The sequence below is a fragment of the Dysgonomonas sp. ZJ709 genome (assembly GCF_011039195.1).
GTDB lineage: Bacteria > Bacteroidota > Bacteroidia > Bacteroidales > Dysgonomonadaceae > Dysgonomonas.
Map to the genome: position 1 here is coordinate 1 of NZ_JAAKEM010000021.1, position 57,671 is coordinate 57,671.

At 37.8% G+C, this 57,671-nt stretch carries 49 protein-coding genes (1 of these 49 running past the window's edge); 25 read left to right on the forward strand and 24 right to left on the reverse strand.

What is annotated here, in order from left to right; genetic code table 11:
* Window positions 1-395: 395 nt before the first annotated feature.
* The 4 genes from G7Y56_RS13370 to cysK all read right to left on the reverse strand — a co-directional run bounded on the left by G7Y56_RS13370 (window position 396) and on the right by cysK (window position 4,397).
* Complete coding sequence (locus G7Y56_RS13370; RefSeq protein ID WP_165044200.1) at window positions 396-695, reverse strand: GIY-YIG nuclease family protein; 300 nt, start codon at window positions 693-695, stop codon at window positions 396-398.
* A gap of 893 nt (window positions 696-1,588) precedes the next feature.
* Entirely contained in the window at window positions 1,589-2,050 is a 462-nt protein-coding gene (locus G7Y56_RS13375) for a GNAT family N-acetyltransferase (RefSeq protein WP_165044202.1), read from the reverse strand.
* Window positions 2,051-2,057: 7 nt separating this feature from the next.
* Window positions 2,058-3,353 (reverse strand): O-acetylhomoserine aminocarboxypropyltransferase/cysteine synthase family protein, encoded by a 1,296-nt coding sequence (locus tag G7Y56_RS13380; protein WP_165044204.1) that lies wholly within the window; start codon window positions 3,351-3,353, stop codon window positions 2,058-2,060.
* 96 nt (window positions 3,354-3,449) lie between these two features.
* On the reverse strand, window positions 3,450-4,397 hold the full coding sequence (gene cysK, locus G7Y56_RS13385) for a cysteine synthase A (RefSeq protein ID WP_165020931.1): 948 nt from the start codon (window positions 4,395-4,397) through the stop codon (window positions 3,450-3,452).
* Between the two features lie 272 nt (window positions 4,398-4,669).
* On the opposite strand from cysK, the gene murF reads away from it, so the two are divergent.
* On the forward strand, window positions 4,670-5,956 hold the full coding sequence (gene murF, locus G7Y56_RS13390) for a UDP-N-acetylmuramoyl-tripeptide--D-alanyl-D-alanine ligase (RefSeq protein WP_165044206.1): 1,287 nt from the start codon (window positions 4,670-4,672) through the stop codon (window positions 5,954-5,956).
* Window positions 5,957-6,033: 77 nt separating this feature from the next.
* Here the strand turns inward: murF and G7Y56_RS13395 are convergent, their stop codons facing one another.
* Both G7Y56_RS13395 and dnaN read right to left on the reverse strand, forming a co-directional pair.
* The gene (locus G7Y56_RS13395; RefSeq protein ID WP_165020934.1) at window positions 6,034-6,804 is read right to left on the reverse strand and encodes a 3'-5' exonuclease; all 771 of its coding nucleotides are present in this window, start codon (window positions 6,802-6,804) and stop codon (window positions 6,034-6,036) included.
* Window positions 6,805-6,896: 92 nt separating this feature from the next.
* Complete coding sequence (gene dnaN, locus G7Y56_RS13400; RefSeq protein WP_165044208.1) at window positions 6,897-8,021, reverse strand: DNA polymerase III subunit beta; 1,125 nt, start codon at window positions 8,019-8,021, stop codon at window positions 6,897-6,899.
* A 175-nt stretch (window positions 8,022-8,196) separates the two neighbouring features.
* Here dnaN and G7Y56_RS13405 point away from each other — a divergent pair, with 175 nt between their 5' ends.
* Genes G7Y56_RS13405 through G7Y56_RS13415 form a run of 3 tightly spaced genes read left to right on the forward strand, consistent with a single transcriptional unit; the run spans window position 8,197 to window position 11,314 of the window.
* Entirely contained in the window at window positions 8,197-9,558 is a 1,362-nt protein-coding gene (locus G7Y56_RS13405; RefSeq protein WP_165044210.1) for a DUF4026 domain-containing protein, read from the forward strand.
* Window positions 9,559-9,571: 13 nt separating this feature from the next.
* Window positions 9,572-10,333, forward strand: a complete 762-nt coding sequence (locus tag G7Y56_RS13410; RefSeq protein WP_165044212.1) for a dienelactone hydrolase family protein — start codon at window positions 9,572-9,574, stop codon at window positions 10,331-10,333.
* A 24-nt stretch (window positions 10,334-10,357) separates the two neighbouring features.
* On the forward strand, window positions 10,358-11,314 hold the full coding sequence (locus G7Y56_RS13415) for a glycosyltransferase (RefSeq protein WP_165044214.1): 957 nt from the start codon (window positions 10,358-10,360) through the stop codon (window positions 11,312-11,314).
* Window positions 11,315-11,329: 15 nt separating this feature from the next.
* Here the strand turns inward: G7Y56_RS13415 and G7Y56_RS13420 are convergent, their stop codons facing one another.
* From G7Y56_RS13420 to G7Y56_RS13460, 9 genes are all read right to left on the reverse strand, one after another.
* Window positions 11,330-11,563: a DUF4834 family protein gene (locus tag G7Y56_RS13420; protein WP_165020940.1), complete on the reverse strand. Its 234-nt coding sequence runs from the start codon at window positions 11,561-11,563 to the stop codon at window positions 11,330-11,332.
* 77 nt (window positions 11,564-11,640) lie between these two features.
* Window positions 11,641-12,462, reverse strand: a complete 822-nt coding sequence (locus tag G7Y56_RS13425) for a DUF4249 domain-containing protein (protein ID WP_165044216.1) — start codon at window positions 12,460-12,462, stop codon at window positions 11,641-11,643.
* Window positions 12,463-12,470: 8 nt separating this feature from the next.
* The gene (locus tag G7Y56_RS13430) at window positions 12,471-14,795 is read right to left on the reverse strand and encodes a TonB-dependent receptor (protein ID WP_165044218.1); all 2,325 of its coding nucleotides are present in this window, start codon (window positions 14,793-14,795) and stop codon (window positions 12,471-12,473) included.
* A 435-nt stretch (window positions 14,796-15,230) separates the two neighbouring features.
* Complete coding sequence (locus tag G7Y56_RS13435; protein ID WP_165044220.1) at window positions 15,231-16,340, reverse strand: PepSY domain-containing protein; 1,110 nt, start codon at window positions 16,338-16,340, stop codon at window positions 15,231-15,233.
* Window positions 16,341-16,535: 195 nt separating this feature from the next.
* A complete protein-coding gene (locus G7Y56_RS13440) occupies window positions 16,536-18,947 on the reverse strand; it encodes a TonB-dependent receptor (RefSeq protein WP_165044222.1) in 2,412 nt (803 codons plus the stop codon).
* A 245-nt stretch (window positions 18,948-19,192) separates the two neighbouring features.
* Window positions 19,193-20,653 carry a TrkH family potassium uptake protein gene (locus G7Y56_RS13445; protein WP_165044224.1) on the reverse strand — a complete coding sequence of 487 codons (1,461 nt, stop codon included), beginning with the start codon at window positions 20,651-20,653 and terminating at the stop codon, window positions 19,193-19,195.
* Between the two features lie 8 nt (window positions 20,654-20,661).
* Window positions 20,662-21,999 (reverse strand): Trk system potassium transporter TrkA, encoded by a 1,338-nt coding sequence (gene trkA / locus G7Y56_RS13450; RefSeq protein WP_165020946.1) that lies wholly within the window; start codon window positions 21,997-21,999, stop codon window positions 20,662-20,664.
* A 23-nt stretch (window positions 22,000-22,022) separates the two neighbouring features.
* On the reverse strand, window positions 22,023-23,924 hold the full coding sequence (gene dxs, locus G7Y56_RS13455; protein WP_165044226.1) for a 1-deoxy-D-xylulose-5-phosphate synthase: 1,902 nt from the start codon (window positions 23,922-23,924) through the stop codon (window positions 22,023-22,025).
* Between the two features lie 182 nt (window positions 23,925-24,106).
* A complete protein-coding gene (locus G7Y56_RS13460; protein WP_165044228.1) occupies window positions 24,107-26,002 on the reverse strand; it encodes a DEAD/DEAH box helicase in 1,896 nt (631 codons plus the stop codon).
* Between the two features lie 247 nt (window positions 26,003-26,249).
* Between G7Y56_RS13460 and G7Y56_RS18820 the strand changes: the two genes are divergently transcribed.
* Window positions 26,250-27,317, forward strand: a complete 1,068-nt coding sequence (locus G7Y56_RS18820; RefSeq protein ID WP_165044230.1) for an FKBP-type peptidyl-prolyl cis-trans isomerase — start codon at window positions 26,250-26,252, stop codon at window positions 27,315-27,317.
* Between the two features lie 68 nt (window positions 27,318-27,385).
* Here G7Y56_RS18820 and G7Y56_RS13470 read toward each other — a convergent pair whose 3' ends face one another.
* On the reverse strand, window positions 27,386-28,444 hold the full coding sequence (locus G7Y56_RS13470; protein WP_165044232.1) for a tyrosine-protein phosphatase: 1,059 nt from the start codon (window positions 28,442-28,444) through the stop codon (window positions 27,386-27,388).
* 205 nt (window positions 28,445-28,649) lie between these two features.
* Between G7Y56_RS13470 and G7Y56_RS13475 the strand changes: the two genes are divergently transcribed.
* Window positions 28,650-29,648, forward strand: coding sequence for a tyrosine-protein phosphatase (locus G7Y56_RS13475; RefSeq protein ID WP_255498754.1), 999 nt, complete (start codon window positions 28,650-28,652; stop codon window positions 29,646-29,648).
* Between the two features lie 2 nt (window positions 29,649-29,650).
* Here G7Y56_RS13475 and G7Y56_RS13480 read toward each other — a convergent pair whose 3' ends face one another.
* Together G7Y56_RS13480 and G7Y56_RS13485 are read right to left on the reverse strand one after the other, a co-directional pair.
* Entirely contained in the window at window positions 29,651-30,019 is a 369-nt protein-coding gene (locus G7Y56_RS13480) for an SH3 domain-containing protein (protein WP_165044234.1), read from the reverse strand.
* A 449-nt stretch (window positions 30,020-30,468) separates the two neighbouring features.
* Window positions 30,469-31,266, reverse strand: coding sequence for a DNA alkylation repair protein (locus G7Y56_RS13485; protein WP_165044236.1), 798 nt, complete (start codon window positions 31,264-31,266; stop codon window positions 30,469-30,471).
* A 203-nt stretch (window positions 31,267-31,469) separates the two neighbouring features.
* On the opposite strand from G7Y56_RS13485, the gene G7Y56_RS13490 reads away from it, so the two are divergent.
* A complete protein-coding gene (locus G7Y56_RS13490; protein ID WP_165020953.1) occupies window positions 31,470-31,874 on the forward strand; it encodes a DUF5856 family protein in 405 nt (134 codons plus the stop codon).
* Window positions 31,875-32,025: 151 nt separating this feature from the next.
* Here the strand turns inward: G7Y56_RS13490 and G7Y56_RS13495 are convergent, their stop codons facing one another.
* From G7Y56_RS13495 to G7Y56_RS13510, 4 genes are all read right to left on the reverse strand, one after another.
* Window positions 32,026-32,502, reverse strand: coding sequence for a VOC family protein (locus tag G7Y56_RS13495; RefSeq protein ID WP_165044238.1), 477 nt, complete (start codon window positions 32,500-32,502; stop codon window positions 32,026-32,028).
* Between the two features lie 3 nt (window positions 32,503-32,505).
* Window positions 32,506-32,940, reverse strand: coding sequence for an SRPBCC family protein (locus tag G7Y56_RS13500; RefSeq protein ID WP_165020955.1), 435 nt, complete (start codon window positions 32,938-32,940; stop codon window positions 32,506-32,508).
* A gap of 17 nt (window positions 32,941-32,957) precedes the next feature.
* Window positions 32,958-33,359: a VOC family protein gene (locus G7Y56_RS13505; RefSeq protein WP_165044240.1), complete on the reverse strand. Its 402-nt coding sequence runs from the start codon at window positions 33,357-33,359 to the stop codon at window positions 32,958-32,960.
* 231 nt (window positions 33,360-33,590) lie between these two features.
* Entirely contained in the window at window positions 33,591-34,025 is a 435-nt protein-coding gene (locus tag G7Y56_RS13510; RefSeq protein WP_165044242.1) for an SRPBCC domain-containing protein, read from the reverse strand.
* Between the two features lie 334 nt (window positions 34,026-34,359).
* Here G7Y56_RS13510 and def (G7Y56_RS13515) point away from each other — a divergent pair, with 334 nt between their 5' ends.
* From def (G7Y56_RS13515) to rplT, 13 genes are all read left to right on the forward strand, one after another.
* Complete coding sequence (gene def, locus G7Y56_RS13515; RefSeq protein ID WP_165044244.1) at window positions 34,360-34,917, forward strand: peptide deformylase; 558 nt, start codon at window positions 34,360-34,362, stop codon at window positions 34,915-34,917.
* Window positions 34,918-35,017: 100 nt separating this feature from the next.
* Window positions 35,018-36,037, forward strand: a complete 1,020-nt coding sequence (locus G7Y56_RS13520; RefSeq protein WP_165044246.1) for a branched-chain amino acid aminotransferase — start codon at window positions 35,018-35,020, stop codon at window positions 36,035-36,037.
* Between the two features lie 19 nt (window positions 36,038-36,056).
* Window positions 36,057-36,827: an LPS export ABC transporter ATP-binding protein gene (gene lptB, locus G7Y56_RS13525; RefSeq protein ID WP_165021194.1), complete on the forward strand. Its 771-nt coding sequence runs from the start codon at window positions 36,057-36,059 to the stop codon at window positions 36,825-36,827.
* 163 nt (window positions 36,828-36,990) lie between these two features.
* Complete coding sequence (gene ruvX, locus G7Y56_RS13530) at window positions 36,991-37,419, forward strand: Holliday junction resolvase RuvX (protein WP_165044249.1); 429 nt, start codon at window positions 36,991-36,993, stop codon at window positions 37,417-37,419.
* Between the two features lie 5 nt (window positions 37,420-37,424).
* On the forward strand, window positions 37,425-37,982 hold the full coding sequence (def, locus tag G7Y56_RS13535) for a peptide deformylase (protein WP_165044251.1): 558 nt from the start codon (window positions 37,425-37,427) through the stop codon (window positions 37,980-37,982).
* Between the two features lie 21 nt (window positions 37,983-38,003).
* Entirely contained in the window at window positions 38,004-38,807 is an 804-nt protein-coding gene (locus G7Y56_RS13540) for a polysaccharide biosynthesis/export family protein (protein ID WP_165020962.1), read from the forward strand.
* A 2-nt stretch (window positions 38,808-38,809) separates the two neighbouring features.
* Window positions 38,810-39,553 (forward strand): polysaccharide biosynthesis/export family protein, encoded by a 744-nt coding sequence (locus G7Y56_RS13545; protein WP_165020963.1) that lies wholly within the window; start codon window positions 38,810-38,812, stop codon window positions 39,551-39,553.
* A gap of 24 nt (window positions 39,554-39,577) precedes the next feature.
* Window positions 39,578-41,965, forward strand: coding sequence for an exopolysaccharide transport family protein (locus G7Y56_RS13550; RefSeq protein WP_165044253.1), 2,388 nt, complete (start codon window positions 39,578-39,580; stop codon window positions 41,963-41,965).
* A 132-nt stretch (window positions 41,966-42,097) separates the two neighbouring features.
* On the forward strand, window positions 42,098-44,107 hold the full coding sequence (locus tag G7Y56_RS13555; protein ID WP_370457694.1) for a tetratricopeptide repeat protein: 2,010 nt from the start codon (window positions 42,098-42,100) through the stop codon (window positions 44,105-44,107).
* Window positions 44,108-44,251: 144 nt separating this feature from the next.
* Window positions 44,252-46,204, forward strand: a complete 1,953-nt coding sequence (gene thrS / locus G7Y56_RS13560; RefSeq protein ID WP_165020965.1) for a threonine--tRNA ligase — start codon at window positions 44,252-44,254, stop codon at window positions 46,202-46,204.
* Between the two features lie 73 nt (window positions 46,205-46,277).
* A complete protein-coding gene (gene infC, locus G7Y56_RS13565; RefSeq protein ID WP_165020966.1) occupies window positions 46,278-46,916 on the forward strand; it encodes a translation initiation factor IF-3 in 639 nt (212 codons plus the stop codon).
* Window positions 46,917-46,969: 53 nt separating this feature from the next.
* Entirely contained in the window at window positions 46,970-47,167 is a 198-nt protein-coding gene (gene rpmI / locus G7Y56_RS13570) for a 50S ribosomal protein L35 (protein WP_165020967.1), read from the forward strand.
* Between the two features lie 104 nt (window positions 47,168-47,271).
* Entirely contained in the window at window positions 47,272-47,616 is a 345-nt protein-coding gene (gene rplT, locus G7Y56_RS13575) for a 50S ribosomal protein L20 (RefSeq protein ID WP_165020968.1), read from the forward strand.
* Window positions 47,617-47,853: 237 nt separating this feature from the next.
* Here the strand turns inward: rplT and G7Y56_RS13580 are convergent, their stop codons facing one another.
* Window positions 47,854-50,655, reverse strand: coding sequence for an outer membrane beta-barrel protein (locus G7Y56_RS13580; RefSeq protein WP_165044255.1), 2,802 nt, complete (start codon window positions 50,653-50,655; stop codon window positions 47,854-47,856).
* Window positions 50,656-51,039: 384 nt separating this feature from the next.
* Between G7Y56_RS13580 and G7Y56_RS13585 the strand changes: the two genes are divergently transcribed.
* From G7Y56_RS13585 to G7Y56_RS13595, 3 genes are all read left to right on the forward strand, one after another.
* Window positions 51,040-52,329, forward strand: coding sequence for a tyrosine-type recombinase/integrase (locus G7Y56_RS13585; RefSeq protein ID WP_165044257.1), 1,290 nt, complete (start codon window positions 51,040-51,042; stop codon window positions 52,327-52,329).
* Between the two features lie 676 nt (window positions 52,330-53,005).
* Complete coding sequence (locus tag G7Y56_RS13590) at window positions 53,006-53,146, forward strand: hypothetical protein (RefSeq protein WP_165044259.1); 141 nt, start codon at window positions 53,006-53,008, stop codon at window positions 53,144-53,146.
* 119 nt (window positions 53,147-53,265) lie between these two features.
* Window positions 53,266-55,002, forward strand: coding sequence for a lipopolysaccharide assembly protein LapB (locus tag G7Y56_RS13595; protein WP_165044261.1), 1,737 nt, complete (start codon window positions 53,266-53,268; stop codon window positions 55,000-55,002).
* A 43-nt stretch (window positions 55,003-55,045) separates the two neighbouring features.
* Here the strand turns inward: G7Y56_RS13595 and G7Y56_RS13600 are convergent, their stop codons facing one another.
* Window positions 55,046-56,065 (reverse strand): hypothetical protein, encoded by a 1,020-nt coding sequence (locus G7Y56_RS13600; protein WP_165044264.1) that lies wholly within the window; start codon window positions 56,063-56,065, stop codon window positions 55,046-55,048.
* Between the two features lie 280 nt (window positions 56,066-56,345).
* Here G7Y56_RS13600 and G7Y56_RS13605 point away from each other — a divergent pair, with 280 nt between their 5' ends.
* Both G7Y56_RS13605 and G7Y56_RS13610 read left to right on the forward strand, forming a co-directional pair.
* Window positions 56,346-56,552, forward strand: a complete 207-nt coding sequence (locus G7Y56_RS13605; protein ID WP_165044266.1) for a hypothetical protein — start codon at window positions 56,346-56,348, stop codon at window positions 56,550-56,552.
* Between the two features lie 47 nt (window positions 56,553-56,599).
* Window positions 56,600-57,671, forward strand: partial view of a tetratricopeptide repeat protein gene (locus G7Y56_RS13610; protein WP_165044268.1) — the 5' portion only. The gene runs 596 nt beyond the window's last position; the window shows 1,072 of its 1,668 coding nt (coding positions 1-1,072); it begins with the start codon at window positions 56,600-56,602; the stop codon falls past the right edge of the window.

Here is a 57,671-nt window from a genome sequence, read left to right on the forward strand (position 1 = left end):
TTACAAGAAAACAGCTTAAGTAAGCTATTTTCCCTTTTTCAATCTGCCCCCCTAAAAAACGGGTAGTTGAAAAAGGAAAAATGCGATAACTTTTAACAATATTAATAGGAATTAATCATAGAATTCAGGGTATAAGAATAACAGAGAAAGAAGCACCCCTACTACCCCAAGAACAAGAATGCAAAGAGAGTATGTATGCAAATGCGTAAGGTGCGTAAAGAACTGTGCATGTTTACGCATTTACGCACTTTACGCAGTAGGTATAGTTAATAATATATCCTCTCTGTCATTCCGATACGCAGTGAGGAATCTAATTATGAACACTATATTATGATAGTGACAACAGATCCCTCACTACGTATCGGGATGACAGAATATAAGAATAACAGTCTTTCTTACTCGCTGATCTCTTCATTCAAAAAATTCCAATCAGGATTGAAACCATGGATAAGCTTTTCTTTTTTCTCTCGACGCCATCCTTTCAGTTCCTTTTCTCTGTCGATAGCCTGTGCTATATTTTCAAAATATTCCCAATATATAAGATAACATATATTATACCTGCCTGTGAAATGTCTTTTCCCATTACAAGAATCTTCTTGGTGTTCGTATAGTCGTCTGGCGAGATCATTTGTGACACCTATATAGAGAACGGTTTTACTCTTATTTGTAATTATGTAAACATAATAATTGTGCATGTATTTGCATTTTTATCTTTTCAAAAAGTAAATATAATACTTTACTTGAAAGATTAATAATTAGCTATTTCAACAAGGCTGTATATCTACATATTCTGTTGCTCTTACAATAATATTCTTTGCTCTCACAAGGCATAGTGAGATAGCCGCATTATCATCCTAAACAACTTAGATAGGAGATGCTTCTTTTCGTCAGCATAACAGGGAGATCAAGTGCGTAAATGCGTAAAGATGTTATATGTTTACGCACTTTACGCAGTAGATAAGCACTACTTTTACCCTCTCTGTCATTCCGATACGTAGTGAGGAATCTATTATATACATTGTATTATAAGAGAGAAGATCCCTCACTACGTATCGGGATGACAGGGTATAAGCAGAGTAGGATGACAACGTAAAAGATAACAACCTCTACTAGCCTCCCTAAGAGAAGAAATGCAAAGAGGATATATAAAGTTACAGAGAGGGTAGGTGCGTAAAAACCGTGCATGTTTGCATGTTTGCGTATTTACGCACTTTACGCACTTTACGCAGTAGATAAGCACTACTTTTATCCTCTCTGTCATTCCGAAACATAGTGAGGAATCTATTATATATATTGTATTATAAGAGAGCAGATCCCTCACTGCGTATCGGGATGACAGGGTATAAGCAGAGCAGGATGACAGGGTATAAGTATAATGGGCATAGGGTGACAGCGTAAGTGTAGCAGTATCCATTAGTCTCCTATTTTATAAAAGGATATAAATCGTATAAAAACATAGTCCAGAGAGGATAGGTGCGTAAATGCGTAAACATGTACAGTTCTTTACGCATCTTACGCACTTTACGCACTCTGGCAGAAAATGCTATATAAAAATAAGAAAGGGGCTATTACTAACCCCCTTCTTATCCTATACACTAAACACCATCATTATATTGCACCGATCATAACTCGAATCTGTTATGGGCACTTCTTTAAATCCTAATTTCCGATAGAGAATGATAGATGCTTCCATCTTTGTATTCCCTTCGAGAAAGAGATGATCTATATTACGCTCCTTTGCATAGTTTATCAGATACTCGCCTAACCTTCGTCCAAAACCCAAACCTTGCACGGTAGGACTTACAGCCATTTTGGCTAATTCGTAACTATCATTATGCGCATGCTTTATCAATGCACAACAACCAACCACTTCGCCATCGAGCAATGCCAGAAAAATCTGACCACCATTTGTTATAATATCCTCAACATTCTCTAATGTCTTAAGATCGGATTCTTCTAATACGAAGTAAGTCGTTATCCATTCGGTATTCAGCCGAATAAAATCTTGCTTATATATTGGTTTATATAATTCGATATTGACTTCAGCCATCAGGTTATTATATTTTTGCCAGTGCTTTTTCTAAATCTGCTTTAATATCTTCGATACTTTCGATTCCGACAGAAATACGCAGTAGACCCGGTATAGCACCTGTCGATATTTTTTCTTCTTCCGACAATTGATCGTGAGTTGTAGATGCAGGATGTATGATCAACGATTTTGCATCACCCACATTTGCCAGATGGCTTATCAGTTCCAAGTTGTTGATTACTGTATCGGCATTTGCTCCTGCACCTTTCACTTTGAATGAGATAACTCCGCCAAAGCCTTTTTTGAGGTACTTCTTAGCTAGAGTATGATATGCACTGCTTTCCAATCCGGGATAGTTTACATATTCTACTTTAGGATGTTTCTCCAACCATTGAGCGAGCTTAAGCGCATTCTCCACATGGCGCTCCATACGTAGCGATAGTGTTTCGAGCCCTTGCAACAACAGGAACGAGTTGAAAGGACTAATCGTATTACCCCAGTCACGAAGACCTTCTACACGGGCACGAAGCGTAAATGCGATATTACCGAAAGGACCATCCGTACCAAATACATCCCAGAACACAAGACCGTGATAACTTTCGGACGGGTTTGTAAACTCAGGAAATTTACCATTACCCCAATTGAATTTACCGCTATCGATAATCACACCGCCTAATGATGTACCATGACCGCCAATCCATTTGGTTGCACTTTCTACTACAACGCTTGCTCCATGCTCCAACGGACGGAAAAGATAACCTCCTGCTCCGAATGTATTATCTACAATAAGCGGTATATTATGTTTGTCTGCAACAGCAGCAATAGCTTCAAAATCGGGAATATTCAGATCGGGATTGCCGATTGTTTCAAGATAGATCGCTTTTGTCTTATCATCAATCAGTTTCTCGAACGATGCAGGTTCATCATTTGACGTGAAACGAGCCTCAACTCCCAGACGTTTGAACTGGTTCTTGAATTGATTGAATGTTCCGCCATAGAGATGTATTGTAGAAACAAAATTATCTCCGGCTGACAGAATATTGTTAAGTGCTATAAATTGAGCCGATTGTCCCGACGAAGTAGCCAAAGCAGATGCTCCACCTTCGAGTGCAGCAATACGCTTTTCGAATACATCGGTCGTAGGGTTCATTAAGCGGGTATAGATATTACCGAATTTTTTCAATGCGAAAAGATCGGCTCCATACTGTGCATCGTCGAATGTATACGAACTTGTCTGGTAAATGGGCACTGCACGCGAACGGGTATTTGGTTCTTTCTCTTGTCCGGCATGTACCTGTAATGTCTCAAATTTATAGTTGCTCATGATTCTGTATTTTTATATTTTATAATAAAGAGTAACCGACTGTTAGTGCGATTACTCTTCCGGAATTTAAATAGACTAACTAAATAACACTGTAACTTACAGTGGATATTCTTCGAAGGCATAAAGCACTGTCGACAGATAACGTTCTCCCGTATCGGGTAGTATAACGACAATGTTCTTTCCTTTATTTTCGGGTTTCTTAGCCAGTTGGGTTGCAACATATGTAGCAGCTCCCGACGATATACCTACAAGCAGACCTTCTTGGCGAGCCAATTCGCGGCTGGTGCGAATAGCGTCATCGTTGCTTACCTGTATCACCTGATCTACTACTTCGGCATTGTAGGTTTTAGGAATGAATCCCGCACCAATACCTTGTATTTTATGAGGACCCGGTTTTCCTCCCGACAACACGGGCGAGTCGGTAGGTTCTACAGCTATGATCTGTACATTAGGATTGTATTTTTTCAATACCTCTCCCACTCCGCTAACGGTACCACCTGTACCTACTCCTGATACAAAAATATCTACCTTACCATCTGTATCGCGCCATATCTCTTCAGCAGTTGTTCTTTTATGAACAGCAGGATTAGAAGGGTTGGAGAATTGTTGGAGAAGAACAGCTTTCGGATTTGCCTGTTGCAATTCTTCCGCTTTTGCTATTGCACCTTTCATACCATCGGGTCCGGGTGTCAATACGATATTAGCACCTAATGCTTTAAGCAAGTTACGACGCTCGATACTCATCGTTTCGGGCATTGTCAGAGTCAGCTTATAGCCTTTAGCCGCAGCTACAAATGCCAGACCGATACCTGTGTTACCACTTGTAGGTTCGATCAGTTCGCTGTCGGGTTTGAGTACGCCCGCAGCCTCTGCGTCTTCTATCATTGCATTTGCAATACGGTCTTTTACACTCGATGCAGGGTTGAAGTATTCTAACTTGGCTATTACATGTGCATCAGGACTGTGTTTCTTATTGTAATTGGTCAGCTCTAATAATGGAGTGTTACCAATTAAATCTGTTAATTTTTTTGCTATTTTACTCATCGGTGTTATAAATTTTAATTTTCAATGAGACAAAGTTAAATGATATTTATCAACTTTGAAATCACCATTATGAGGTATTTTCATACCATGTTTATGGTATATGAACGATTGATAATAATTCTAAAAAGCAATTAAGAAGAGTGTTAAATATCACTTTTTAACCTTACATTCGTACTAACTTAAATTTACCTAGAATTTCATATAAGAGTAAAACAATATATGAATAAAAGCGTTTTATAAAAGAAATAATTTATTAGCGTATTTTTAATATTATGGAGATACCTCAACTGTACGATATTTATAAAAAATATCCTTTAGTTACTACTGATACCAGGAATTGCACGAAAGATTCTTTATTCTTTGCCCTTAAAGGAGCAAATTTCAATGGTAACGAATACGCCTCAAAAGCAATCGAATCGGGATGCAGCTACGCAATTGTAGACGAAGCAAAATATGCTACTGCCCCCAATATTATATTGGTAGAAGACTGTCTGAAAACATTACAGCAACTGGCCAACTATCATCGCAAGAAACTAAAAATTCCAATTATAGGTATCACCGGAACCAATGGTAAAACGACTACCAAAGAGTTGATGATGTCGGTATTGGCAACAGAGTATAATGTGATTGCCACACAGGGCAATTTCAACAATCATATAGGCGTTCCATTAACCTTGTTGCGCATAAAGAAAGAACACGAGATAGCCATTATAGAAATGGGGGCTAATCATGTGGGCGAAATCAAGATTCTTGCCGACATAGCTGAACCCAACTACGGGCTGATCACCAATCTTGGTCATGCACATATAGAAGGCTTCGGTTCGTTCGAGAATATAGTGAAAACAAAAGGCGAATTGTACGATAGTGTGAGAAATGCGAAAGAAGGGAAAATATTTATCGACAATGACAATTCTCTGCTGAAGCAAATGGCTGATGGGATAACCACTATATCTTACGGACTCGAAGATGATTTATTTATTTCGGGCAAGGTACTATCGATCAATCCGTACCTTCACTTCGAGTGGAAATTTGCCAGTACTCAAAATGAGGTTAAGACAAAATTGATCGGTGAATATAATCTGTCGAATACGTTAGCAGCCATTACAGTGGGTAAGTATTTCGGTGTAAAAACCGAATTGATATGCAAGGCGATCGAGGAATATGAACCGACTAATAATCGCTCGCAACTAAAAGAGACTGATAAGAATATGCTTATCATCGATGCCTACAATGCCAATCCGACAAGTATGCATGCTGCTCTCGAGAACTTCAATCACATGAAAGTAAATCATAAGATACTTATCTTAGGAGACATGAAGGAACTGGGACCCGATACTGATATGGAGCATCAGAAGATCGCTGATTATATTGCCAAACGTGACTTTGAGAAAGTTTTTCTGGTAGGCGAATACTTCAACCGAGTAAAAACAAACCACCCACGATACAAGGATTTGGAAGAACTAAGAAGTTACATCGTACAGAATCCAATCAAAGACAGTTATATATTGATCAAAGGATCGAGAGGTATACAGTTGGAGCGGTGTATAGATGTATTGTAAAGATATTAAAATAGGACAAACAAAATAGGCATGAATTTCTTCATGCCTATTTTTGTATTATGTAATAGATGTAGCAATTACTTGTTCATCTCTCTTAATCTGATCTTTGTAAGAGCTTGCTTTGTATTCAAAGGGAAATCGGCATCCATCATCCATGCATAGAAGCTAGGTTCTGATTTTAAGACCTGCGCCACAGGTTTACCCTTATGTTTTCCGAAATTAAATATTTCGATTCCATTCTCATCTTTAATAATACGACCTGCGAGATCAACATTGTTATTGAAAAAAGAATATTCGGCAGCCAGTTTTTCCATATCGTTTTCCAGATCGGGGTATCTATCTAACTGCGCTTTCAGTACTTCGAACGTAGCAAGCGTATCGGCTTCTGCCGAGTGGGCATCGACTAACGTCTTGTTGCAATAGAATTTGTATGCAGCCTCAAGGGTACGTTGTTCTTTTTTATGGAAAATAATCTGCACATCGATCATTTTTCTCTTACTGAAATCAATATCAACACCTGCACGAAGAAACTCTTCTGCAAGAAGCGGAATATCGAAACGACTCGAATTGAAGCCTGCCAGATCACAGCCTTCCATCTGATCGGCCAATGATTTTGCTATCTGACGAAATGTAGGGCAATCTTTTACATCCTCGTCAGAGATACCATGAATGGCAGTTGCTCCGGGAGGAATAGGCATTTCGGGATTCAGCCGTTTTGTTCTCACCTCCTCTTTTCCATTTGGAAAAGCCTTCAGATATGATATTTCAACTATCCTATCGTGAACAGTATCAGTACCGGTTGTTTCTAAATCAAAAAAAATCAATGGGTTCTTTAAATTCAATTCCATAAAATGGTATTTTAAGAAAAAACTTTATCACTCTTCTATTTATGAGGAAGACTGATAAAGTTTCTATGATATAATTATTATTTTCTGTTCAATTAATCGTTAAGCATCATCGGCATCAACAACATCAATAAATCTTCGTTCTCCTCGTTTTCGGTAGGGATAATAAGTCCTGCACGAGATGGATCTGATAGCTCTAACGACACCTCTGTAGAAGGGATATTATTTAGTATATCTATAAGGAAACTCGATTTGAATCCGATATTCATAGGAGAACCGGTATAATCGCACGGAATAGTTTCTTCCGCAGCAGTAGAAAAGTCGATATCCTGAGCCGACACAACGATACTTTTGTCCGACAACTGCAATCTGATAAGGTTGCTCGCCTGATTAGAAAATACCGATACACGTTTCAATGCATTCAGAAATGCTAAACGATCAAGTATAACTTTGTTTGTATTATTTTGAGGGATCACCGAGTTATAATTCGGATAACGTCCTTCTATAAAGCGACAAGTCATTGTATAGCTCGACATTTTTATATAAGCGTTATTCTCATCGAATTTTATCTCAACTGTTTCCGATTCTTTAGGAAGAATAGAACGTAGCAAGTTAGCCGGTTTTTTAGGAAGAATAAACGATGCTCTTTCCTCTCCTTTAGCTGCAAGAGTTTTGCAACGCACAAGTTTATGACCATCCGATGCGACAAAAGTCAGATCGTCTGCTGTTATATCAAAATAAACACCATTCATTACAGGGCGAAGTTCATCATCTGCACTTGCAAACAATGTACGATTGATACCCGAAAACAATACCTGAGGATCGAGAGTCAGGCTAACAGCCGAATCTTTCAATTCTTTAGGTTGTGGATAATCGTCGCCACTCTGACCGATAAAATTATATTTTCCGTTGTGGAAATAAATAAATGTTTCCAGATTATCGCTATTTATTTCGAAAGTCAATGGTTGCTCAGGAAGCTCCTTTAGTGGATCAAGCAAATTCTTTGCATTAACAGCAAATTTGCCACTACCTTCTGCCTCGTTCACTTCGAGAGAAGTAACCAGACGCGTTTCCGAATCGGCAGCAGTAAGTGAAAGAGTAGAACCGTTAAGGTCTAATAAGAAACAGTCCAAGATAGGCAATGTATTTTTTGAATTGATCACCTTACTTATCGCTTGCAAATGGCTTAATAAAGCCGTGCTAGATACCACAAATCTCATATTCTTCCTTCTATTTAGTATTTATACTTTTGTATTTTTATTAAAGCAAATGTAAAGAAAAAAATTGACTGCAACAAGCGGGCTAATACATTATAACAAGTTCAATTTACAATATAAATAATGCTGTCGTTTTTTTTACTAAATTTGCTTTGAATACACACCCAAACAATGCAATATGGACAATAAAGAAAAATATGATTTATTGGCAGACGGAGAAACAGGTCTGCCTTCTACAATGGGTATTATACCAAGCGACACAAATTTTAAGTTCGACACGAATCAAATAGAAAAATCTCTTGCCAGCAGTAAGGATTTCAAACTGAATGCATTTACAAAAGAAGAAGATAACGATTTTGCGATTCTGACTTTCAGTGCCGAGATCGAGTATCTGGACGAAGTTTATAATATGGATCTTTATGTCTGTGAAACAAACAACATAGATCTGGCAAACTATGGATTTGGAAATCAGATAGATGAAAAATCATTAGATATTGCTCAAAAACAAGAATATTATCTGGAGACATCGATGTATTTTGGAGAAGACCCACTGACAGCCTTCCACCTCCAGTTGAAAATAATGAATGCAATTGTACCCGATGCCAGCTTGGCTATCGACTTCATGTCGTATCGCCTGCTTTCGGCACAATGGCTCGGTATGACAGCCAAATCTCCCACCCCTCCATCGCCCGACTATCTGTATACGCTGCACTGCATATATAACGATGAAGAAAACGGAACACGCAGATATTGGTTTCATACACATGGCCTGCATCGCTGCGGCACAGTAGAACTAGAGATGCTAAATATTACACAAGGTGCAGAGCAAATGCATACGTTGATAAATATGACCGTCAAAAAATTCTTAACGAATGCTGCGCGGGAGAAAGAACGATTTGTGATCGGCTACGATGGCATGGGCATCAACCTTTGCTGGCTACGCTGGGAAGAAGCTTTAAAGGATTTCCCTCAACTCGTATTGGGCGGAAAAGGTGATAGAGAAAGCGAAGAAGGAGATAATGTACATGCCGAACCATCGGGAATCTTATTTGCCGTAGAAGACGGTAATATGGTTTCGCCCGAAATATACGCTTCGACATTGGCTGAGAATCCGATATACTATATCACGACCGAAGAGACGAATCGTATGAGCGATTTAGCAAAAGAGCGATTTTCGATGTTTAAGCAAGTATTCGAAAAAGAAAGCCCGAAACCCGAAAGTAAGTCTTTCCTCAAAAATATACTAGGATCGAAGAAGGAAAAAGAAAATGAGCAAAAATGGACTTTTCTCGTAAAACTGGGACTGGATGTAGATAATCCCGATGAAGGTGCAAGTGAGAAAGAACACCTATGGTTCGATACTCTTTCTATCAGCAACAATCAGATAGAAGGTAAATTACTCAATCAGCCTTACTGGATATCTAATCTGAATGAGGGGGATGTAAAAACCTATCCGATAGAACTTTTGACAGATTGGATTATATATTCACCTGATAGTACATACACTACCGATTCTATTTACGAATTAGGTCTTTTATAATAAATCAATAGCTATGAAAAGTAGATTTTTATTTATTGTGCTTCTTCTTTGCTCGTCTATTGCATTTGCACAGTTTCAGAAAGTACGGTTTCAGGTAAACGGTATTTCCTTGCCCTATCAGGTATTATATCCTGAAGGCTTTGACGACTCGAAACAATATCCGCTGCTTGTATTCCTTCATGGTGCAGGTGAACGAGGGAATGATAATGAGAAGCAGCTGACACACGGAAAGGATTTCCTTTTGCAGGCACAACAACAATGCCCTGCAATTGTAATTGCTCCGCAATGCCCCGACGATTCTTATTGGTCGAACGTAAAAATAAACGGCATAAATAATAAAATAACATTTACATTTGGCGAATCAGATATAGCCACGCCTCCAATGAACGCACTTATTGCTCTGGTTAACGACTGGCTTTCGTCGGGACTTATCGACACCAAGCAAGTATATGTAGGCGGCTTATCGATGGGTGGTATGGGTACATTCGAATTGCTATGGCGTATGCCTAATACGTTCGCTGCGGCATTTCCTATCTGTGGAGGAGGCGACACGGGAAAGGTTTCAACTTATGCGAAAAACACTTCTGTATGGATATTTCATGGCGACAGCGACGGTGTTGTACCTGTAAGCAATTCGCAGGTAATGCATCATGCCTTACAACAGGCTGGCTGCGATGTGAAATACACTGAATATCCGGGCGTAAACCACAATAGCTGGGAAAATGCTTTCGCTGAAAAAAACTTATTCCCTTGGTTATTCAATCATAAGAAATAAAACTCATTCTAAAAATTCAAGTATATGCAAACCCTTTCTGTCATTGTTCCGTGCTACAACGAGGAAGCCGTTATTCAGGAATTCTATAACCGCACAAAAAAGGTTTTAGATTCGCTGAGAAATGAAAACATAGATGCTTATATCATCTTCATCAACGATGGCAGTAAAGATAAAACAAAGTATATACTCAATTGTATAGCGGCACAAGATGATCATGCACAGGTGATTCACTTCTCTCGTAACTTCGGTCACCAACCGGCGGTAACAGCCGGCTTGAATAATTGCGAGAGCGATATGGCGGTTATAATCGACTCCGACTTGCAAGACCCTCCCGAACTAATTCCGGAGTTAGTGAAAGCCCATCTGGAAAATGAAGCCAGTGTTGTATATTGTGTTCGTAAGATACGTAAGGGTGAAACATTTTTCAAGAAATTTACAGCGAAGATGTTTTATAAAACGATGAACGAGCTTTCGGAGGTGGAATTCCCACGCGACACGGGCGACTTCCGACTTATAGATAAGAAAGCTATCAAAGCCTTTAATCAATTAAAGGAAAAAGGGAAATATATCCGGGGATTAATCTGCTGGATAGGCTTCAAACAAATTCCATTCTATTACGACAGGGACGAACGTTTTGCCGGAGAAACAAAATACCCACTAAAAAACATGCTCGTTTTTGCTAAGAAAGCCTTACTTTATTTTTCTAAAAAACCATTAAAAGTATCTGTCAGTTTAGGCTTCATTGCTTTCTTCATAGGGATAGCATACGCTTTGTGGGTATGGCTCGGCAGTTGGCTAGGATACACAGGAGCCATTACAGGATGGACTTCTACAATTATACTGATTATATTTTTCGGTGGTGTACAGCTATTGACAATAGGTGTACTTGGAGAATACATCGGCGTTCTTTTTGATGAAGTGAAGAACAGACCCGAATATATTATAGAAGAGAAAATGAATTTTAAAGAAGAGAATGAATAAGCCTATGCGGTTTATTCATTCCTCATCTTTTACTTCTTCATAGCTTACATACTCCCCTTCTTTATCAGAGAAGTATTTTTTATTATCAGTGCCAGAGTTATTCTCGTTAGACTGTCTCGATTTATTTTGTTGACGACGATTTGTATTTGTATTTCCCGGATTAAAAAATCGGATTACCCGACCGAGTATAGACCCAAAAACAAATATCACAAGTATGAAAACAATAAATAATATAAGTAGAAATTTCATGCGACAAACAAGTTTCTAATGGTTATCAACACAAATATACAGAATTTATTACTCAAAACATACTATGCCTTCTGTTTCTAATTTGCCTTTTTGGTATAAATATTACTCTCGTCTATTATAATTTCTCTGGTACTAAGCCCATAAGCACTAAAGCAACCTAATACTCCACCCGAAAAATTACTGATCGGATTGGTACCTCCTCCGGCAGCAACAGAATACATCATAGTAAGATAGAAATCGTAGGCCCCAGTGTCAATAGTCCGCATTTCGACTCTTATTGTATCTCCTATTTCCAGAACTCTATCATCATTATCTTCTTTATCAAAAAACAGTATTTCATGGGTATTTCTACCATTTTTATATTCATCGTTTCCTACGTAGATAGTACTAAGACGAGCACCGTTTACAAATGTAGTATAGTAATAATAGTTTTTTACGTCAGCCGGATCATCGAAGATAACAGTAGGTGAATAGAAATGCTCTGTTCCAACTTCAATATTGTAAATATAGAGACTATCGATCGCTACAGTTTCCAGCAGCTTCGAGGTCGCGGTATATGAGTCGTCTCCGACCTTTACATTTAATGTGTAGGTTTTATTTGCAGTTCCAAACATGGCGTGCGATTGATAGACACCGGGCATGGACTCTATTAACACTTCGGTATTACCTGCATCATCCGATAGAGTTATAATACCACCCGACACAGTCGGCACAGAACTATTGTTATAATAATCCTGAGTTGTACTTAGAAGAACAACACATGGCGCATTCTCTTTTATAGTGGCATCTATCACAAGAAGCGGATCTACCGATCTCAGATCGAGATCTACTATCTCCTCGCATGAAACTAACGACATTGTGAATACAACTGTCAATAATATATATATATACTTTTTCATCTTCATTTTTAAAATTTAAAGTTCCACGAAACAGACGGAATAACACTAAAGAGATAAATCATATAGGTCTCCGATTTTGAACTGTCTTCTTTACTTTGTCTAAAACCATAGGCGTATGCATTCTTGCGACCGTATGCATTATAGAGACTGAATACCAATTCGGAATAGCGTCTCTTTGTATTTTTCAGGATACACGTAGCACCTAAGTCCATACGATGATATGCAGGAGCACGATATAAGTTACGCCCTTCGTAGTAAGGAATTACATGTCCGTCCACTACGTATTTTCCACTAGGAAATGTCATTGGAGCACCTGTTGCATAAACAAATGTACCCGACAGAGACCATTTCTTTGTCAGATCGAACATTCCAACCACCGAGATATCATGTGTACGATCCTGATTGGCAACGTACCAATCACCATCATTTATACCATCAATTTTTTTCTCACTACGAGCAAGGGTGTAACCGACCCAGCCGTTGAATCGCCCGTATTTCTTTTTAAGGAATAATTCCAGACCATAAGCCCGACCTTTTCCAAAAAGGAGATACGGCTCAACATTCTCTTTACGCATAATATCTGCGGTTCCGTCCTTATAGTCGATCTGATTCTCCAAGTTCTTATAATATACCTCTGCACTAAACTCAAACGTATTGTTTGCAAAATTACGGAAGTATCCTAACGATACCTGGTTAGCCAGTTCGGGTTTGATATGATTTGTATTCGTTACCCATCTGTCGGAAGGGGTGGCTTCCATATTAGAAACCTTGAGCATGTGCATATTTTGTGCTGTACGGGTAAAAGCGGCCTTGATGGAAGACACTTTATCCAATTGGTAAGCGATTGAAAAACGAGGCTCGAAGTTGAAATATGTTTTTACAAATTCGCCACGTCTCGAAGTAATTGTATCGACAACATTATTATAATTATCGTATGTGAAGAAATCCCCTCCACCCAATGTGCTGGCCGTAGATACACGTATACCATAACTTATTTCGAGGTTATCATTTATCTTCGTATTGTTACTGGCGAAAATAGAATTTTCCCACGAATAGCGATGAGCAAAAGGTGTTACTTCTAATGCCTCAGGATCTTCTGCGGTTATATTACCCGGTACAATAGTACGATATATACTATTGAAACCAAGCTTTATCGTATTTTTACTATTAGGGTAGAAATTAAACTCCTGATTAATATTGTAATCGGTTATTGTCGATGCTACTTTAAACTTATCCGTAAGATCCACAGTTACATTGTAACCATAATTGGTAAGGGTGAGTGAAGTCATCGATGACGCTTTGTTGCTGAATCGGTGATTCCATTTTCCGCTGACAAGTGAGTTACCCCAATCTACCATGGCAATATCATTTAATCCTAACTTATCCTTCCCATGATATGCAGATATGGTCAGTTTATCATTATCCGATAATATATAGCTCAATTTCGCATTAAGATCATAAAAATATAACGTAGAACTATTTACGGCAGATACACCCATCAATTTCCCTAATGCATCGGCATAAGTACGACGACCCGAAACAATGAAAGACGATTTATCTTTTTGCAAAGGCCCTTCTACCGTCAGTTTCGAAGATATAAGACCAATGCCCCCACTAACAGTATAGTCTTTCATGTTACCATCGCGCATACTCACATCGAGTGCAGATGATAAACGACCACCATATTGAACCGGCATAGAGCCCTTATAGATAGTCATATCTCCAACTGCATCGGAATTGAATGTAGAGAAGAATCCGAAAAGATGCGAAGGATTATATACCAATGCATTGTCGAGTAGTATCAGATTCTGATCTCCACTTCCTCCCCGCACATAAAAGCCCGTATTTCCTTCTCCGGCACTCTGTATTCCGGGTAATAGCTGAATCGTTTTTAGAATATCACGCTCCCCAAGAAGAACAGGTATCTTATTAATAGTCTCGATCTCTAAACGATCTACTCCCATTTGTACACTTTTTACATTCTCATCTCTCTTTACAGCAGTAATTTCAATCTCATTTAAAGATACAACTTCAGATAAAAGGTCGATATCCAGAGTTTGATTTTTCTCTACTTTCACTCTCTTTTCCTGTGTATGGAAACCCAAAAGCTTAAAAATCAAAGTGTATTCGCCAGGAGATAGTGAAATGGTATAGTTACCTGACTCATTACTAAAACTACCCTGTTGCGGTAATTCTTTTATCCCTACCGATACACCTACTAGCCATTCCTGGGTTTCAGCTTCGCAAACTTTACCTTTAATCGTGTATTTATTTTGTGCTGATAGAGTTGCACTCAATAGTAATAGTAAAGTTGTTAAAAAAAGATTTCTCATTGTTTGTTTATTAAGACTTTCTCAGTCATATTTCACCTCTATTAACGACGAAATGTTCATTTTATTTAGATAATTCTAAAAAAACGAACATTTATCTGATTTGGGATGCAAAGATAAGACTATTTATAGAATTATCTGAACTCGAATTAACAATAAATAAAAATGTTTTAACAAAAGACAGCGATCTAATAAACAATACCTTAACGGCAGCTTGATCCAAAGCCGGAAAAAGAATTGTTATTATCATATCGTTTGTTGTTATTTTCTTACCTAAATATTACGGAACAAAAATATGAAATACCTCAACGCAAAGCCAAAATAGTAGACCAACACGGTCAATTAGTAGACGAAAAAGAGGAAACTACATGAACAACTTATCCACCTTGACATTGAAGTATCCAATACCTCCCGATCAAGTTCTTGATTTAAGGCAGATTAGTCTTTAGAGCGTTTCTTTTTCTTCCGCTTTTTTCTTTTTACATAAAATAGGTAATAACCTGTAAGAGGTAGGCTTGCCCCTATAAGTGATGCGAGACATGTAAGAATCTTTGACCATACACCCCAATAGTTTCCGACATGCAGGCTATATGCCCATCCCCATATGCGGGTTGTCTTTGCCTGATCTTTATACAAAGTCACTTTCTTGATCTGCCCTGTCTTTTTATCGAAGTCATATTTATCATTAGCACGAGATACTGCTGACGATTTGAGATGCACGAGAGATGTGCCGTCCTGAACTCTTATATATTCATAATCGGGATTAGCTACTTTTACCTCTTCGAATACAGATTGCCAATGCGTTGGGTTTACAGCCGGCTTTTCTTTCTTCTCTCCACCATGCGTACGAGGTCGCTCACTGGGTTCTTCGACACCGAATGCTGTGAATACGGCAAGTCTATACCATTCGAAAGACCACATCAATCCTGTCAATGCACATACGAGAAGTATCAGACAGGCATACATACCCAAAACATTGTGCAAATCGTAAAACAAACGTTTACGACCCGATCTTGTTTTGATAGTAAATCTGCCTTTCCATTTTTTCTTACCTTTATTCTTGCTCTTTGGCATCCATAAAACTGCTCCGCTAACAAGTATAAAAGCAAGTAGTATTGTCGATATTCCAACAGTATATTTCCCCCATGTACGGCTACCATCCATCAACCAACGGTGTAGCGACATTATTGTCCAGAAAAAACTCTCACGAGGTTCGTATTTTCCAACTACCTCTCCGGTATATGGGTTTACAAATGCTACAACCCGGAATCCTTCGGCCAAAGTCATCGTATAAGTACGATTCGGATCAGAACTAACCTTAACATCCGACACTGTATTGTCTTTTAATTGTGCATCGACAATCGGTACTAATTCATTTAGTGGAATCGGTGAACCTTTTACCTCTTCAATAAAATAATGATGGGGATTACATGCCTCTAATATCTCGTCCTGAAAAACGAGTATTGCTCCGGTCAAACATGTAATTGATATAATAAGACCAACAGGAAGTGCCAGCCATTTATGAAATCTTCTGAAAAATTTTCTCATATTAATATTAAAAAAAGTTCCGATGTATTTGAGTTATCAATCACATCGGAACAACTATCATCAAAGTTTAGTAATTATAGAATTGTAGTATCATTATTTCCTACAAGAATGCTTTACAAATATCTGAACTTATATCTGTCTCGGCAATCACAATATATAATGATATTTAGATACTGCCATCACAACAAATAGTGATTAGAAGTGATACGATAGTACTCCTGCAAAATTACGAGGATCGATCTGATTGATATATCCGCCGCGATAATACGAGTTGTATCCAAGTTCGTCAAATATATTATTGAAAAATACACGTGCTGTGACCCTACCTATATTGTAAGCTAATTGTGCATTTACAGTTGTATACGCCGGCATATCGAATGGCTGTTTGCCTGTAAGTGTACCTTCATGTCCGTTCGGCTTCAAACTATAATCATCGATAGGACGCTTGCCTACATAATAAGCACCTAGCCCAATAGAAAGACCTTTCAATGGCGACTTATCTATGGTATAGAACACCCAACTATTTGCCGTATGTGCTGCTGTATTGATAGGTGCAGAGCCTTCCTGATAAGAAGGACTGTTTGTGTATCTGGCATTCGTATATGAATAACCCAGCATTACTTGCAGATTAGACAAAATACGGCCGGTCAATTCCAATTCAACACCATTTCGTTTCAGATCTCCCGCTTTAAAATAATAGCCGGTAGTTACTTGAGAACCCTTATCTACATTATATTCATATTCTGAATTCGTCAGATTGTCTGTCAGTATATCAAAATAGGTGAAGTTAAAACGAAGCCTGTTATCAAGCCAATCGGATTTAATCCCTGCTTCCCACTGTTTTGTAGTAGATGCACCTGCTAAAGTAACTCTGTCTTCCAATATATTGGCTGAATTCCTCAGATTGGTACTCGTTGTATATGACCCGAATACATTAACATTTTTGAGAGGCGTTAGCATCAATCCCACCATAGGATTCCAAGCATTACTTGTAGTTATTCCTCCGCCTACATTATCGGTAGATATAGAACTGAAACGAATTCCGAGAATCAGTTTTACGTATTCATTAATTGTCATAACCTCTTGTGCCATTATACCATAAGTAGTATATTTTGTAAGAACCGGATCTTTCGCAACCACATATTTTTTTATAGAATCTTGAGGTGGTGCAATATTAGGAATATCAGAATTTACAATATCCACATTACCCAACGCATAAGGTGAAAAAGCTATTGCAGATGCATTTGCGGTTCTATAATCGAACCCAACTTGAAATGTATGCTTGATAGTACCTGTATAAACATCCTGGCCTACAAAGTCCAACTGGAAAGTTGAATTTTTGTCATCACGAATACTTCTTGTTAATGATCTCGCTCTAACATTATAATCATTCTTTACTGCGGCAGTGCCAACAGATGTGCTGAAATTATCAAAGTTGTATGAAGAATTAAAATAAGCAGCTCTTATACTCAATTTATCAGCAATTTTACGTGTCATACGTGCTGAATAAGTCAATGTCTTAGTATTAACATTATCAGCATCTGTACCTGTAAATTTATTATGAGGAATTTCATACAATGCTTCTGTACTCGCATCTGCCAAATTAATAGCAGCGAGAACAGGCGTTGTGTTTTCGTTCATATAATCCATCTCCAATGTTATTGCAGTCTTATCATCGGGACGCCATTCAAATGACGGATTGATATATACTTTGCTTAAAGATACTATCGGCCTATAGTTATCCGAACGCTCATAAGCTCCATTGAGACGGAAAGCAACAGTTTTCTTATCATCTAAAACAGATTGCACATCGAAAGTTGGTCGAATCTGACCCCAACTTCCAACTCGCAAAGCAACCTCTCCTGAGTTTGTAAATTTAGGCGTTTTTGTAACTACATTTATTACACCTCCTGCATTTCCTATATCAGTTATAACACCTTGTGTAATAGCGGCAGAACCCTTGATCATCTGAATACTTTCAACCCCTTGCATATCTGTCTGGATTGAGGCTGTCTGAAATTGAGAATCTGTTCTCACACCGTTCTTTAGCACAGGAATAGCCCGGAATCCTCTGCTTGAGAAACTTTCTTTGACGCCTCCATACGATCCGAATAATATCACACCCGGTACATTTTGAATAGCATCGGTAACAGTCAAGGCTCCCTGTTCTGCAATAACCTTCTCCGAAATTATAGATATACTTTGTATCTGCTCACTCGGACGGAGTGGCATACGTGTAATAGCATCAAGCTTTTCGGGTTTTTTATGACGTTCGCCAAAAACTTCTATTTCTTGAAGTTGGGTGTTAGGCTTCATATCGAACTGGATAATAATATCGGAATGTTCTGATAATCTGACCTCTCTAGTCTCATTTTCGTATCCTACAAAACTGGCTACAACAGTAACCTGACCTTCAGGCAGACCTCTGAACCTGAATCTTCCGTCATTATCCGTAGATGTTCCTTTATTTATTTCTTTAACAACAACTGTTGCTGCTGCTAAAGGTTCTCCGTTTTCATCAAGTACTTTCCCTTTTATTACTTGAGCTGCTACAAATGATATACTAGCAACTAATAATAAAAGGATAATGCAAATCCTTTTTGACATAATTTGTTTATTTAGTGAATTGAATGGTTAAAAAATCTTTACAAAGATCCCAATAACCCTAAAAAGACACAATAACTATATATGGGGATATTTGTGAGTACAATAACCATAAATAGGGATTGATCCTTTTTCATATTTACAAATCTTAAAAAAATGGCACAACCATCCTTAGACACGCTATAATGGTGAATAAACATTTTTTTCAACAAAAAACAGGATTAAAAGACGAGGAAGAAAAGAAATATTTATCTCTTCCAGAATGCAGGCATAAATAGGGATAAGACAGTAAATAGTTCGAGGCGACCTGCCAACATAATAAAACACAGATACCATTTTGAAAAAGTAGGAATATCATTAAAATGACCGCTGGGGCCGACACTTCCTAATCCGGGGCCGACATTACCCATACACGATATAGCCGAACCTACCGATTCCTCAAAACCCATACCAGAGAATGACAATATAAGAAAACTCACAATAAGAATAGCCAGATATAGAAAAAGAAAGGCTAGTATCTTGGTAACAATATCAATCGGCACAACCTGACCATTCAGTCGCACGGGAAGTACAGCATTGGGATGAACCTGACGTTTAAATTCATTCACTGCATTCTTACAAAGAACAATAATACGAACGATCTTTATACCTCCCGAGGTTGAGCCGGCGCAAGCACAGAACAACATCAAAAGACAGATTATCAACGAGTAGAATGCACCCCACCCCATATAATCGACTGTAGCAAAGCCGGTGGTAGTTATTACAGATGTTACTTGAAACAAAGAGGTTCTGAAAGCATATTCGAAATCGTGCATTTGTCCTGAAAAATAAAGACAGGTAGATATAATGGTAACGAAAATCAAGCAGATTACACCATACCATCTGAATTCTTCATCTTTGAGTAGCCGTTTAGGAACACCTTTGAGCAGAAAAAATATCAATGCAAAGTTAACACCACCGATAAACATAAAAATACTTATCACATATTCAAGATATGGTGAGTTCCAATAAGCTATACTCGCCTGTTTGGTCGAATAGCCGCCCGTAGACATTGTTGTCATAGCATGGCATATAGCATCGAAAAAATCCATTGGTCCAGCCCATAATAATAACATCAGAATGCCGGTTATCAGCACATAAGTAATCCATAAGCGCTTAGAAACCTGTGTTACACGGGGCCTGAAACGTTCGTGAACAATACCCGTAGTCTCGGCATCATAAAGCACCGACGCATTACCGCCCAGCATAGGCAATACCGCCAATGCAAAAACAATAATACCGATACCCCCAATCCACTGGGTCATACTACGCCAAAAAAGAAGACCATGAGGAATACTTTCTATATCTAATAAAATAGAAGAACCTGTAGTTGTAAAACCCGACATGGTTTCGAAATATGCATTACTGATATCGGGAATAGCACCGCTAAGATAATAAGGCAACATACCGAATGCCGAAAGAATAACCCATGTGAGGGCTACCACTAAAAAACTTTCGCGTTTTCCTATCGGTTTCTCATAATCGTCAGTACCTATAAGACGAAAGACAATCCCTGCAAAAAACGTTATAGCCGAGCTAATTAGCATCATATCGCCGGAAGTCTCATGGAAAGCGAAAGATACAATAGTCGCTACCATCATAAAGAGGGACTCTATGATAAGCAAAAAACCTATTGTCTTTAAGACAAACCTATAATTAAAGCTATTCATTATTTATATCAATAGAAAAGTTTTTCTGCCTCGCGCAAAGCATCATCCAAGCAGAATACTACAACATGATCGTAAGGTTCCACCAAGGTATCTCCATCGATCATCATAGGCTCTCCATTGCGTATCAGACCACCCAAAGTTACATTCTTGGGTAGAGTTATTTTTTTTATTTCTTTCTTTGTAATTTTTGAATTTGGTCGTGCTACTATTTCTGCCACATCTGCATTGGCAAAGGTTAACGACTTCACATTCGAAACATCAGCACTAAGCAGAAATCTATAAATATTACTAACTGTTATCAGCTTCTTATTGATAATCGAACCAATATCCAGATTCTCTGCCATCGAAATATAATCCATATTCTCGACTTCGGCTACAGTTTTGCGTACGCCTAAACGCTTCGCAGCCAGACATGCTAATATATTTGCTTCGGAATTACCTGTAACAGCGATAAAGGCATCCATGCCTCCAATCCCCTCTTGTATCAGCGAATCGGCATTTCGGCCGTCATCGTGATACACGGTCACATTATTCGGCACTTTCTCGAGAAGTAACTGACACTTTTCCTTATCCGACTCCAGAAGCTTTATCGTCATGTTATCAGGCAGATACTGACACGTACGTATCGCAATACGGCTACCGCCCATTATCATAATATCCTTCACTTCGAAATCTTCCTTTCCCGTTACACGGCGGATCTCATCCAGATCGCCCTTTGTAGTTGTAAAAAAAAGAAGATCGCCCGCTAATATCTGACTATTACCGTTGGGTATGATGGTCATATTATTACGCTTTATGGCTACGATATGATACTTCTTCATTTCGCTACCCAAATCATACAAATGCTTATTCACGATACTTGCATTATCTCTAACCTTAATACCTACAAGCAGGATTGCACCGCCGCACAGTTCTACCCAAAGGCGTATCCATGGACGTTTGACAGCCGAAACAATCTCTTTAGCTGCCAGCATTTCGGGGTAAACCATCGAGTTTACACCAAGCTTTTCAAAAAATTCTCTGTTTTTAGGAAGAAGATATTCATAATTGTCGATACGGGCAAAAGTCTTCTTTGCACCCATATTCGAGGCAAGCATACATGATGTGATATTGACAGACTCATCGGGAGTAACAGCAATAAAAAGATCAGTCTCTTTAATACTAACCTCTGTCAGATCCTTCAACGAAGTTGGCGAACCATTCATAGTCATCATCTCCAGATTGTTTTTCGAGAAGTTGAGCTTCTCTTTATCCTGATCCATCAATACGATATCCTGATTCTCTGCCGAAAGCAACTTCGCCAGATGTGTGCCTACTGCGCCTGCACCCGCGATGACAATTCTCATTTATGTTATTGTATTAGTCTATTCTACTTCAATGCAGCTAGTATTCTATCTGTCAGACCTGCCGCATCTATTTCACAGAGTTTGTTCAACTCTTTTACCGACCCGTGAGTAACAAACTCATCAGGCAATCCAACACGTGTAACTTTTATATTCTGATAATTATTTTCCGCAAAATATTCTAATGCAGCACTGCCTAAACCACCTTTCATCACACCGTTCTCGATAGTTACTACATTTGTGTAGTTTTGGGCAACTTCTTTTAATAGCTCTTCATCTATAGGTTTTAAGAATATCATATCGTAATGAGCAATAGAAAATCCTTTTTCTTCTGCCGCAGCAATAGCTTGCGCCGCAACATTGCCAATAGGTCCTATCGATAATACGGCAAGGTCTTTACCGTCTTTAAGTTTTCGTCCTTTACCTATTTCGAGTATTTTCATTTCACATTCCCAATCGCGCAATTCACCTTGTCCTCTCGGATAACGAATTACAAAAGGCCCATCATTGCCATAAGTAGCAGTATACATCAAATGGCGTAGATAGTGCTCATTGTATGGTGATGCAATCGTAAGATTAGGAATACAGCGCATATATGCCAGATCGAATGCTCCATGATGTGTAGATCCATCCTCACCAACCAGTCCAGCTCTATCAAGACACATTATCACGTGCAGCTTTTGTATAGCAACATCATGTATCACCTGATCGTAAGCACGCTGCATAAACGATGAATAGATATTACAAAACGGAATCAAACCTTCTTTGGCCAATCCCGCCGAATAAGTAACTGCATGTGCTTCTGCTATACCTACATCGAAAGCCCTTTTGGGAAACTCTTTCATCATGAATCCCATCGAGCAGCCCGAAGGCATGGCAGGTGTTATACCGACTATCCGTTCATCTTTTCCTGCTAATTCGACTAATGTATGTCCAAATACATTTTGATATAATTGTGGTTGATCTTTTGAACTGACAACTATTCTTTCTCCGGTTTCTTTGTCGAATTTACCCGGTGCATGCCATAGCGTCGCAGACTTTTCAGCCGGTTCAAATCCTTTACCTTTGATGGTATGGATATGCAACATTTTAGGCCCTTTCATATCTTTAATATTCTGCAAGATACGAATCAACCCCCTTAGGTCGTGTCCGTCAACCGGACCGAAATAGCGTATATTAAATCCTTCGAATATGTTCTGTTGCTTTGTGATAAGCGATTTCAGACTATTGTTGAACCGAAGAATAAAGTTTTTACCTTTTTCTGTTATAAGATTTCCTTTTTTGAACTTCTGGTAAACATCGTTCCTTACCCGATTGTAGGTAGGAGATGTTGTCATTTTCACCAGATAGTCCCTTATCCCTCCCACATTGTCATCGATAGCCATATCGTTATCGTTGAGAATGATAAGAATATCATTTGGCTGTGAGGTTGCATTATTCAACGCTTCGAAAGCTAAGCCTCCGGTCATAGAACCGTCTCCGATTATAGCCACAGCACGTCTGTCTTCATTCTTGATCGAAGAAGCAACAGCCATACCTAAGGCTGCCGATATAGAAGTCGAAGCATGCCCTGCTATAAAAGCATCATATTCACTCTCTTCCGGATTAGGAAACCCTGCTAACCCACCAAACTGACGATTGGTATTAAACCGATCTTTTCTTCCTGTTAAAATTTTATGACTATATGCCTGATGACCCACATCCCATACAAGGCGGTCGTAAGGAGTATTATATACATAATGAAGTGCAACAGTAAGTTCCACTGTGCCTAAACTGGAACCGAAGTGTCCCGGATTGGTACTTAATTGATCTATGATAAAACGACGAAGATCCGAACAGAGAGTTTCCAACTCTTCTATCGACAAGTTCTTCAAATCGGATGGATAATTAACTCTGTCTAAAACAGATATATTATTTTGTTCGCTCATAAGCTTTCTCTATCTAAAAAAATCCCTTTTTGCAAAGAGAATAATATAGCAAATATATAAAACAAAAGCTATTCGGTAAACGATATTTGCGTAAATTTCAATGTTTAACATAAGTATAAGGGCCTGCTGATAAATATCAACAGGCCCTTATTATTAAAAATCTTCTTTAAAAGACTATTTCATTACGAAAATTTAGGCTTACGGCCACCACCTTTTCGGTGTTCTTTCGGAGATGAACCTGATGATCTTGAACCACCGCCACCGCTGCTTCTGCGTTGTCCGCCGCCTCTATCGTCACGATATCCGCCGCCACCCGAGCCACCGCCACGAGGACCGCTGCTGCGGAAACCACCGCCACCGCCCGAACCACCACGGCTGCCGCCACGATCGCTACTGCGTTCTCCGCCACCACCTGAACCGCCACCGTTTTGAGCTAGTTCAACTGATATGCGACGTCCGTTTTGCTCTTGATTACCCATCGATTTCAATACTTTTTGAGCATCACGCTCAGGCACTTCGAAGAATGAGAAATTTTGCAATATATCGATACGTCCAATATTAATTTTTTCAGGAACAAAGTCGTTAACCATTCCCATCAATGTTGCAGGATTAACGTTATCGGTACGTCCTACATTGATAAAGATACGAGAATATCCGCTTTCTGCTCCGCGAGCGCCTCTTTCGCCTCTGTCTCTTTTGCGAGGGAAACTATCTTCACCACCGCGTGAACTTCCACGATCGGCAGGAGATTCTATTTCGTCTGCATCCTGATAGTAGTCGATCAAACGATTAAATTCTAACGAAACTACACGTTTGATAATATCTTCTTTTTCTAACCAGTCAAGTTTACGGTAAACATCAGGAAGAAGTTTTGCAATTTCCTCTTCGTTTACTTTTACTTTTTCGATTCTGTCAACAAGATCAAGTAATTGTTTTTCACAAATAACATCACCTGTCGGCATTACACCTTGCTCGAATTTACGGTTAAGGATTTTTTCGATTTCTCTGATTTTGCCTTTTTCTTTCACATGGGCAATAGCAATCGATATACCTGTTTTTCCGGCACGACCTGTACGACCGCTTCGGTGAGTATATGATTCGATATCATCAGGTAAACCATAATTGATAACATGCGTCAAGCTATCTACGTCCAGTCCACGGGCAGCAACGTCTGTTGCTATCAGCAACTGAAGACCATGCACGCGGAATTTCTGCATTACATAGTCGCGTTGTGCTTGCGACAAATCGCCATGCAGAGCATCTGCACTATAGCCATCCTGTATTAATTTATCGGCAATCTCCTGAGTCTCACGGCGTGTGCGACAGAAAACGATACCATAAATATTCGGATAGAAATCGGCAATACGCTTAAGTGCAAGATATTTATCTTTAGCATGCACCATATAGTAAATATGCTTCACATTAGTAGTCCCTTCGTTCTTACGACCAATCGTAATTTCTTTAGGGCTTTTCATGTATTTCTTCGTAATCTTTGCGATTTCTTTAGGCATTGTAGCCGAGAATAGAAGCATCATACGTTCGTCCGGCACTTTAGAAAGAATCTCATCGATACTTTCCATAAATCCCATGTTCAACATTTCGTCAGCTTCATCAAGTACTACATACTTAATATTCGACAATTCTACAGTTTTTCTGTTGATCAAGTCGATCAAACGTCCGGGAGTAGCAACAATTATTTGCACACCTCTCCTCAACGCTTTAATCTGGCTATCGATACTCGAACCGCCATATACAGGAAGTACTCTTAAATGATCAATATACTTGGAATAATCAGCTAAATCGCCTGCTATTTGCAAACAAAGTTCGCGTGTAGGACAAAGAATCAGTGCTTGAGGCACATTTTCTTTTACATTTACTTTTTGTAAAACCGGCAGACCAAATGCTGCTGTTTTACCTGTTCCAGTCTGAGCCAACGCAATTACGTCGTTCGTTTCGCCTAGTTCGCCAAGCAAGTGCGGAATCACTTCCTCTTGCACCGGCATCGGGTTTTCATAACCCATTTCTTCGATTGCTTTGCGGATATCCGCAGCAACACCTAACTCTTCAAATGTTTTCATTAATTCTTTTCAATAATTGAGGTAAAATAACCTTTCTGATCCTACTCTCACCCCAAAATGAAAAAATGAAAAAGAGAGCCAGACCTAATAAAGGAGGCGCAAAGGTAATGATTAGTTTTTAATGTTTTTGTAAGATTTTAAAATAACTTTCTCTAAAGCCTTCATTTAGATAACTAAAAAGTATTATTTTTGCGACTACAAAACTAAAAAAGTATTGTATTTAAGAAATTACAAATCAGATTATAAAATGAAAAAAGTATTACTCTTTGGTCTTCTTTCGGTTGCAGTATTAGCTTCGTCTAATGCTTTCGGTCAGAAAAAAGCAAATTCTAAAAAAGGCGCAAAGCCAACTGAATTATCGACTCCATCTATCAAAACAGAAAGTGATTCTGTTTCGTACGTTTATGGAATAGCAATGTCGCAAGGTCTTCCTCAATACCTTACTCAAATGGGTGTACTAACAGACACGACAGCTATAAGTGCTGATTATGAGCAAAGAATATTAACCGAATCGGATGCTGCAAAACAAACTCAATTGAGAAAAGAGCTAAAAGTAAAACTTGATTCTGCTACCACAGCAAATGCTGTAAACATGGAAGATTTTCTTGCAGGCTTCAAACAAGCGATGCTAGAAAGTTCTACCAGCCCGGCATTCAACTCGGGTATTGCCATAGCAAGCCAAGTAGGATCGATGACTAAGAATTTCTCCGCAGAAGTATTAGGACAAGAGGATGCAATTAATCGCGATGCTTTTGTTTATGCTTTCATTAGCGGACTAAAAAACGAAACACCTCTTTTTGATGTAAACAATCCTCAGGATATAATTCAACAAAAAGCACAACAGGTTCAACAACGCAAAGAAGCTGAAGCGGCTGATGCCTTGAAAGCTCAATACGCAGAACAAGTTACAGCAGGTGAAAACTTCTTGGCTGAAAACAAAGCAAAAGCAGGTGTAGTAACACTGCCTAATGGCTTACAATATAAAGTTATTACAGAAGGAACAGGAGCAAAACCATCGGCAACAGACATCGTAAAAGTTCATTACAAAGGAACGCTGATCGATGGGACACAATTCGACAGCAGTTATGACAGAAACGAACCGACTACATTTGCAGTAGGTCACGTTATAAAAGGATGGACTGAAGCCCTTAAATTGATGCCTGTAGGGTCTAAATGGATGCTATACATACCTTACGATTTAGCATACGGAACAAGAGATCAAGGAACAATCAAACCTTTTTCTACTTTGATATTTGAAGTAGAATTACTTGACATCGTTTCTCAAGAAGAAATAGATTCACTGTCTGAAGAATAAAACAAACAGGTAAAGTTACTCTGAATAAAAAAACTCCGCTGCAACCATTGCAGCGGAGTTTTTTTATTTTAATACAGTAATATTTCCCGTAATTTCTTCCTCTTATCAGGGGTCAGCCTCAATTCTTCAGTCATATAATCATCCACTGAACCACTTTTTGTCCTCATCCACGAAATCCCATATTTGAGGTAAGCTAAATCTGTTTTTGTCAACATAGTCAGTGCCTCTTGCATCGACTCGGATAGGGTATCAACCCGTTTAATCAGCTTGCTCCTATCTATGCCCAGATTAGATCCCATATAATCATCCTCTGCGGTTTCGGGCGATACATCAAGTGCCCGCAACAAAAGATATGAAGCTAACCCCGACTGATCTTTACCCAAATAGCAATGATATGCTACCGGATAATTATCTTCGTTGCACAAATAATCAAACATCAGGGCAAATTGCTCTGAATAATTTTCGACCATATCTTTATATATGTCCTGAGTGTAAATAATAGCATCTCCACGCAAGAAATGTCCGTCGATAATCTGTTTCGATATCGAATTATATCCGTTACTAATAACAGGTATTCTTATGTAGCACGAAGACTGCATATAATTTGCATATTTCTCTCTGGCATCTTGAGAACGCATATCTAACACGGTTTTAACACCCAGTTCATTTAATTCTTGAGCATCTTTGCGTGTCATATTAGCAAAATTCCCCGAACGAAATATTTTGCCCCAACGAATCTGACGGTTGTCATTCGTATAATATCCTCCAATGTCTCTGAAATTCTGTATACTATCCAATTCGAAATAACGGTTAGTTACGACTCCCGACATCTTACCTCCGACCTTAAGCCTGAAATATTTTCGATGCATATTGTGGATCGTATCATTTATTACAGCAATGTAGTCGCCCGAATTAACTACACGTAAAGGTGAGGATGGGAAAATAGTATCATTGTCGGACATATAAATCTCGACGGGTATATTATCCAGATCCGGAAACAGCTCCCATTTTAACAGATAATTGTCTTTTGAATCTTTTTCGCAAAGTACAGATATCGATGTATCTTGAGTACAACTAGCCAAAAAGAATATGGAACTAAGAAGATATGTTATTTTTTTTATTACCATGTAGATCAATAAGCGTATTATTACTGCGTCTCTATAGCAAAGATATGTAAGTGATTGTGGTTAATCAACAGCTTAGCCTATTTTTGTAAAGATTTACTGTTTTTTCACACTTGAGCCTATTTATACTATTTCTGAATAGATTACACTTACTATATGAATTTATTAGTAAAAAATAATGTATTTTTGTCCTCTCTTACAATAAATCATGGTATTGCCGTTGAACAAGTCGATCTCGATGTATCAGGGAGAAGATATTAATCTGAAAGCCCGAATATTGCGTGACAAGCAGTCTAAAGCCGCTAGTCTGGAAATAGACATTTCAGATGAATGGGCGTTATACGCCGGATTCTCGGTGGAAGATATTGATTTCACGACACCCATCTTAAAAGGCAAAGGCAAAGGCATATTCCCCTTAAATGTGAGCCTTACAGCACGCAGCTATTTCGGACTGATGACACCCAAAGGAAGATCTGTTCTGGCAGAGAGACATCTCCCTATGGCAGGCTCTTACAATTTCCGCGATCTGGGAGGAATAAAAACAGCAGAAGGCAGATATATAAAGTGGGGAAAACTCTTCCGTGGCGACGACATGAGTAATCTGACTGACGAAGACCTGACCTATTTATCGAGCATACCTATCACATCCGTTATTGACTTCAGAGCAGAAAACGAGTCGAGACGAGCGCCCGACAAACTACCTCCGAGTGCACGTTTTACATACCCGATCGCCATCACACCGGGGAATCTAAGTTCGGAAGGAATTCAGGCAAATTTATTGAAATCGAATGTTAATCTGCATATGAAACACATGAATCGCTTGTTGGTAAGCGACCCTGTATGTGTAAGAGCTTTCAGAATACTTTTTGCTATTGTCCAAAACAACCTTAGCGCACCGTTAGCCTTCCATTGTTCGGCAGGAAAAGACAGGGCAGGGATGGGAGCAGCACTTATACTATTCGCATTGGGAGTAGACGAAGCAACAATCATGGAAGACTATTTATCCTCAAACAAGTACCTCGAAGACAAATACTCCAATATAATAAACAAGTACCCTCGTGCTGAGCCTATATTCACAGCTAAAAAAATGTTCTTACAAGCAGGAATAAATCAAATAAAAAGAGATCATGGAACGGTTATGGATTTTCTCACTAAAGAATTGAAAGTCGATATCGTAAGAATGAGACGAATTTATCTGGATAAATAAATTTACACTTCATCCAAATTAGAAAGAGGCAACCAGCCAAAGACTTCCTCATCCATTTTTCTACAATAGAGCCATCCATTAACTATTTTATTTCCGACTACCATTTCTCCTACACCCACATTATGTTCTTTTGCGAAGTAATCTTCTAAGACCATTGCTTTTGAAATCGACGAACTCGTTCGATCCCTCACCTGAAGAATTTGTTCGGGAACCCAACCGGCATTGTCGTTGGATATGCACCATACCCACCCCTGCCAATCGGGCGTATCATCTTTCTTCGAATTATCTATCACTACATCCTGCCCTCCCCTAAGGGTTATAGGGTTAGGATAATCTGTAATCCAATCTTTTATTACAATATATATTTTCATTTCGTTTACAAACATTGATATATCTACTTCTCTAATACAAATTGTGAAATAAAATTTCTATTTGAAATATCTAAGAAGCGAGGTGAGAATAATAGCAATAATTAGCAATCCTAATAAACCCATTCCAAATAAATAAAACCCATAAGCTATTTTATCTTTCTTAAAAATAGAGAATATACAATACCCTACCATTGCAACAACAATGCAAATAAAGAATATGAAAAAGATTAATAACACCAACATTACCGCCATCATTGTAAAAATTATTCTTGTGCTAACACTTCTATATATAGAAGTCGTCTTGACTTTTCAAAATGTTTTCTTTTTGTTTACTCTCTTTGTCATGCTGAACGATAGTGAAGCATCTCCTAACCAAGATCCTTCGTTCCTCAGGATGACAAAATAATACGAAAAACAAAAAGTCAAGACGACTTCATATAATTAAGATTCTATGAAATTGACCTTAACGCTTTCTTTATTATATAAGTAGTCTCTTTCGTATTAGACTGTTGCCCCCACTGCTCACAGAGTTCAACTACCCAATCGGGCTGAGTTTTACTCGCATCGTTCAACCAATTACCTACACTATCCTGTACATATTTGGATGGATCAGATTTTAATACATCAAGAATTGGTAAAGCTAGCCGAGGCTCTTCTTTCAGTCTGTCTATATGTTTGCACCACACACCTCTGGGGCGAATGGCTTCAGTGGCAAAGCGACGGACATTCGCATTTTCGTCCTGCACCCAAAGCAATAAAATCGCAATCGCTTGTTCCAAATTGCTATCAAGACTAGATCTCATAGCCATCCACGAGATCTCACGCACACCAAAATGAGAATCGGCAGCGAAAGGCTTTATTGCATTCAGCTTTTCACTTATGTTTAAACTATCATTCAATCCAACAAGATAAGTCGCCCAACAGCGAACACTATCTGAAACATGACCAGCCAAAGTTGACAACAATTGAGAATCACGACCGCAAGTCTGCTCATGCAATGCTTTTCCGACAGCTAATGTAGATTGCATAGCCGTTTTCTGTTTCAAATCGGCAAGAGCAGATAAACACGATTCCTGATACTTATGAGGCAAAACATTTTTCACTAATACCCCATGATCTACCGCGAGCCATTCCGTGAGATTCACCGATTCGATCAGCCCTCTATTCAATAAATTTATTATATCCGGTGACAGCAGGGCGAATTTAAGTGCGCCCTTTCTTTTTAATATTTCTTGTGATATTTCCATGCTATTTCGAGAAATTGTTTGAACAAAAATAGCATTAATATCGTTCTAATATATACAGATTGCTTTTATTCGACCTAAAGCTTACCTTCATAAACTACATTTATGAAGGATATAAAGTTTCAATCGCAAGGACTTGATCTCTCAAGATAAAATCGTTATATTTGTCTATATAAGAAACATTTAATAAATAAAATTATATCATTATGTCAACAAGTACATTAAAACAAACAAAATCATCTACTGCAAATGCAGAAGTTGGTGAATTTTTAGGTAAACTATTTGGATTCAACAGCAGTTTAAAACTTTATCACTGGCATGTTAAAGGTGATGCGAGCTATGCACGCCACATTGCCCTAGATCAAGCAATTGCTGATTTGGCTGATGCAACAGACCGTATTGTAGAAACTTCGTATGCAATAAAAGGAGATTTGGATATTGTAATACCAAAAACAACTAATCCTACAGACATTATTAAGCATGCCGAAGAATTCTTCAAATACACAGAATCTCAACGTGAATTATTTGCAGAAGCATTTACTCAAGCTATTATTGACGATTATCAAGAAGCAATACAACAATTGCTATATCGCTTGAAAAGATTGTCATAAACTTATCACTATTGAATACAAGAAAAGCGGGCTCTCGTCCGCTTTTCTTATTTTTATTATTTAATGTTTTACAATTCGCATTCAAAATCATTGGCGACTTTGTAGTCAATTCTAAAATACTTCCTGCCATCAGGATAACAGAGAGCGTATATCAGTAGGCATTTTTTATCTTTTCTATATCCAGCTTTCTCATTTGCATAAATACTTCCATTATGCGTCCTGCTTTTGCCTGATCCCTCATCAGTTCGACCAAGATGGATGGAACGATTTGCCACGACAGCCCGAATTTGTCCTTCAGCCAGCCACAATAACTCTCCTCGCCACCATCGGCAGTAAGCGTATCCCAATAATAATCAATTTCGTCCTGAGTATCGCAATATACCTGAAACGAAACTGATTCGTTGAACTGAAATATAGGCCCGCCATTAAGTGCGGTAAAGGTTTGACCGTTAATCTCGAATTCTACTGTCATTACCGTCCCCTCTTTCTGATTGTGAATTTCATACCCCTCTTTTCCGTAATGGGAAATACTTTTTATATTCGAATTCTTGAATACAGACACATAGAAACGGGCGGCTTCTTCTGCCTTACCGTCAAACCATAAGCATGGGGTTATTTGATGTTTCATAATTTATTGTTGTTTTTCGTTCGACTCTACGTAATGTTTAAATCGATTAAGAATAGCCTGCCAACCTTCACGCTGTAGTTCTACTGGATTCTCACCTTCGGCATCGAATGTCTCCGTGATTTCCGTTTTGTCATCTACCTCGGTAAATACAACTTTCACTTTACGCCCATCGGCAAGTGTATAGGCAATCTTTTTATTGGGTACAACTTCATCATAGCGCCCTTCGAAGTCAAATCCCATACTGTGATCTTTGGCCTCCATACGGGAACTAAAATACCCCCCGACTCGCAAATCGTTGATAGCATTAGTTGTATGCCAATCATCGGATGCACTGTTCCAGCCAACAATATGCGCGGGGTTATTCCAATATCTCCACACGATATCGGGCGAAATATCGACCAGCACCCACACAGTGATATCTACTTTCTTTCGTTCCATCTTTATTTGCTTTTGGTTTATTTCATGGAGTGCAACCCGAAGCAATTATCTTCGGTATCGAAACAAAGAGAAATAAAACCATACTCGCCGATAGAGAACTTAGTTTTCATCACTTTTCCTCCGGCGGCAACTACACGGCTTTCCTCCACGGCACAGTCGTCACAACCAAAATATACTATCGTACTGTTACCTCCGGCTTCCACTCCTTCCATCTTCACCAATGCCCCGGATGCATTCGGTGCATTCATGTCGTCGGCAAAAGGAAACATTACCATTTCAAAATCTTCTAAATCGGTTTGTTCACCCATAGGCATATCTATCAATTCTTTACCTAATACTGTTTCATAAAACTTACGGGCACGAGCCATATCGTTTATATAAATCTCGAACCAAACCACTGGATTAATTTTTGTAGCCATCTTATTTAATTGTTTTTGTTATTAATACAACGTGAATTCGAAATAAGGAAAAGAACAATAAAATCTTCATTCGAGTTTGTTATCCCAAACTGAAAGGATATCCATTGCTATAAGATAACAGATCCCTCCTTTCAGTTCGGGATGAAAAAATAGACGAAAATATGATGCCAATTCATAACTCATAATTGTATAATGCTTATATCGAATTCACGTTAATAAATGATTCATTTATTATTCCGCTAAAAATTCTTTCAGGTATGTTCCTAAAATTTCCGTCCATCCTGCCACATAATTTTCTCTGGCAAAGTTTTCTCCCCCATCTGCAAAATTTTCGACACCCTCATGAGTGAGTCTCACTTTAGTGCCGCCTTCTACAGGGTGCAAGCTCCATGTAACTAACGATTCTCCCTTACTATGGCTAGGGTGCGTCCATGTATGACTGAATTTCTTTTCGGGGATTATCTCTTTTATCACACAACGGTGGTGATATATAAAATCTCCGTCAGGCACATTAACATCAAAATTAAATTCAGCACCTTGCTTCAGTTCAAAATCGTCGATGGTAAAATACCATTCTTTCATCTGATTTTTGTCGGTTATAGCCTCCCAGGCCTTAGATACAGGTACCGGGTAAAGCTGTTCTACTACAATAGGAATATTATTCATAATATGAAATTTATATAAGTTGATACTATGTATTTTTTAAAACAGAAGGAAGAATCATTGTGTTCATGGAGAAGCGTTAATATATAACAAGTTATTGATTATAAATCATTAAAAGATCTTATCTACGTTAATTTTAACTCTAAATAATAAATAAGATATAGAGTTAAATTGAATCAATTAGCAGCACATTATTCACTATAATTTGTAATTTGCATTCAAAATCATTTGTAACTTTGTAGTCAATATTAATTCCAATCAGGTGAACAAAAACATTTACATATTAATATTATCAATTATAACTATGTCGTTTTGCTCCTGCAATTCATTTAAAACCATGACCAAAGTAGAAAAAGATTTAATCAACAGTGCAGATTCAAATACACCGTTTAAGGTTTTGCAAACAGACAACACCGAGGATTCACTATTCTTACGAAAAAAGAGTATTGATATTGATAACGTTAAGGATATCGCAAGCGACAAGGATTTACAGCTATTCATCGAGCGCCTGAAACTAACGATGAAACTTGAAGAGGGAGTAGGCATCGCTGCTCCACAAGTGGGACTTGGACGAAATATATTCCTGTTTCTACGAATTGACAAACCCGATTATCCTGTGCAGGTAGCCATTAACCCACGTATAACCAACCAGTCTACCGAAACGATTTGCTTCGAAAGAGACGGATGTTTATCTGTACCTAACATAAGCGGCACAACGAAACGTCACGCATGGGTAGAGGTTGAATATTACGACGAAAAAGGCATTTTGACTAAAGAACGTTTAATGGGAACATCTCGCGAAGGTGATTTCACGGGTGTTATTTTTCAACACGAATATGATCATCTCCAAGGTATCCTCTTTATAGACAGATTGTGCCAACAACCTGCTGAATAAGGAAAAACGAAGAAAAATCTTATATATATTTAGCACAAATATCAACATTATACCGAGTAAAATTATACTTTTGTAAAGTCAAGTAATAATAATATAAATTATGGATGCAATAGATTGGTCAAACTTGTCTTTCGGTTACATAAAGACAGACTACAATGTAAGGAGTCATTACAAGGACGGAAAATGGAGTACGCCCGCTGAAACAACTTCCGAAGAAATTAATCTACACATGGCTGCAACTTGCCTCCACTACGGGCAAGAGTCATTCGAAGGATTAAAAGCTTTTAAGGGAAAAGACGGAAAAACCCGAATTTTCAGAATGCGCGAAAATGCACTACGCATGATTTCTTCGAGCCAAGGTATTATGATGGCTGAACTCCCTGTCGAGATTTTCGAAGAAGCTGTAGTTAAAGCCGTAAAATTGAACGAACGTTTTGTACCACCTTACGAGAGTGGAGCATCTCTATATATTCGCCCTTTATTAATTGGTGTTAGTCCTCAGGTGGGAGTTAAACCGGCAAGCGAATACCTTTTTGTTGTATTTGTTACACCTGTTGGACCCTATTTCAAAGAAGGATTCAAACCGACACCGGTAGCTATTTTTCGCGGATACGACCGCGCCGCGCCTCTCGGAACAGGTACAATCAAGATAGGTGGCAATTATGCAGCCAGTCTTGTAGCAGGAGATAGAGCCCACAAAATGGGATATTCCGCTGTACTATATCTGGATGCCAAAGAGAAAAAATATCTGGACGAATGTGGCCCTGCTAATTTTTTCGGGATAAAGAACAATACATACATTACACCTCTTTCATCATCGGTACTTCCGTCCATTACTAACAAAAGCTTAATGCAATTGGCTCAGGACATGGGGATGAAAGTAGAACAAAGACAAGTTCCGGAAGAAGAACTTTCTACATTCGAAGAAGCCGGACAAGTAGGAACTGCCGCTGTAATAAGCCCCATTTTACGTGTCGATGATATAGATGAGAATAAATCGTATGTTATATCTAAAGACGGTAATGCGGGACCTATCAGCACTCAGTTATACAACAAACTGAAAGGAATCCAATTGGGTGACGAAGAAGACACTCACGGATGGGTTACTGTTTTATACTAAAAAAGCTTATCTTGCAGGCATGAACGAAGAACCCGAGCAAATGGTGCTGCGCACCGAAAATCTGGTAAAGAAATACAAATCGCGTACAGTTGTAAGCCATGTTTCGATCGAAGTGAAACAAGGTGAGATTGTGGGTTTACTCGGTCCTAACGGAGCAGGTAAAACAACCACATTCTATATGACTGTTGGTCTCGTGATGCCTAATGAAGGGAAGATATTCCTCAACGAAAAAGAGATTACAGCCTATCCTGTATATAAACGTGCACAAAATGGTATTGGATATCTGGCACAAGAAGCTTCTATTTTTCGTAAAATGACTGTCGAAGATAATATTCGCTCGGTACTTGAAATGACTAAAACAAGCAAAGCTTACCAAAAAGAAAAACTGGAAAGCCTGATTGATGAATTTGGACTTCACAAAGTAAGGAAGAATCTGGGTGACCGCCTTTCAGGAGGTGAAAGACGTAGAGCCGAAATTGCTCGTTGTCTTGCAATAGACCCTAAATTCATTATGCTAGACGAACCATTTGCAGGAGTAGACCCCATTGCGGTACAAGACATTCAGGAAATAGTTGCTAAGCTAAAATACAAGAATATCGGAATTCTCATTACCGACCATAATGTAGATGAAACTTTGAGTATTACAGACAGAGCCTATCTACTATTCGAAGGTAAAGTCTTATTTCAAGGTTCTGCAGAAGAATTAGCATCCAATGAAATAGTGAGAGAAAAATATCTGGGTCGTGATTTCGAGCTTAAACGAAGAAGTTTCGAGCATCTTAGGAATTAAATTTGAGCTAGATAAGTTATACAGAAAAGGATAGTTTTTTTACTATCCTTTTCTGTTTTAACAGTACATGCCACTTATTTTGTTACTACAGCAGATACTTTCCACTAATTATCTAAGTATATTACAGATAAATAATTTTTTTTATCTACCTTTGTTTTGTATTATGGGACGACTATTAGCTATAGACTATGGGACAAAGCGGACAGGTATCGCAGTTTCGGATACATTGAAAATTATCGCAAACGGACTGACCACTGTACGCACACATACCCTTTTCGACTTTTTGAAGTCCTATATGGAAAAAGAAGACGTTGAATGTATTGTTGTTGGATTACCGAAACAGATGAATAATGAGTATTCTGAGAATATGACTCACATTCGTCCTTTCGTGAAAAAACTGCAATCTATTTATCCTGATATTCGGATCGAATATTACGATGAGCGTTTCACCTCAGCCCTTGCCCAGAAAGCAATGATTGACGGTGGATTAAAGAAAAAAGACAGGCAAAACAAAGCTCTTGTAGATGAGATTAGCGCTGCTATTATCCTACAAGACTATATGGAAAGCCTTCGTTTACAAAACAAAGTATAAACTATATGATTTTACCGATATATCTTTACGGGCAACCAGTACTCAGAAAAATAGCCAGCGACATCACTCAGGAATATCCTAATCTGAAAGAATTGATTGCTAATATGTTCGAAACCATGTATAATGCTGATGGAATTGGTCTAGCCGCACCTCAAATCGGACTCGACATTCGTCTCTTTGTAATTGATCTCGAACCTTTAGCTGAAGATAATCCTCAATATGCTGACTTTAAGAAGGTATTTATAAATCCACGTATAGTAGAATACAGCGGTGATATAGTAAAAATGGATGAAGGATGCCTCAGCCTTCCGGGAATATCAGAGCCGGTAGAAAGAGAAGCAAATATACGTATACAATATTTAGACGAAAACTTTGTGGCTCATGATGAAACCTACGGTGATTTTTTTGCACGCTGTATCCAACATGAATATGACCACATAGAAGGAAAGCTTTTTATTGATAAAATATCAGGAATTCGCAGACAATTAATAAAAGGAAAACTTAATAATCTTATTAAGGGTAGAACCAATTGTGGCTATCGGGTAAAAGCTGTTCAAAAATAAATACAAAGAAATTAGCCTTTTATGAAAAGTAAAATAAAGATATTTTTGATCGGCATTTGCATTTTATGCATTTCCAATTCGTGTGTAACGAATAGACAAACAGACCTATTACAAGAAATAGAAAAAAGCTATCCAAATGCATCGCCTGAGGAATACAAAATAATACCTGGAGACTTATTGACTATTACCGTATACTCCATGGACAAAGAGGCCGGAGAGCTATTTGCGGGCTATACACCCAATTTTACATGGATAAACAACGTCGATAATACAGCTCAAGGTGCAGGTCAAATCAGAGGTCAGGAAAACACTTGGCAAATAAGACCTATACCCGTATATGCTGACGGAAATATAACCTTCCCTTATATTGGAAAAGTCCATATGGAAGGACTTACCATACTTGAAGCTAGAAACGTAATTTCGGCTAAATTAGATGAGTTTGCCGAAGGTACTTCTGCTGATGTTAATCTATCGAATAGATATTTCAGTGTTCTGGGTGAAGCCGGTGCCAGACGAATCACAATGAACACCACCCAAATGACTATATATCAAGCTTTGGCATTATCGGGTACCATTTCGCCATACGGAGATCGGACAAAAGTAAGCATTTTGCGACAAGCAAATGGTAGCTCTATCTTAAAAACGTTCGACCTTAGAAGTGAGGATATTGTCAATACTGATTTTTACTATATACAGCCAAATGATGTAATATATATACCACAAGGAAAACGTAAGTTCTTAGGTGCTTCAACTTCTTTCGTTGGATTTGTTGGCCTTTTAACATCAGTTGCCGGAGTAATAATATTTGCACTTAGAGTTATTTAATGATGAAATATATATTATATTATATAATTTGTGGTATGACGATTACCGGATTCTTTTCTTCTTGTATATCAAGTGAGGAAACAAATTACCTGCAGGCTATAGATAAGGCGTATATTTTAGAATCGTACAAAGAATACCGCCTGGCAAAAGAAGATATCATAACGTGTATGATATTGACCGGCGACAAAGAATTCTTAGAAACATTTAATACCCTGCTTACTCAAAACGGACAGGCTGTAAAATTATTTACAATCTATGATGACGGCACTATAGTATTGCCCTATTTCGGACCAATAAAAATTGCCGGACACACAATACAGGAAGCCGAAGAAATTATCCAAAAGGCTATGCAGGAGTCTATTATAGACGCTCAAGTAAAGATCAGTCTTGCTAGTAATATTTTCTATGTTTTATCAAATGGCAAACAAGGATCATATTCTGTATATAAAGAGAATATGAGTATTTACCAGGCTTTAGCAATCTCAGGACAAACAACAGAATCTATGGACTTGAGTAAAGTGAGTATTGTTCGCAAAGACGTAAACGGCAATTCGATAGTAAAGACATTTGATCTTAGAACTCAAGATGTTATTCAATCCGAATTCTATTATATACAACCCAACGATGTGATATATTTCCCGACTAATAGAAATGCATTTTTTAACATCACATCCTTGAATTCTTTTGTCGCAACAATTATGGTACCTTTAACGTTCTTAGTTTTTGCGGCTACATATAATTTTTAATAAATTCGACTCTGAAGATAAAATATGAACAGAAACAACAGAAATACGATTGAAACCAATGACCCTTATTTCGATGAAATAAAGGCTAAGACAAGTATATCTTTCGATTTTGTACTTTGGTTCTATAGAATCCTTAAATATTGGTATCTTTTCGTACTCTCAATTCTGATTTGTCTTGGTATCGCTTATCTGGAAAACAAATCGTGGGTAGCAGTATATACTACACAAGCACTTATGATGCTCGAGGATAGAGGAAATACCGGTGTTGTAAATGCCGTCCCAATGGGAAATCTACTTCGGAATACCACTAACCAACAAATACTATTGGCATCATTTGGTATGACAGAACGTGCGGTAAAGAATCTTCCTCAAAAAATGCGAGTTGACTATTTTCGTCAAACTCATTTCAAAAGATTCAGTATATATACTGTTACGCCAATAAGAATTGAGATTATCGATCTCCCAGAAGATGCATATGCCCATACATTCAACGTAGCGCCAGTCGATGACAATTATTGTCGTATATATTACGAAGAAGATGAAGATAATAAGATTCCCGAATTTTCAGTTGTAGTTCCGTACAATAAAGAGGTAACAAATCCTAAATTCACTATTAAATTAGAAAAAACGGGTTCGTATACAGCAGATTTTGAGCCTTTCAGCTTCAGATTCTTATCAGACGGACAATTAATAGGCATGTATAGCAATCGTATTATACCTGTTTTAAAAGACGATAGTGGAACAGCACTAGAGATTTTCATGTCTGGCACAGATCCTTATCGCGACATAGACTACTTAACAACTCTCTTGGAAGAATTTCAGGGCTATAACTTATTCCTAAAAAATCAACAGGCAGATTTAACGATCAATTTTATCGAAAGACAATTAGGCATAATCAACGACTCGCTGCAATCGTCCAGAGCAGCACTTGATAAATTCCAAAAAGAAACAGGGGTCTATGAGATTACATCACAAGGATTGAGACTAGAGATCGATCAAGCTGATGAAGAGAAGGAAAAACTTGCTCTGAAAGAACGTGCAACCTTAATTGTTACGCAAAAGATCGGTGAATCTATACTGGGAAATACAGAGCTAATCAATCCAACAGTTGTTGGACTTGAAGAAAGTAAACTCACGTCGCTCATTACCGAATATAATGACCTTTTAGCCAGATCAAGGTATCTTGGTGCTAAAAATCCACTATACAACAAAACAATAGACTCATTAAATGGTCTGAGAACTCAAATACTATCAGAGTTGCAACTCATACAAAGTAGGCTACAGAATAGCAAAGATGGCTTGGTTAAAAAATATCAACTTCTTGATCTAAAAGTATACAATCTTCCTCCTCAAGAAAGAGATTTAATAAAATTTGAGCGCGAGTTTAAAGTGAATGAGATGTACTTCCAGTTCTTGACTCAAAAGCGTTATGAAGCACAAATACAAAAAGCATCAAACACTCCCGATAACTTTATATGGGAAATGCCAAGAATATTCAGTGGGCCGAACAATGGTGGCGATATGCAAAAGAATTACATGTTTTTCTTTTTTATTGGCATCCTATTACCTTTAATTTTTATAGTACTCAAAGAGGAGATTTTCAATTATACAATTTCAACAAAAGAAGAGTGTGAAAAAATATCCGGCTTACCGGTGATTGGTACAATCGAAAATATTTCTAAAAAACTAAAAACCGGAGTTGTGCTCGTTAAAAACTATCCTAAATCAAGTTTTGCCGAATCGTTCCGTAATATGCGGGTTCGTTTGGAATACATGGCTAGGAGAGAAAGCAACATTACAGTACTTGTTACATCCTCCGAACCGGGTGACGGTAAAACATTTATAGCTACAAATATTGCTTCAGTATATCAGTTAATGAGAAAGAAAGTTATTGTTGTAGACCTAGACCTTAGACGCCCTTCTATTGCTAAAACACTGCAATTGGATAGTAATAAAGGTGTTTCTAACTACCTCATAGGGCAAGTAGAGCTTGAAGATATAATATTGTCACCTCCCGAATATGGATTTGACATTATCCCTGCCGGAACGCTACCTCCTAATCCGAGTGAGTTGATAAAAACAGAGAAAACGAAAGAACTGATAGAATACCTGAAAACTAAATACGACTATGTCATAATAGACTGTAGCCCTGTAGGACTTGTTTCAGACGCATATGTACTGGCACGTATGGTTGATACAACCCTATTCGCAGTACGTCGTGGCAAAACGAACAAGTCATTCTTTAAAAGTGTAATCAATCAACTTAAATTCGACGGAATTGAAAATGTTGCACTGGTATTTAATGATGTTAAAGGTAGAGAAGGTTATTATGGAACATCCCGCTATTATGGAGATAAGACATATTATCTGAAAAAGAATTCATACTATCACGACGACTACTTCGAAAACTAAAAAATATATTAAAAAGAGAGGCTTGTTTAAGCCTCTCTTTCTTTTCTTTATATATTTGTGGCTCAAAGAATAATAACTATTGATGTGAAGAAATTTACGGTCATCCTTTTCGCTCTATTTTACAGTCTTCTGATGTCTGCTCAGATAAATACAGACAGAGTAATACTTATTGGGCGAAATGCTCTTTATTACGAAGACTATATACTATCCATACAGTATTTTAACCAGGCCATAAAAGCGAAGCCTTTTCTCGCTGAGCCTTACTTCTATAGAGCCATTGCCAAGTTCTATCTGGATGACACCAAGGGGGCAGAAGATGACTGCACACTTGCTCTCGAACGAAATCCCTTTATGACCAAAGCCTATCAGCTGAGAGCTGATGCCCGCCAGGCTCAAAACGAATACGACGGTGCATTGGAAGATTACAAAAGGGCATTGGATGTTTATCCTAACGACAAGTTTGTATTGATAAACATGGGTGTTGTAAATATCCAAAAGAAAGATTTTGAAGAATCTGAAAAGAATCTGAATACCTTACTGAAATTATACCCTACATACACTCAAGGCCTTTTGGTACGAGGGGCTATGTATCAGGAAAAAGGTGATACAGTCCAAGCATTTGATAACTATAACGCCGCAATTAAAATTGACAAATATTTACCTCAGGCCTATTCCATGAGAGGTTTATTATATTACAATAAAAAAGATTTTGATAATGCCTTGAATGATCTGGACGAAGCAATACGTCTGGAACCTCTTCAAACCGGCAATTATATCAACCGAGGTCTGATTCGCTATTCGAGAAATGACCTACGCGGAGCTATGGCCGACTACGACAAAGTAGTAGATCAAGACCCAAATAACATCATTGCGCGCTTCAATAGAGGGTTACTACGAGCTCAGGTAGGAGATGATAACAGAGCTATTGCCGATTTCGATGTTGTACTGACATTTGAACCCAATAACTATATCGCATACTTCAATAGAGCCTTACTCAAAAATAATATTGGAAACTATAAAGGTGCGCTTAACGACCTAAACGTAGTATTGGCCGAATATCCTGAATTTTATCAAGGATTCTACACCCGCTCCGAAATAAAACGCCGCCAAAACGACCTGAAAGGGGCTGAACGAGATTTCAATTATGCACGGAACGAAGAAAATCGGATACGCCAGAACCTAGCTAAAGGAGGAAAAGGTACTGGTGAAGAAAAAGATAAAACGAGAGAGAAATCGGATAAAGATATAGATAAGTTTAATCTATTAGTTGTTGCAGATAAGAAAGAGGAAGAAAAGAGTAAATACGGTAACAATAACTCGAGAGGTCGTATTCAAAATAGGCAAGTGAAAGTAGATCTTGAACCTCGCTTTGTAGTGACCTATTACGAAAAAGCAAATGACTTGAGACGCTTTGTATACTTTAGCCAACTCGTGGATGCAGCAAACAAAAAGAATGTTTTTGCACGTAAACTAAGAGTTACGAATTGCGAGGCTCCGCTGAATGAATTACAAGTACAGGAACACTTCAAATCTATAGACGAACTATCGAGACAAATAGGCAATGATCCTACAAATGCGGATCTGTACTTTGCACGGGCAATGGATAATATGCTGGTTCAGGATTTCTCAAGCTCTATCGAAGATTTCAATAAAGCAATCCAGCTAGATCCGAGCTTTACATTAGCATATTTCAATCTGGCAGTTGTATATACAAAACAGCTGGAACTGAAAGAAAATTCGACTGATTTCGACCGTCAAGCAGAGCAAGGTAATGAGGTTCTTACACTAAACGGCCCTAAGAAAGGAACAGACCTGTCGAACACGAATATGCTCGATCCAAGCAAACTGGAATATGATCTTATTATCAAAAATTATAATAAGGTGATAGAGCTTGATCCCAAATTTATTTATGCATACTATAACCGCGCAGAAATACGATACAAACAAAATGATTATCGCTCGGCTATCCTAGACTATAATGAAGCAATCAGAAACGATTCTGAATTTGCAGAAGCGTACTACAACCGAGGATTAGGCCGATTCCAGGTAAAAGATAAAGATCGCGCACTCGATGATATGCGTAAAGCGGGAGAGATGGGTATTGTAGAAGCCTACAGCATAATTAAACGTATGACCGAATAAAGTAACAAACATAAGAAAAAGGTGAGCAGGTATATAAATTCTTTAATATCTGCTCACTTTTTCTTATAGCAAAGGCTATTCAATACATAAAATGCTTATTTTTGCAAGTTGAATAGACTAGTTGTAAAGTCAAAAACAATTAACATGATTAAGATAACATTTCCTGATAATTCAGTACGTGAGTTCCAACAAGGAACCACTTCGATGCAAATAGCAGAAAGCATCAGTTCTCGTCTGGCTCAAGACGTTCTTGCAGCAAAAGTAAACGGACAAGTATGGGACTTAACAAGACCAATTAATGAAGATGCCACGATCGAATTACTGAAATGGGAAGACGAAGATGGTAAGCACGCATTTTGGCATTCATCAGCCCATCTAATGGCTGAAGCGATACAAATACTATACCCTCATGCAAAATTCGGTATAGGCCCGGCAATCGAAAACGGATTCTATTACGATATAGACTTTGGAGATACACCAGTAAAAGATGCTGATTTTCCTGCAATCGAAGCGAAAATGGCTGAACTGGTTTCTAATAAAGAAGAAATCAAGCGTAAAGACATTACTAAAAGCGATGCTTTGAAAATGTTTGGCGACAGGGATGAAGGATACAAAGTCGAGCTTATCAACGATCTTGAAGATGGAACGATCACCACATACACACAAGGTGTATTTACCGACCTTTGCCGTGGACCTCACCTTCCAAATACTTCGTACATCAAAGCAATAAAAGTGCTTAGTGCCGCCGGAGCATATTGGCGTGGTGATGAAAAGCGTAAGCAGCTTACACGCCTTTACGGAATAACATTCCCTAAAAAGAAGATGTTGGACGAATATCTCGTGCTACTCGAAGAAGCAAAAAAACGTGATCACCGTAAGATCGGTAAAGAACTCGAATTGTTTGCATTCTCTCAAAATGTAGGCCAGGGACTTCCTTTGTGGTTACCTCGCGGAACACAATTGCGTTTGAAGCTTGAGGATTTTTTAAAGAAAATTCAAAAGAGATTCGACTATGAACAAGTAATGACACCCCACATCGGTAACAAACAATTGTATGTTATATCGGGGCATTATGAGAAATACGGAAAAGATTCTTTCCAGCCTATCCATACACCGGAAGAAGGTGAAGAATTCTTACTAAAACCGATGAACTGCCCTCACCATTGTGAGATATATAAAGTTATACCTCGTTCGTATAAAGACCTTCCTTTGCGTCTGGCGGAGTTTGGAACTGTATATCGTTACGAACAAAGTGGAGAGCTACACGGATTGACACGAGTACGCGGATTTACTCAGGATGATGCACACATCTTCTGTACTCCCGATCAACTAAAGAACGAGTTCTTGAAAGTAATGGACATTATATTCATTATCTTCAAAGCTCTTGATTTTGAAAATTTTGAAGCTCAAATCTCTCTAAGAGATCCTGAGAATAAAGAAAAATATATCGGTAGCGACGAAAATTGGGAAAAAGCAGAACGTGCTATCATCGAAGCCTGCGAAGAAAAAGGTCTTCCGGCGCGCGTAGAACTTGGCGAAGCTGCTTTCTACGGTCCGAAACTCGACTTCATGGTAAAAGATGCTTTAGGTCGTCGTTGGCAATTAGGAACAATTCAAGTAGACTACAATCTGCCTGAGCGTTTCGGGTTGGAATACACCGGTGCTGATAACCAAAAACACCGTCCGGTTATGATTCACCGTGCGCCATTCGGCTCTATGGAACGCTTTATTGCAGTATTGATCGAACATACTGCGGGTAAATTCCCATTGTGGCTAACACCCGATCAGGTAGTTATTTTACCTATCAGCGACAAGTTCAACGACTACGCATATCGTGTAGCAAAATATTTGAAGCAAAATGATATTCGTGTTCAAGTAGATGACCGAAACGAGAAAATTGGAAGAAAAATCCGCGATAATGAGTTGAAAAGAATACCTTATTTGCTCATTGTAGGGGAGAAAGAAGCAGAAAGTGAAGAAGTTTCGGTAAGAAAACAGGGCGAAGGTGATACAGGTTCAATGAAATTTACTAACTTTGCTGCCCAATTGACTGAAGAAGTTGATAAAATGATGAATGCGTGGGAAAAAGAAGCCTAAGTATTCGTTATTCTAGGTTAGAGATAATCAATTATTAAAAATTACATATAAAGAAGATTCCAAAAGCTTTTGAATGAGAAACAACAGATTTAATACACGCAAAGAAGATTTACATAAAATCAATGGAAATATTCGTGCCAGAGAAGTTCGTTTAGTTGGTGAGAACGTAGAACAAGGTGTTTATTCAACGCACGAAGCATTACGTATGGCTGACGCTCTAGAACTTGATTTAGTTGAAATCTCCCCAAATGCCGAGCCACCTGTATGTAAGATAATGGATTATCAAAAATTCCTTTATCAACAAAAGAAGAAACAGAAAGAAGCTAAAGCTAAATCGGTAAAAGTGGTACTTAAGGAGATTCGTTTCGGACCTCAGACCGATGATCATGATTTTAACTTCAAACTTAAGCATGCTAAAAGCTTTCTGGAAGAAGGCTCTAAGGTAAAAGCTTATGTGTTTTTCAAAGGTCGCTCGATCCTTTTCAAAGAACAAGGAGAAGTTTTACTACTTCGCTTTGCTACCGAACTGGAGGATTACGCTAAGGTAGATCAACTACCGGCACTTGAAGGAAAGAAAATGATAATGATGCTTTCGCCTAAGAAACAGCAAATAAAAGCGCCTGTAGCTAAACCTACAAAAGAACATGGCGAAGTTAAGGAGGCTAGCGCTGGTGAGGCTAAAGAAAGCGAAGAACCAAAAATTGAAGAATAAGCAATTACTATAAATTGTAATTCGTGTTTAAATAACTTAATTAATTAACAGAGATGCCTAAAAAGAAGACTAATTCCGGTGCCAAAAAGAGGTTTGCCCTTACCGGATCAGGAAAAATCAAAAGAAAACATGCTTTCAAAAGTCATATTTTGACTAAGAAAACAAAAAAACAAAAAAGAAATCTAACTCACACTGGAACAGTAAGTAAGGTAGACGAAAAAAGCGTTAAGCAATTATTGGGAATGAAATAATTGTCTTTTGTTTAAAAGCAAGTTTTAAAAAGATTTATTAACCGGATGTATGCAACAAAGAGTTCTCTATAGAAGAACCGCTAACATTCAAAACATCGAAAATTATGCCAAGATCAGTCAATCATGTTGCTTCACGCAACCGCAGAAAAAAAGTTCTTAAACTAACAAGAGGTTATTACGGAGCAAGAAAAAATGTTTGGACAGTTGCCAAGAATACTTGGGAAAAAGGTCTAACTTATGCATTCCGTGACCGTCGCGCTAAAAAACGCAACTTCCGTGCACTATGGATACAACGTATCAATGCAGCTGCACGTCTTGAAGGAATGTCTTACTCTCGCTTGATGGGTGCCCTTCACAAGAATGGTATCGAAATCAACCGTAAAGTTCTTGCAGACCTTGCAATGAACCACCCTGAAGCTTTCAAAGCTATCGTAACTAAAGTAAAATAATATTACTTCGATAATATAAAACGGAGATTCTAAATTAGAATCTCCGTTTTTGTTTTGATACTTTATCATCACCCAATATAGAATCATAAGCGACTAACTCAAACTTTTAGCATCGGGAAGACAATAGAATACTAATAGCAAGGAATGAGAATAGTATCCTTTTCATAGTAGCATGCAATTTATTATAATAAAAGTACGCAGCTGATCGGGGGGGTGCATCATTTTAATGAGATTTGTTTACCCTCCACCACCGGGACCTCTACCACCAGGACCGGGGCCATCAAAGCCATCACGCCTTCTGCCGCCCGTCATATCAGAGCTTTTTGCTCCACCTTTAAATATCTGGAACTTATAGACAAAATTCACCATGAAATAAGGTTGAATAGTGCTTGTAGTAATGTCTTCTATATATGTGGCATTCGTGTTACGCGTTATATTAGCTCTCTTATCTAAAATATCGTACATCTTAAAGCGGATAGTACCGTTTTTAGCCTTGAATATTTGTTTAGCCAAAGATGCATTCCACAACCATTCTTCGAGATGAAACCCTTCTGCAAAACCTGCATTTGAGGAATATTGCATATCACTATCCAGCGTAAAATCAAATGGCAGGTAATAGGTAAAGCTACCGTATCCGCCATAATTATACACCTGTTGATCGTTATCGGTAGAAGATGTATTTTTCGTACTGTTAAATGCAAGATTACCACGAACGGTAAAATCGAATTTATCGGAACGGAATTGCAACCCGAGGCTTTCCTGCAAATTGAGTATATTTGCTCTGTTTCGACCACCATCAATGTAAGTATTTTGAAGTTCGTAACCTCCAAAGGTCATCGTATTGATAGAGAATTTTTTATTCCTTAATGGGGTATTATATATAAAACGAAGATTACCGCTCATATTGCCATCAATATTCTGATAAGTTATATCACGACCATTATTCCCATTCCAAGTCGAGATAGTCACAATATCATCCATTGTATAAGTAAATCGGCTGAACAACATCATTACTGATGCTTTCTCAGGATTGAACTTTTGAAAACGAATATTAAGCCTGTTCTGGAAGCTGGGGCTCAACTTCGGATTACCGACCGTAGTGTTTATACCGTCGTTTGAAATAATACCATTATATAATTGAAGAGTCGACGGTTGAGATGTAGAACCGTTATAATCGATTCTCAGATTATGCCTTTTACTCCACAAGTAATTAAATTGGGCATTAGGTGCGAAACTCAGGAAGTGCTTACGAGGTACATTTAATTTGTCCTGCCCGGGCTCTTTTATATCTGTTTTAGAACTGGATGGCTCTAGGCCGAGACCGAATGTGTAGTTGTATTTTTGACCAACCGATTTGAAATTTAACGACACATTCTGATTGATGAAGTCGTTCCTTACATTCCGTGTATATTCATCATCGAGAACATTATACTCACCAAATTCATCTTTATTAAATGCATTTCTGTCTGTTTCAGTATGATTATTACGGATATTATAAGTCAATTGTAAGAAATACTTAGTCTTGCTTAATTTACTAGACAAAGGTTCTACATACGACATAAAGGCACGCCAATTGTAGCCTTGATCATCTTGAGCAAATCGTTGATCTAAAATAGAATCCGATTTCGCAGTATCTCCATAAGTCCGATGGAAGTAATTAAATCCGTCACTATTAGAATCGTTTAAGCCTCCCGAAAAGCTGAAACTTAATACACGACCATTATCGTTTAGTTTCCGGCTTATTTCGAGTCGGCTACTAAGAGTTGTTCCTTTTCCATCCGAATTAAAAGAAGTACTGGTATTAGACCCTAACAATGCGTCGTCATCTAAAAGTATTTCTTCATCCGTTTCCTGAAAAAGTCTATTCGCATTATACTGAATACTCGGTCTGAATATAATTTTAGTCAATGAGTCGGGCGTCCATTCAAATCTTAGATTTGCCCCAAAATTGTCACTCTTATTATTTGCCCATCTGTCCGAAGTAGAAATCTGGTTTCGACCTGTATATCGGGTTTTACTTACTGATGACACATCATTATCTGTTGAACCGTAACGGACATCGCCGTTCCATTTTAATTTGTCCGAATGTTCTGTAGCAAAGTTAAATCCCCCATTAATTGACTTGGTAACCCCATTATTACCACCAAAATTCAATCCACGGGGTCTGTTTCCGCTAAATGCATCGGATGCAAAATCGGAAAATCCTGCATTATTTGTATTATTCACTCCACCGAGAGCCGTCATTTGAGTCTTATTCCTCATGTAGTTAACCATACCGTTAGCTTCATAGCGGTCTTCATTACCTATACCGGCAAAGGCACTACCAAATAAACCCTGTTTCATCCCCGGCTTGACAGTCAGATTAATAACTGTTTCTTCATCACCATCATCAAAGCCAGTCATCTGGCTCATATCGGATTTACGATCTACTACTTGCAGTTTATCAACCATTTGGGCAGGTAAGTTTTTAGATGCAACCTTAGGGTCGTCACTAAAAAACTCTTTACCATCTACCAATATTTTCTTTACCTCTTTTCCATTGACCGTAATCTTTCCTTCTGCACTGACTTCTACACCGGGCATTTTTTTCAATAGATCTTCTACTACTGCACTCTCTTGCACCTTATACGAGTCGGCATTATATTCGAGTGTATCACCTTTTACCTGCATTTCAACAGCCTTAGCCGTAACAACAGCTTCGCTGAGCATAATACTATTTTCTTTCAGATAAATATTCCCAACGGAGGTCTTTTCCCGTGTATTTACGTTGATATACTGATCGTTGTATCCTAAAAAAGAAACTTGCAATATATATCGTGCAGGTTTTACAGCGACACTAAATTTACCTTCACTATCCGTAGCTGTACCTGTCACATAAGTACTATCCTTTTGGGCAAGGACACGAATACCGGCTAATTCAATACCTTCCCTTGTTGCATCATCGAAAACCGCGCCTGTTATATTAGTGGTAGCTTGTCCTTGCGCCGATAGGGAGATCAAAAGGCTCAATAGAAAGGACAGAGTGAGAATTCTTTTCATTTTATTATTTCTGAGTATTATTAGCTTATTTTGTTACATGTGACTCCCAAAACAAAAAAAGGTTTAATCCCAATTCTCTTTTTACATTTATTTCACCTACTTGTTAATAATACAAAGCGTGAGCTATGGCAACTATGCGTCGAAGATTCTTTTTTATATTTATTTCAGAGCTATAATGTTAAAAAGTAACAAAGGTAACACTTTTATATTTTTGCCTTTACTGTAAAAATATTCACATAACACTGTATATAAATGTATTAATAGACTTTTATCTTACGGTTAAAACCCGTAAAAAAACATGTTCATGTTGCATTCCCTATTCTTATGTAGAATTCTATGTAGTACGAAATGAGACTACATAATGGGCAATTAAAACTAATTGATATGTATACAGTGAACTTCAAAGGGAAGCCGCACCCTAAACAAAAAGGCTTAGTTAAAATAGACATGATTTTCTTCAAAACCGGATACGCTCGTGTATCAAAGGTCATTAACATTACCGGTCTTTATAAAGACTGGGACAAAACTACTCAAAATTTCACAACAAATACATCTGAAAACTTAAGTAAAAATACGCAACTTTCCGATTTAAGACGCAAATTCGTTAAAGTAGCAGAAGACTGGGAAGCAGAAGAGCGTAATTGGTCACCTGTTCAATGGTCGCATTATTTCGATAAAGAAAAAGAAAAAAGAGAAGAAAAGAAGATCTTGTCAATATTACAAATGATAGAGCTGATTATCCATACTAAGAAAACAAGTCAGAGATTTAAAAACGGTAAAATCGTTACCTGTCAGAGTACGAGCAAAACCTATATAGACATAAGGAATACATTAAGTAAATTCACTAAGGAAAAATACAATAAGAATTTTTCAGGCTATTTCTTTGAAGATATAACAGAACAGTTTTTACTTGATTATATTTTTTATTTAAGAAAGTGCGGATCAGAAAAAGGGAATCAGGGTAGAGTTCCGGGAAGATTGAAATCATTCTGTGGCGTATTCTATTATGCCAATAAGAAGGGAATACCCGGAGCAGATATAACAGTCTTTGACAATGTCAGATTATATATGAAAGATAAAGACCGCGAGCCCCGAACTATTCCTTCGGAGATAATGGACAAGATTGAATCATTCGATAGTAAAGATTTAAGCGAAACAGAAAAATTTCATTTGGACATGTTCTTGTTTTGCTATTATGCAGGAGGTATTGCCCCGATAGATATGGCTTATCTTACTTGGGGCAGTATTCAGGATGGCGTTTTAGTCTATGAACGGATGAAAGTATCAAAACAAGCAAAAATGCCATTCTTGAATAATGCCAGACAGATAGCAAAGAAATATAAGAAGAAGTGCTATGATAATCATGTCTTACCTATTTTTACTGAGAAACACGTGTCAGATCGGCAGAAATCTAGTAAGGTAGAAAGACTATCCCATGAAATTAGTGAAACCTTAGGAAAAGTCGCAAAGCAGGTCGGATATAACGGAGAAATTGTTTGGTATTCAGCCCGGGGGACTTTTATCACCAAAATGGTGAAATTAGGATACGATCCGGCTGATATAGCTAAAATGGCAGGAAATAGCGTCGCTACAATTTTCAAGAATTATTTCAAACCCAAGGACGCAAGTACCATTAAGAAAGACCTGAATAAAGTTTTCTCAAAAGTTATTTAAATTGAAATAGATGCGATACAAAATAAGTAATATCATTTTGTATCGTATTTTTCTTTTCAAACACTTTCCGTGTTTTTGGGTAGTTCTTTTTCAATTAACTTAGGATTCGGCTATGCCCGATGGTAAATAAATTCTAGGGTAGACTAGTCCTATATTAGGGAATTAGGGTAAAACATTTGTATAGAAATGCCGCCCAATGTCCTTTATTCTTATCGTTTTTAGTCTATATACGAAGCGGTATATCTCTTGTTTTTATAATCCAAATGGTAATAAATACGAACTCTTCCGCCTCGTCCTGCGGGTTTAGCTTTATAGACAGTTGCTATTGTGTAAAGTCCTTCTTTTTCTATAAAATGATTTCGTATATTACCCAATATCCACAAAAAAACGGACCCAAGCAGAAACCTATAATTACTTTTATTATAATCGGTTAAAAAACAGATTGTTTTGAATATATCAAGCATCACAATCACATCGTAAATAACAATTAAATAATTGCAATTATCTTATAATAAAAAAGTTAATTATATCACCGCTCTCACATTAAAGAATAGTATTGATTTTACAACTTTAATGAAATATCTTTACAGAAAACACACTAAACCATAACGATGTAATAATAGAAATGAAAAGAGTTTTTTTTACAATTACGCTAATAAGCATAATCTTATATTTTATGTCTTCCTGCTCTAAAATCTGGGATGACCAGAATGATCCGGGAGGAAATGGCGGTAAGCCAATTGAACCGATTTATAAAGAATCTATTGCTATTCCTAGGGATAGTATGACGACTATGAAAGATTCTCTTAGATGGTGACTGGCCCATAATTAATTAGTTTTCAAAATCGAAAAAATCGAGATTGCGCTTAATCAGATGGAACTGCAATTAAATAATAGTCTCAGTAAGAATTTACTGAAATCCAATTTCCTATATTTATGAATAGCACAACAAAAGGAAAGGCTAAATATCTATTAGTTATAATATTAAGTATGCTGTATTCCTGTAAAGAATACAGTAAGTCAGTTGAGTTATTAACCCTAGCCCAAACCTTACTCTATGATAAACCGACTGATGCTCTGATAATCTTAGACTCCATCCAAAATCCGGAGCTAATGGACAGAGAAGATTATATGTCGTTCATTGTTCTAAGTGTAGAAGCAAAAGTTAAAGCACAGCAGGATATCTCCAATGACACATTAATTTATCAAGCTCAAGAATACTACAATAAGAAGAACGATCGGGATAAGGGGGCAATTGCAAACTATTTATCAGGACGAGTATCGCTTGCCAGAGAAACAGATGACTTAGCATTAGCTTCCTATATGAAAGCAGAAAATTATGCACGTCAGACTAACGATGATATGATGATTGCAAAAAGTTTGCATAGCATTGCCAATCTGTATTATTATAAAGAAATTACAGATACTGCAATAGTTCGCTATAAAGAAGCTTACAGACATTACACCAAAGTGAAAGGAACTGAGTACAACCAACTGCTGGTTTTGCAGCAATTGGGTAGGACATACGAAGATATGAACAGTCTGGACAGTGCACTTGTATATTTAGATAGAGGTTTGGCATTGGCAATTAAAATGGACAATCACGATTATCAGGCTATATTCATGCATTTGTTGGGGATTGTTTACCGTGAAAAGGGTGAGTATAATAAGTCGGAAGATTATTTAAACAAAGCATTTTCAGAAACAACAAATGAAGAGGAAATTGCCAGATTACATCTAAATTTCGCACGATTGTATATCAAACTCAAAAAAAACGACTTAGCTCAACTTCATATAGAAGAAATAAAAAAGGGATTAAATAAAGTAAATGATAATTTAGCTCTTCGAAGCATTTACACCTCATTAAGTGATTTCTATAAACAAAATGGAGATTATGAGGATTTTATATATTATAATGAACAGAGAGAAAAAGTTAGTCAAAATATACAGGAGGCAAATAATAAGCAGAATCTTACTAATGCAGAAAATAAATATCTCTTATCACTCAAGGATAAAGAGTTAGCAAGTTTACACAAACAAAAAAGTATTATCGTTTATGCTGGAATAATGGTAATCTTACTTTTGGTTTTTATAGGATATTTAAGACAAAGAAACACTCGTCTTAAAAACGAAAGAGAACAAGAAAAAAATAAATTATTAGCTGCTGAAATTAAATTGCTACATACCGACAATGAGTTATTAAGTCGTGACAACGAACTATTAAAACAAAGATCAGGGAGCTTTTTGTTTCTGCAAAGTATCTGCCGGCATATTATTCACGATTGGGCAGATATCGACCGCGATATGAAGCAACATGCACTCGAACACGGTGGCGCTGAAACAGAACCCGAAGTATACAAACAAATCAAACGGACGATCGATAGCATTAAACTTAAGGCAAAAGAACGCCTGATAGAAAGCGCAAAAACTCATTTGTGCAATCTTGGTATCGAAGACAAAACGATAGCGAATTTGACCGACAGGCAGTTGCTTATCTTTATACTCGACAGGTACAGATACCGAAGAGCGGATATACTGGAAATAATCGCATTAGACGGTGATACCATAAATGACGATCAACTTAATCATGAAATGTTCATGATTTCGTCCACACTAAAAAGATATGGCATCATTAATAAGTCAACGAACCCGTTGATCACCCGGAGAGGATAAGTCAGGCCGACCCATATTAACAAACATATTCGAAATAATCCTTTCAGGTCAACCACGGATTTTTATTCGGGTCGTAATCCGTCTGAAAAGTAGCCAATTGCCAATCAGTTACAGGCTTATTATCTTCCGCTAACTTACGGGGAATTTGTGGGTTGAGCTTTAGTTTGGCTGCATCTGATAACCACTTCATCGAATCCTCATAATCACGCATACGAACAACACTCACATTGTTGGGTGCTATCAGCTTTGTAAGTTCATATATCGCCAAACGGACCATATGTTTTTTCAGGTTGTAGCTCCTGTTATCATGCAAGGATAAGTTAATACCAACTTCGGGGATATCGGCATTTACATCTATTTCGGGGAAGTAAACCTTATCATTATATACAACATACTCTTGTGATGAAAGCTCATACCCATTATAACAGGAATCATAATCGGCAATTGCACCCCAATTTAACGATTCCAATGGATTGACATTATTATCAAAACCATCCAGTGACAACAAGGTGTAAAACCCATTTTCAAAACTGACCACATCCCACAGGCTATACTCAATCGGTTGCCATTCAAGACAGACAGCTTTCAACCATCCGTTAACCATAGGTATTCGAATATTAGAAAATTTATATCCGTTCTCTTCGCGACAGATATATAACACACCATTGTAGCAAACAATATCGTCTTTATAATATGTTCCAAACTGAGAATATATAGGCTTAGATTCATGATCTATATTGATATCTATATATTCTTCCCAGTACGATACATCAGTAGGAGCTTTGAATCCGCTAATCGAACGGATTACCTCGAATATTTTATCTTCAAAATAAACATGAACTCCCACAGGATATGTGATTGCCCTGTCATAGTCGGCAATATACTTACCTTTGCTGAGTTCCTGTTCAATTTCGTAGTTCTCGCTCAGGTATTCTACAATACTTATTTCAGCCGATTCCTCAGCCTGAATAAATCGGTCTGTATTACCTCTGGTTAATTGCGAGAGTGCATCACTTGTTATCACTCCCAGATAGTCGATGTCATTTAAAAATCTTCTGTACATATAGTAATCTTATACCAAAGAATAGACAATCTGCTGGGCTTTGGATTTTTAAATATCAAAACAGCCAGAACCCAAGAAGTCCAATTTATAATTCCACTTTTTTTCTGGCAAATAAAATATCACAATTTTGCTGCAAATGGAGGTATATCACATAATATATTTCACATATACAGTTATTTATATTAGAACAGGCAAATCACAATGATGGCTTACTGTTGACTTTGCTTGAATACAGAGGTTTATTGAAATAACTTTACATTATTAAATTAACCTTATTACTATGGCTATGTTATCTCTTCTAAAAAAAAATCAAGTAAAAATACTATTTATTGTATTTATCAGCCTCTTTGCTATCATTACTACATCCTGTTCCGAGAATGATGCTTATTCATTTGAAACAATGGATGATGGTGTAATTCCGGGATCAAAACCAAAAATAGCCGTAGAATCCAAATCCCAAAATAGTGCTGACATAAACGAAAGATAAATAGTTATAGGCTTAACATACTAAACCTAACCCAAAACCATTTATTAATGAAATTGCATATTGCCAGAGCATTACTTCCACTCATATTTTCACTTATACTTATTTCCTGTAACAATAAGGAGAAGTCAGTGAATTTGCTAAAAAAGGCACAGAGTATAGTTGAAAGTAATCCATCACAGGCTTTTATACTGCTTGATTCAATCCGTTCTCCTGAAGAAATGGATACCAATAATTATATGCAATATATTGTAACACGCGTACAAGCAAAGTATAAAACAGATCAGGATATTACTAAAGATACTCTAATATTCACCGCGCAGCAATATTTTGATAAAGGAACTAATCCTGACAAGAAAGCCTTAGCAAATTATTATTCTGCAGCAGTATATGATGAAAAGCACGTATTAGATAAATCACTTATATGTTATCTGTCTGCGGAACGATACGCAAGGCAAGCCGGAAATTATCTGCTTGCAGGTCGCAGTTTACACAGCATCGCTCACACTTACTATGGAGAAGGATTAATGGATAGTACTATTGTTCGTATAGAACAGGCGATGCATTTCTATGATAAAGTAGATGGAGCTGAGTTAAATAAGTTACAGGCAATAACATTACTGGGAGGCGCATTCAAAAATACGAATAAATTAGACAGTGCATATTACTATTTCAATAAAGGATTGGAACTGGCAAATAATCTTAATAATTCAGAATATCAGGCTATTCTGATAAATAATTTAGGTATTATTTATCGAGATGAATGTGATTATGAAACTTCGATTAAATATTTTAAACAGGCACTTGTTCCAAGCTTGCACACAGAGGATTCACTTAGAGTCTACCTTAGCCTATCGACGGTATATAATCTCAGTAACAATCTCGATTCCGCTAATCATTATACTAGCCTGCTAAAAGAACGACTTTCCGAAGTAACAGACTCATACATACCACGAAGTATCTACGGGGCATTGAGTGATTATAATGAAAAGACAGGCAATTACAAAGAAGCTCATTATTACACACAATTACAAAGGGATTTTGAAAGAAAGATCGCTGAAGCTGACCTAGCCAATAAACTCATTCAAGCTGAAAATACATATCAACTAGACTTGAAGGAGA

What these genes read in the sequence shown, in the direction of transcription:
- G7Y56_RS13370 (WP_165044200.1), bottom strand. Translation starts at nt 695, where the DNA reads ATGCACAATTATTATGTTTACATAATTACAAATAAGAGTAAAACCGTT.
- G7Y56_RS13375 (WP_165044202.1), bottom strand. Translation starts at nt 2,050, where the DNA reads ATGGCTGAAGTCAATATCGAATTATATAAACCAATATATAAGCAAGAT.
- G7Y56_RS13380 (WP_165044204.1), bottom strand. Translation starts at nt 3,353, where the DNA reads ATGAGCAACTATAAATTTGAGACATTACAGGTACATGCCGGACAAGAG.
- cysK (WP_165020931.1), bottom strand. Translation starts at nt 4,397, where the DNA reads ATGAGTAAAATAGCAAAAAAATTAACAGATTTAATTGGTAACACTCCA.
- murF (WP_165044206.1), top strand. Translation starts at nt 4,670, where the DNA reads ATGGAGATACCTCAACTGTACGATATTTATAAAAAATATCCTTTAGTT.
- G7Y56_RS13395 (WP_165020934.1), bottom strand. Translation starts at nt 6,804, where the DNA reads ATGGAATTGAATTTAAAGAACCCATTGATTTTTTTTGATTTAGAAACA.
- dnaN (WP_165044208.1), bottom strand. Translation starts at nt 8,021, where the DNA reads ATGAGATTTGTGGTATCTAGCACGGCTTTATTAAGCCATTTGCAAGCG.
- G7Y56_RS13405 (WP_165044210.1), top strand. Translation starts at nt 8,197, where the DNA reads ATGGACAATAAAGAAAAATATGATTTATTGGCAGACGGAGAAACAGGT.
- G7Y56_RS13410 (WP_165044212.1), top strand. Translation starts at nt 9,572, where the DNA reads ATGAAAAGTAGATTTTTATTTATTGTGCTTCTTCTTTGCTCGTCTATT.
- G7Y56_RS13415 (WP_165044214.1), top strand. Translation starts at nt 10,358, where the DNA reads ATGCAAACCCTTTCTGTCATTGTTCCGTGCTACAACGAGGAAGCCGTT.
- G7Y56_RS13420 (WP_165020940.1), bottom strand. Translation starts at nt 11,563, where the DNA reads ATGAAATTTCTACTTATATTATTTATTGTTTTCATACTTGTGATATTT.
- G7Y56_RS13425 (WP_165044216.1), bottom strand. Translation starts at nt 12,462, where the DNA reads ATGAAAAAGTATATATATATATTATTGACAGTTGTATTCACAATGTCG.
- G7Y56_RS13430 (WP_165044218.1), bottom strand. Translation starts at nt 14,795, where the DNA reads ATGAGAAATCTTTTTTTAACAACTTTACTATTACTATTGAGTGCAACT.
- G7Y56_RS13435 (WP_165044220.1), bottom strand. Translation starts at nt 16,340, where the DNA reads ATGAGAAAATTTTTCAGAAGATTTCATAAATGGCTGGCACTTCCTGTT.
- G7Y56_RS13440 (WP_165044222.1), bottom strand. Translation starts at nt 18,947, where the DNA reads ATGTCAAAAAGGATTTGCATTATCCTTTTATTATTAGTTGCTAGTATA.
- G7Y56_RS13445 (WP_165044224.1), bottom strand. Translation starts at nt 20,653, where the DNA reads ATGAATAGCTTTAATTATAGGTTTGTCTTAAAGACAATAGGTTTTTTG.
- trkA (WP_165020946.1), bottom strand. Translation starts at nt 21,999, where the DNA reads ATGAGAATTGTCATCGCGGGTGCAGGCGCAGTAGGCACACATCTGGCG.
- dxs (WP_165044226.1), bottom strand. Translation starts at nt 23,924, where the DNA reads ATGAGCGAACAAAATAATATATCTGTTTTAGACAGAGTTAATTATCCA.
- G7Y56_RS13460 (WP_165044228.1), bottom strand. Translation starts at nt 26,002, where the DNA reads ATGAAAACATTTGAAGAGTTAGGTGTTGCTGCGGATATCCGCAAAGCA.
- G7Y56_RS18820 (WP_165044230.1), top strand. Translation starts at nt 26,250, where the DNA reads ATGAAAAAAGTATTACTCTTTGGTCTTCTTTCGGTTGCAGTATTAGCT.
- G7Y56_RS13470 (WP_165044232.1), bottom strand. Translation starts at nt 28,444, where the DNA reads ATGGTAATAAAAAAAATAACATATCTTCTTAGTTCCATATTCTTTTTG.
- G7Y56_RS13475 (WP_255498754.1), top strand. Translation starts at nt 28,650, where the DNA reads ATGGTATTGCCGTTGAACAAGTCGATCTCGATGTATCAGGGAGAAGAT.
- G7Y56_RS13480 (WP_165044234.1), bottom strand. Translation starts at nt 30,019, where the DNA reads ATGAAAATATATATTGTAATAAAAGATTGGATTACAGATTATCCTAAC.
- G7Y56_RS13485 (WP_165044236.1), bottom strand. Translation starts at nt 31,266, where the DNA reads ATGGAAATATCACAAGAAATATTAAAAAGAAAGGGCGCACTTAAATTC.
- G7Y56_RS13490 (WP_165020953.1), top strand. Translation starts at nt 31,470, where the DNA reads ATGTCAACAAGTACATTAAAACAAACAAAATCATCTACTGCAAATGCA.
- G7Y56_RS13495 (WP_165044238.1), bottom strand. Translation starts at nt 32,502, where the DNA reads ATGAAACATCAAATAACCCCATGCTTATGGTTTGACGGTAAGGCAGAA.
- G7Y56_RS13500 (WP_165020955.1), bottom strand. Translation starts at nt 32,940, where the DNA reads ATGGAACGAAAGAAAGTAGATATCACTGTGTGGGTGCTGGTCGATATT.
- G7Y56_RS13505 (WP_165044240.1), bottom strand. Translation starts at nt 33,359, where the DNA reads ATGGCTACAAAAATTAATCCAGTGGTTTGGTTCGAGATTTATATAAAC.
- G7Y56_RS13510 (WP_165044242.1), bottom strand. Translation starts at nt 34,025, where the DNA reads ATGAATAATATTCCTATTGTAGTAGAACAGCTTTACCCGGTACCTGTA.
- def (WP_165044244.1), top strand. Translation starts at nt 34,360, where the DNA reads ATGACCAAAGTAGAAAAAGATTTAATCAACAGTGCAGATTCAAATACA.
- G7Y56_RS13520 (WP_165044246.1), top strand. Translation starts at nt 35,018, where the DNA reads ATGGATGCAATAGATTGGTCAAACTTGTCTTTCGGTTACATAAAGACA.
- lptB (WP_165021194.1), top strand. Translation starts at nt 36,057, where the DNA reads ATGAACGAAGAACCCGAGCAAATGGTGCTGCGCACCGAAAATCTGGTA.
- ruvX (WP_165044249.1), top strand. Translation starts at nt 36,991, where the DNA reads ATGGGACGACTATTAGCTATAGACTATGGGACAAAGCGGACAGGTATC.
- def (WP_165044251.1), top strand. Translation starts at nt 37,425, where the DNA reads ATGATTTTACCGATATATCTTTACGGGCAACCAGTACTCAGAAAAATA.
- G7Y56_RS13540 (WP_165020962.1), top strand. Translation starts at nt 38,004, where the DNA reads ATGAAAAGTAAAATAAAGATATTTTTGATCGGCATTTGCATTTTATGC.
- G7Y56_RS13545 (WP_165020963.1), top strand. Translation starts at nt 38,810, where the DNA reads ATGAAATATATATTATATTATATAATTTGTGGTATGACGATTACCGGA.
- G7Y56_RS13550 (WP_165044253.1), top strand. Translation starts at nt 39,578, where the DNA reads ATGAACAGAAACAACAGAAATACGATTGAAACCAATGACCCTTATTTC.
- G7Y56_RS13555 (WP_370457694.1), top strand. Translation starts at nt 42,098, where the DNA reads ATGTCTGCTCAGATAAATACAGACAGAGTAATACTTATTGGGCGAAAT.
- thrS (WP_165020965.1), top strand. Translation starts at nt 44,252, where the DNA reads ATGATTAAGATAACATTTCCTGATAATTCAGTACGTGAGTTCCAACAA.
- infC (WP_165020966.1), top strand. Translation starts at nt 46,278, where the DNA reads ATGAGAAACAACAGATTTAATACACGCAAAGAAGATTTACATAAAATC.
- rpmI (WP_165020967.1), top strand. Translation starts at nt 46,970, where the DNA reads ATGCCTAAAAAGAAGACTAATTCCGGTGCCAAAAAGAGGTTTGCCCTT.
- rplT (WP_165020968.1), top strand. Translation starts at nt 47,272, where the DNA reads ATGCCAAGATCAGTCAATCATGTTGCTTCACGCAACCGCAGAAAAAAA.
- G7Y56_RS13580 (WP_165044255.1), bottom strand. Translation starts at nt 50,655, where the DNA reads ATGAAAAGAATTCTCACTCTGTCCTTTCTATTGAGCCTTTTGATCTCC.
- G7Y56_RS13585 (WP_165044257.1), top strand. Translation starts at nt 51,040, where the DNA reads ATGTATACAGTGAACTTCAAAGGGAAGCCGCACCCTAAACAAAAAGGC.
- G7Y56_RS13590 (WP_165044259.1), top strand. Translation starts at nt 53,006, where the DNA reads ATGTCTTCCTGCTCTAAAATCTGGGATGACCAGAATGATCCGGGAGGA.
- G7Y56_RS13595 (WP_165044261.1), top strand. Translation starts at nt 53,266, where the DNA reads ATGAATAGCACAACAAAAGGAAAGGCTAAATATCTATTAGTTATAATA.
- G7Y56_RS13600 (WP_165044264.1), bottom strand. Translation starts at nt 56,065, where the DNA reads ATGTACAGAAGATTTTTAAATGACATCGACTATCTGGGAGTGATAACA.
- G7Y56_RS13605 (WP_165044266.1), top strand. Translation starts at nt 56,346, where the DNA reads ATGGCTATGTTATCTCTTCTAAAAAAAAATCAAGTAAAAATACTATTT.